This window comes from Streptomyces sp. NPDC000983 (assembly GCF_040299205.1).
Lineage (GTDB): Bacteria > Actinomycetota > Actinomycetes > Streptomycetales > Streptomycetaceae > Streptomyces.
Genome location: NZ_JBEPBM010000014.1, coordinates 56,810 through 113,151, shown reverse-complemented (window position 1 = coordinate 113,151; position 56,342 = coordinate 56,810). Strand labels below are relative to the sequence as shown.

The 56,342-nt window shown below is 72.7% G+C and carries 49 protein-coding genes and 1 pseudogene (2 of these 50 running past the window's edge); 18 read left to right on the top strand and 32 right to left on the bottom strand.

All coding sequences use genetic code 11. The features are described from left to right. Together ABT296_RS18330 and ABT296_RS18325 are read left to right on the top strand one after the other, a co-directional pair. Positions 1-254, top strand: the end of a protein-coding gene (locus ABT296_RS18330; RefSeq protein WP_351928428.1) for a histone protein. 640 nt of this gene lie to the left of the window's left edge; 254 of the gene's 894 nt are visible here — the last part of the coding sequence; its start codon lies off the left edge, out of view; it ends in the stop codon at positions 252-254. A gap of 3 nt (positions 255-257) precedes the next feature. After that, positions 258-1,229 carry an SRPBCC family protein gene (locus ABT296_RS18325; protein WP_351928426.1) on the top strand — a complete coding sequence of 324 codons (972 nt, stop codon included), beginning with the start codon at positions 258-260 and terminating at the stop codon, positions 1,227-1,229. A gap of 334 nt (positions 1,230-1,563) precedes the next feature. Here ABT296_RS18325 and ABT296_RS18320 read toward each other — a convergent pair whose 3' ends face one another. The 4 genes from ABT296_RS18320 to ABT296_RS18305 all read right to left on the bottom strand — a co-directional run bounded on the left by ABT296_RS18320 (position 1,564) and on the right by ABT296_RS18305 (position 6,496). Beyond that, on the bottom strand, positions 1,564-2,853 hold the full coding sequence (locus ABT296_RS18320; protein ID WP_351928424.1) for a hypothetical protein: 1,290 nt from the start codon (positions 2,851-2,853) through the stop codon (positions 1,564-1,566). A gap of 656 nt (positions 2,854-3,509) precedes the next feature. Then, positions 3,510-3,914, bottom strand: coding sequence for a hypothetical protein (locus ABT296_RS18315; protein ID WP_351928422.1), 405 nt, complete (start codon positions 3,912-3,914; stop codon positions 3,510-3,512). A 144-nt stretch (positions 3,915-4,058) separates the two neighbouring features. Continuing rightward, the gene (locus tag ABT296_RS18310; protein ID WP_351928420.1) at positions 4,059-4,844 is read right to left on the bottom strand and encodes a hypothetical protein; all 786 of its coding nucleotides are present in this window, start codon (positions 4,842-4,844) and stop codon (positions 4,059-4,061) included. After that, positions 4,841-6,496, bottom strand: a complete 1,656-nt coding sequence (locus ABT296_RS18305; RefSeq protein WP_351928418.1) for a serine/threonine-protein kinase — start codon at positions 6,494-6,496, stop codon at positions 4,841-4,843. Before ABT296_RS18305 ends, ABT296_RS18310 begins: the two co-directional genes overlap by 4 nt. Before the next feature lie 200 nt (positions 6,497-6,696). Between ABT296_RS18305 and ABT296_RS18300 the strand changes: the two genes are divergently transcribed. After that, on the top strand, positions 6,697-7,011 hold the full coding sequence (locus tag ABT296_RS18300; RefSeq protein WP_351928416.1) for a DUF6191 domain-containing protein: 315 nt from the start codon (positions 6,697-6,699) through the stop codon (positions 7,009-7,011). A gap of 205 nt (positions 7,012-7,216) precedes the next feature. Here ABT296_RS18300 and ABT296_RS18295 read toward each other — a convergent pair whose 3' ends face one another. Then, complete coding sequence (locus ABT296_RS18295) at positions 7,217-7,891, bottom strand: DUF4232 domain-containing protein (RefSeq protein ID WP_351928415.1); 675 nt, start codon at positions 7,889-7,891, stop codon at positions 7,217-7,219. A 225-nt stretch (positions 7,892-8,116) separates the two neighbouring features. Between ABT296_RS18295 and ABT296_RS18290 the strand changes: the two genes are divergently transcribed. Together ABT296_RS18290 and ABT296_RS18285 are read left to right on the top strand one after the other, a co-directional pair. Then, on the top strand, positions 8,117-8,602 hold the full coding sequence (locus ABT296_RS18290) for a hypothetical protein (protein WP_351928413.1): 486 nt from the start codon (positions 8,117-8,119) through the stop codon (positions 8,600-8,602). A gap of 37 nt (positions 8,603-8,639) precedes the next feature. Beyond that, on the top strand, positions 8,640-8,891 hold the full coding sequence (locus ABT296_RS18285) for a hypothetical protein (RefSeq protein ID WP_351928411.1): 252 nt from the start codon (positions 8,640-8,642) through the stop codon (positions 8,889-8,891). A 33-nt stretch (positions 8,892-8,924) separates the two neighbouring features. Here the strand turns inward: ABT296_RS18285 and ABT296_RS18280 are convergent, their stop codons facing one another. Then, positions 8,925-9,794, bottom strand: a complete 870-nt coding sequence (locus tag ABT296_RS18280) for a GNAT family N-acetyltransferase (RefSeq protein ID WP_351928409.1) — start codon at positions 9,792-9,794, stop codon at positions 8,925-8,927. Positions 9,795-10,752: 958 nt separating this feature from the next. Between ABT296_RS18280 and ABT296_RS18275 the strand changes: the two genes are divergently transcribed. From ABT296_RS18275 to ABT296_RS18265, 3 genes are all read left to right on the top strand, one after another. Then, a complete protein-coding gene (locus ABT296_RS18275; protein WP_351928407.1) occupies positions 10,753-11,274 on the top strand; it encodes a hypothetical protein in 522 nt (173 codons plus the stop codon). Between the two features lie 66 nt (positions 11,275-11,340). Continuing rightward, entirely contained in the window at positions 11,341-12,024 is a 684-nt protein-coding gene (locus tag ABT296_RS18270) for a 2-phosphosulfolactate phosphatase (RefSeq protein ID WP_351928405.1), read from the top strand. A gap of 116 nt (positions 12,025-12,140) precedes the next feature. Further along, positions 12,141-13,367, top strand: a complete 1,227-nt coding sequence (locus ABT296_RS18265) for a cytochrome P450 (RefSeq protein ID WP_351928403.1) — start codon at positions 12,141-12,143, stop codon at positions 13,365-13,367. A 255-nt stretch (positions 13,368-13,622) separates the two neighbouring features. Here the strand turns inward: ABT296_RS18265 and ABT296_RS18260 are convergent, their stop codons facing one another. From ABT296_RS18260 to ABT296_RS18240, 5 genes are all read right to left on the bottom strand, one after another. Further along, the gene (locus tag ABT296_RS18260) at positions 13,623-14,888 is read right to left on the bottom strand and encodes a cytochrome P450 (RefSeq protein ID WP_351928401.1); all 1,266 of its coding nucleotides are present in this window, start codon (positions 14,886-14,888) and stop codon (positions 13,623-13,625) included. Continuing rightward, complete coding sequence (locus ABT296_RS18255) at positions 14,885-15,502, bottom strand: GTP-binding protein (protein WP_351928399.1); 618 nt, start codon at positions 15,500-15,502, stop codon at positions 14,885-14,887. The genes ABT296_RS18260 and ABT296_RS18255 overlap by 4 nt, the downstream gene beginning before the upstream one ends. Next, complete coding sequence (locus ABT296_RS18250) at positions 15,483-15,839, bottom strand: DUF742 domain-containing protein (RefSeq protein ID WP_351928397.1); 357 nt, start codon at positions 15,837-15,839, stop codon at positions 15,483-15,485. The genes ABT296_RS18255 and ABT296_RS18250 overlap by 20 nt, the downstream gene beginning before the upstream one ends. Further along, positions 15,836-16,255, bottom strand: coding sequence for a roadblock/LC7 domain-containing protein (locus tag ABT296_RS18245; RefSeq protein WP_351928395.1), 420 nt, complete (start codon positions 16,253-16,255; stop codon positions 15,836-15,838). The genes ABT296_RS18250 and ABT296_RS18245 overlap by 4 nt, the downstream gene beginning before the upstream one ends. A gap of 118 nt (positions 16,256-16,373) precedes the next feature. Continuing rightward, positions 16,374-18,101 (bottom strand): sensor histidine kinase, encoded by a 1,728-nt coding sequence (locus tag ABT296_RS18240; RefSeq protein ID WP_351928393.1) that lies wholly within the window; start codon positions 18,099-18,101, stop codon positions 16,374-16,376. Positions 18,102-18,714: 613 nt separating this feature from the next. On the opposite strand from ABT296_RS18240, the gene ABT296_RS18235 reads away from it, so the two are divergent. After that, on the top strand, positions 18,715-19,191 hold the full coding sequence (locus tag ABT296_RS18235; RefSeq protein WP_351928391.1) for a hypothetical protein: 477 nt from the start codon (positions 18,715-18,717) through the stop codon (positions 19,189-19,191). 270 nt (positions 19,192-19,461) lie between these two features. After that, positions 19,462-20,580 (top strand): DNA gyrase subunit B, encoded by a 1,119-nt coding sequence (locus tag ABT296_RS18230; RefSeq protein WP_351928389.1) that lies wholly within the window; start codon positions 19,462-19,464, stop codon positions 20,578-20,580. 55 nt (positions 20,581-20,635) lie between these two features. Here ABT296_RS18230 and ABT296_RS18225 read toward each other — a convergent pair whose 3' ends face one another. Further along, the gene (locus tag ABT296_RS18225) at positions 20,636-21,037 is read right to left on the bottom strand and encodes a RidA family protein (RefSeq protein WP_351928387.1); all 402 of its coding nucleotides are present in this window, start codon (positions 21,035-21,037) and stop codon (positions 20,636-20,638) included. A gap of 98 nt (positions 21,038-21,135) precedes the next feature. Here ABT296_RS18225 and ABT296_RS18220 point away from each other — a divergent pair. Next, positions 21,136-22,104, top strand: a pseudogene (locus ABT296_RS18220) (helix-turn-helix transcriptional regulator); the annotation flags it as partial. Between the two features lie 507 nt (positions 22,105-22,611). Here ABT296_RS18220 and ABT296_RS18215 read toward each other — a convergent pair. Genes ABT296_RS18215 through ABT296_RS18195 form a run of 5 tightly spaced genes read right to left on the bottom strand, consistent with a single transcriptional unit; the run spans position 22,612 to position 30,291 of the window. Then, the gene (locus ABT296_RS18215; RefSeq protein ID WP_351928385.1) at positions 22,612-23,412 is read right to left on the bottom strand and encodes an alpha/beta fold hydrolase; all 801 of its coding nucleotides are present in this window, start codon (positions 23,410-23,412) and stop codon (positions 22,612-22,614) included. A 60-nt stretch (positions 23,413-23,472) separates the two neighbouring features. Continuing rightward, positions 23,473-25,128 (bottom strand): allophanate hydrolase, encoded by a 1,656-nt coding sequence (atzF, locus tag ABT296_RS18210; protein ID WP_351928383.1) that lies wholly within the window; start codon positions 25,126-25,128, stop codon positions 23,473-23,475. Then, positions 25,125-28,712 (bottom strand): urea carboxylase, encoded by a 3,588-nt coding sequence (gene uca / locus ABT296_RS18205; RefSeq protein ID WP_351928381.1) that lies wholly within the window; start codon positions 28,710-28,712, stop codon positions 25,125-25,127. The genes atzF and uca overlap by 4 nt, the downstream gene beginning before the upstream one ends. Beyond that, on the bottom strand, positions 28,709-29,440 hold the full coding sequence (locus ABT296_RS18200; protein WP_351928380.1) for an urea amidolyase associated protein UAAP2: 732 nt from the start codon (positions 29,438-29,440) through the stop codon (positions 28,709-28,711). Before ABT296_RS18200 ends, uca begins: the two co-directional genes overlap by 4 nt. Then, positions 29,437-30,291: an urea amidolyase associated protein UAAP1 gene (locus ABT296_RS18195; protein ID WP_351928378.1), complete on the bottom strand. Its 855-nt coding sequence runs from the start codon at positions 30,289-30,291 to the stop codon at positions 29,437-29,439. Before ABT296_RS18195 ends, ABT296_RS18200 begins: the two co-directional genes overlap by 4 nt. A 157-nt stretch (positions 30,292-30,448) precedes the next feature. On the opposite strand from ABT296_RS18195, the gene ABT296_RS18190 reads away from it, so the two are divergent. After that, on the top strand, positions 30,449-31,195 hold the full coding sequence (locus tag ABT296_RS18190; protein WP_351928376.1) for a TetR/AcrR family transcriptional regulator: 747 nt from the start codon (positions 30,449-30,451) through the stop codon (positions 31,193-31,195). Positions 31,196-31,215: 20 nt separating this feature from the next. On the opposite strand, the gene ABT296_RS18185 is transcribed toward ABT296_RS18190, so the two are convergent. Then, positions 31,216-32,859 (bottom strand): amino acid permease, encoded by a 1,644-nt coding sequence (locus ABT296_RS18185; protein ID WP_351928374.1) that lies wholly within the window; start codon positions 32,857-32,859, stop codon positions 31,216-31,218. Positions 32,860-33,179: 320 nt separating this feature from the next. On the opposite strand from ABT296_RS18185, the gene ABT296_RS18180 reads away from it, so the two are divergent. Genes ABT296_RS18180 through ABT296_RS18170 form a run of 3 tightly spaced genes read left to right on the top strand, consistent with a single transcriptional unit; the run spans position 33,180 to position 38,557 of the window. Next, positions 33,180-34,178: a hypothetical protein gene (locus ABT296_RS18180; RefSeq protein WP_351928372.1), complete on the top strand. Its 999-nt coding sequence runs from the start codon at positions 33,180-33,182 to the stop codon at positions 34,176-34,178. Further along, positions 34,178-36,319, top strand: coding sequence for a bifunctional serine/threonine-protein kinase/ABC transporter substrate-binding protein (locus tag ABT296_RS18175; RefSeq protein WP_351928370.1), 2,142 nt, complete (start codon positions 34,178-34,180; stop codon positions 36,317-36,319). The genes ABT296_RS18180 and ABT296_RS18175 overlap by 1 nt, the downstream gene beginning before the upstream one ends. 9 nt (positions 36,320-36,328) lie before the next feature. Beyond that, positions 36,329-38,557 (top strand): bifunctional serine/threonine-protein kinase/ABC transporter substrate-binding protein, encoded by a 2,229-nt coding sequence (locus tag ABT296_RS18170; protein ID WP_351928368.1) that lies wholly within the window; start codon positions 36,329-36,331, stop codon positions 38,555-38,557. Positions 38,558-38,564: 7 nt separating this feature from the next. Here ABT296_RS18170 and ABT296_RS18165 read toward each other — a convergent pair whose 3' ends face one another. The 3 genes from ABT296_RS18165 to ABT296_RS18155 all read right to left on the bottom strand — a co-directional run bounded on the left by ABT296_RS18165 (position 38,565) and on the right by ABT296_RS18155 (position 43,553). After that, positions 38,565-40,985, bottom strand: coding sequence for a DUF8508 domain-containing protein (locus ABT296_RS18165; protein WP_502977276.1), 2,421 nt, complete (start codon positions 40,983-40,985; stop codon positions 38,565-38,567). 237 nt (positions 40,986-41,222) lie between these two features. Beyond that, positions 41,223-41,993 (bottom strand): hypothetical protein, encoded by a 771-nt coding sequence (locus tag ABT296_RS18160; protein WP_351928366.1) that lies wholly within the window; start codon positions 41,991-41,993, stop codon positions 41,223-41,225. A 111-nt stretch (positions 41,994-42,104) separates the two neighbouring features. Next, positions 42,105-43,553 carry an NHL repeat-containing protein gene (locus ABT296_RS18155; protein WP_351928364.1) on the bottom strand — a complete coding sequence of 483 codons (1,449 nt, stop codon included), beginning with the start codon at positions 43,551-43,553 and terminating at the stop codon, positions 42,105-42,107. A 344-nt stretch (positions 43,554-43,897) separates the two neighbouring features. On the opposite strand from ABT296_RS18155, the gene ABT296_RS18150 reads away from it, so the two are divergent. Both ABT296_RS18150 and ABT296_RS18145 read left to right on the top strand, forming a co-directional pair. Continuing rightward, positions 43,898-44,986, top strand: coding sequence for a right-handed parallel beta-helix repeat-containing protein (locus ABT296_RS18150; RefSeq protein WP_351928362.1), 1,089 nt, complete (start codon positions 43,898-43,900; stop codon positions 44,984-44,986). A gap of 42 nt (positions 44,987-45,028) precedes the next feature. After that, complete coding sequence (locus tag ABT296_RS18145; RefSeq protein WP_351928360.1) at positions 45,029-46,075, top strand: methyltransferase; 1,047 nt, start codon at positions 45,029-45,031, stop codon at positions 46,073-46,075. 88 nt (positions 46,076-46,163) lie between these two features. Here ABT296_RS18145 and ABT296_RS18140 read toward each other — a convergent pair whose 3' ends face one another. The 11 genes from ABT296_RS18140 to ABT296_RS18090 form a co-directional block, all read right to left on the bottom strand. Beyond that, positions 46,164-46,496, bottom strand: a complete 333-nt coding sequence (locus tag ABT296_RS18140) for a TcmI family type II polyketide cyclase (protein WP_351928564.1) — start codon at positions 46,494-46,496, stop codon at positions 46,164-46,166. A 20-nt stretch (positions 46,497-46,516) separates the two neighbouring features. Next, positions 46,517-46,996: an SRPBCC family protein gene (locus ABT296_RS18135; protein ID WP_351928358.1), complete on the bottom strand. Its 480-nt coding sequence runs from the start codon at positions 46,994-46,996 to the stop codon at positions 46,517-46,519. A 1-nt stretch (position 46,997) separates the two neighbouring features. Beyond that, complete coding sequence (locus ABT296_RS18130; protein WP_351928356.1) at positions 46,998-47,258, bottom strand: acyl carrier protein; 261 nt, start codon at positions 47,256-47,258, stop codon at positions 46,998-47,000. Positions 47,259-47,363: 105 nt separating this feature from the next. Then, entirely contained in the window at positions 47,364-48,608 is a 1,245-nt protein-coding gene (locus tag ABT296_RS18125) for a ketosynthase chain-length factor (RefSeq protein ID WP_351928354.1), read from the bottom strand. Next, a complete protein-coding gene (locus tag ABT296_RS18120; RefSeq protein ID WP_351928353.1) occupies positions 48,605-49,873 on the bottom strand; it encodes a beta-ketoacyl-[acyl-carrier-protein] synthase family protein in 1,269 nt (422 codons plus the stop codon). The genes ABT296_RS18125 and ABT296_RS18120 overlap by 4 nt, the downstream gene beginning before the upstream one ends. After that, a complete protein-coding gene (locus ABT296_RS18115) occupies positions 49,870-50,331 on the bottom strand; it encodes a cupin domain-containing protein (protein WP_351928351.1) in 462 nt (153 codons plus the stop codon). Before ABT296_RS18115 ends, ABT296_RS18120 begins: the two co-directional genes overlap by 4 nt. 69 nt (positions 50,332-50,400) lie before the next feature. Next, on the bottom strand, positions 50,401-51,519 hold the full coding sequence (locus ABT296_RS18110; RefSeq protein WP_351928349.1) for a SchA/CurD-like domain-containing protein: 1,119 nt from the start codon (positions 51,517-51,519) through the stop codon (positions 50,401-50,403). A 180-nt stretch (positions 51,520-51,699) separates the two neighbouring features. Next, a complete protein-coding gene (locus ABT296_RS18105; protein WP_502977275.1) occupies positions 51,700-52,434 on the bottom strand; it encodes a class F sortase in 735 nt (244 codons plus the stop codon). 108 nt (positions 52,435-52,542) lie between these two features. Next, on the bottom strand, positions 52,543-53,049 hold the full coding sequence (locus ABT296_RS18100) for a hypothetical protein (protein ID WP_351928347.1): 507 nt from the start codon (positions 53,047-53,049) through the stop codon (positions 52,543-52,545). Between the two features lie 337 nt (positions 53,050-53,386). Then, positions 53,387-55,063 (bottom strand): FAD-dependent oxidoreductase, encoded by a 1,677-nt coding sequence (locus ABT296_RS18095; protein ID WP_351928345.1) that lies wholly within the window; start codon positions 55,061-55,063, stop codon positions 53,387-53,389. A gap of 154 nt (positions 55,064-55,217) precedes the next feature. Next, on the bottom strand, positions 55,218-55,841 hold the full coding sequence (locus ABT296_RS18090; RefSeq protein ID WP_351928344.1) for a TetR/AcrR family transcriptional regulator: 624 nt from the start codon (positions 55,839-55,841) through the stop codon (positions 55,218-55,220). 66 nt (positions 55,842-55,907) lie between these two features. Between ABT296_RS18090 and ABT296_RS18085 the strand changes: the two genes are divergently transcribed. After that, positions 55,908-56,342, top strand: partial view of an FAD-binding oxidoreductase gene (locus ABT296_RS18085; RefSeq protein ID WP_351928342.1) — the 5' end (the start) only. The gene runs 1,179 nt beyond the window's last position; 435 of the gene's 1,614 nt are visible here — the first part of the coding sequence; the start codon lies at positions 55,908-55,910; the stop codon falls past the right edge of the window.

The window sequence follows — 56,342 nt, the reverse complement described above, 5'->3', positions numbered from 1 at the left end:
GGCCCTCGGCACGCAAGACACCGGCCGAGAAGTCGCCCCCGGCGAAGAGGCCGGCTGCGAAGAAGTCCGCTCCGACCAAGAAGACCGCGGCGAAGAAGGCTCCGGCGAAGAAGAGCGCGGCGAAGAAGACCACGGCGAAGAAGGCTCCGGCCAAGAAGGCCGCCCCCAGGAAGACCGCGGCGAAGAAGACCGCCCCGAAGAAGACGACCGCGAAGAAGACGACGGCCAAGAGGGCGTCCGCGCGGCGGAGGTAGGCCATGGCCAAGACGGCAGAGCAGACCGGCCGGGATGAAACCTCCGGCCTTGACCGGTTGCGCGAGGAAGTCGTCGACTTCCTCGGCGCGCAAGTGGAGCGGCTCGCGGACGCGGCGGGCGACAAAATGGAGGGCCTGACCGACCAGTTGCAGGACGTGGCGGAGAACGGCGGCGTGCTGCCGAAGGTCGGCGCGCGAGTCCTCAAGGGGGACAATCCGCTGAAAGCCCTGATCGGGGAGAAGGCGAAAAGCATCAAGGACAGCGCCACCGAGAAGGTCTCGAATCTGTTCGGCGGCGGCAAGGGCAAGAAGTCCGGCTCCGCCAAGTCCATGAACATCATCGAGCACCTGGACGTGGGCGTACCCGTGCGCGTCGCCTACGACCACTGGACCCGGTTCGAGGCGTTCAGCTCCTTCACCAAAGGCGTGCGCAGTGTGTCCCAGGGGGGCGAGGGAGACAGCGACTGGAAGGTGAAGGTGGGCCCGTCCACACGTTCCTGGAAGGCCACCGTCCAGGAACAGATTCCGGACGAGCGCATCGCGTGGACTTCGGAGGGTGCCAAAGGCAGCACCCGAGGGTGCGTCAGCTTCCACGAAGTGACGCCCACGCTCACGCACATCGTTCTCGTCGTCGAGTACTACCCCTCGGGATTCTTCGAGAAGACCGGCAACATCTGGCGGGCTCAGGGACGCCGGCTGAGGCTCGACGCCAAGCACTTCCAGCGCTATGTGACGCTGTCGGACGAGACTCCGGACGGCTGGCGCGGTGAGATTCGCGACGGTGAGGTCGTGCGCACCCACGAGGAGGCGGTGGAGGAGGAAGAAGCGGAGGAGTCGGAGTACGAGGACGAGGAAGGGGCCGAGGACGAGGCACCCGAGGAGGAGTCCGGCGAGGACGAGGAAGAAGCGCCGGAGGACGAATACGCCGAAGGGGAGGACGAGTACGAGGACGAGGACGAGGACGAGGACCAGTGAAGCCCGGTCGACCGTCGGCAGGCGGCGAGTTCGTGCTGCCAGGCCGTCGTGGTGACGAACCCCTGCGGGTACAGCTGCGCGCAGGTACCGAGATGGTCGCGGAAGGCGGCGTGCAGGCGGGCGGAGTAGTGGGCGCACAGCCGCTTCGCCCGTGCCCGCGGCGGCGGAGTCGATGACGGCGATGGCAAGGGCGGCCGTACGCAGTGCTTGCGTGGTGCCGGTGCCACTGAGGGGGACGTAGCGGATGGCGCCCGCGCCGACGTGGAGCAGGCCGGGGCTCCGGCCGGTTGGCGGGGTGGCCGGGGTGTGGTGGAGCCTTGCCGCGTCGATACCTTCAAGGCGGGCCGTGGTGTCGTCCTGGCCGGTTGCGCACGGTGCCGTACGGGCCAGCAGGTGGCGGCGCCCGGCCGTCCGGTACGCGCCGTCGTGGCCGGGTGGGCCGGCTGTGACGGTCCACCGGGGGTCGGCCGACTCCGACCGTGGGAGTGGTTCGGGCTCCGCGCCCGCCACCGCGTCCGGGTACCGCTTCATGAGCCGGGTCAGCAGTCGTTCCGCGAACCGGGCGCAGTCCACCACCGTCGCCGGTCGAGGAAGCGGCGGGTCGGTGTCGCTGGCGGTTGTCCGGCGTGCGTGGCGGTGGGTGAGGCGGTGGCAGTCGGCCGTCGGGCCGTCCGCCTCCCGGTATCCCCGCAGGGCGTGGAGCAGCGCGAGGGTGTCGTCGCCCGGCAGCAGCGGGCGGGGCCCGCTCAAGGGCCGGGGCCGGGGCCGGACCCGGTGACCGCGCGCCAGGAGGAGCCAACCGCAGGTCAGTTCGGCGAGTTCGGATCCGGCGATCGTGACGATGGCCGGTGTCGCACGTCCTCACAAGGATGAGGTCGGCGATCAGGGCCTCGGTGGCCGCCCGGTGACGGGTCATCATGGCCCGCAGGTCGGTGCCGTCGAGGGCGGCCATGGTCTCCTGCAGTTGCCGCGCGGACCGGGCGGCGGCGAGGGTGGCGCGGCCGTCGGCGAGTTCCGGGACGGGTGGCGGTGCCGGGAGCCGGAAGCGGGGCGCGACGTCGCGGGCGGCGAGACGGTGGTTGACCTTGCGGAGGTTGGTCATGGCCCGCCGGGCGTGTTCGATCAGCACTCCGCCGGCCCGGTTGCCGAGGGCGAGGGTCTCCTTCATCGTGTCAATCAGCACGGCGTAGTTGAGGTCCGCCAACTTCAGGAGCCGCCGGTCGACCGGGTCCGGAGTCCTGTCGAGCTCGCGCAGGTACTCGTCCTCGGAGAACCCCGCGAGGTGTTCCTTGACCGCCTTGAAGCGCTCGAAGTGGTTCACGACCTCGTCGATGATGAGCTTGATCAGGTGGGCGTGCCGCACGGACATGCCGCCGACGCCGTCCGGGTTGAGTCCGTCGCTGGTCTTCTCCACCTGGACGAACCAGTCGAGTTGGGCGGCGGTGAGCCGCTGCAGCTCGAAGGCCCGGCCGGGCTGCGGCTGGATGACCATGCCGAGCGGCGGCGGGTCGAGCCGGTGCGGCCGGCCGAGCACGCCGAAGATCTCGTTGACCCACCTCAGGTGGCGCATCTCGTCCACCGCGATGGCGAGCACCTCGGCCGCGGCCGCGTGGAACCGGGCCACCGGCGACTGGGGTTGGTGCCGGGGGCGAGCCGCTCCAGTTCCCTCGACGCAGATTGCCCTGTGGGTCGGGGGCGGTGACGACGGCGTACTCGCAGTACTCGTTGTGGAGTGCGCGCCGTCCGCGCACGCCCCAGTCGGAGAGCCGGCGAGCCGTCGTCTGGTCGAAGCGGAACTCTGGCTCCGCGGGGATTCCGAACCAGGTGACGGGCACGCGCTGGGCGTTGGCGTCACCTGGTTCGAGCGTGAAGTACGGGCTTCCGTGGAGGGATTCGAGGCTGCTGACTCCTCCTCGATGACCTGGTTCCAGCGGTCGAGTCCACCGGGAGTCAGCTCGTCGGCGAATCCGGGTGCGGAGCACGATGCGGGCATGTCGGCACCTTCCGGCGGGTCGCGGGACCCGCAGGCTGCGTAGGACACGAACAAGATTGTCGCGCAGAGTAACGGATCCGCTTGCGCAGAGTCGCCAAAGGTGTGCCAGGGATCACGGCGAGCGTGGGCGGTGCCATGGTTCCGACCGGGAACTGGCTCTGGATCACGGGAGGTCGACGGCCGCACGTCGGGCGCGCCGCATCTCGCGTGCCGTGTGCGGGCGCGGTCGGCGTCACGCCGGCGCGGGCACGTCGTTGCGTGCCGCGCGCCGACGCCGGGAGGCGGTGTCAGATCTTGCAGAAGCCCGAGGACTTCAGCGCCTCGTTGATAGCCGTCGCCTGTTCCTCCGTCGTGATCACATCCTTGTAGGTGAACCGCTGAGCGGCGAGGCGGTCGAGCATCCCTGCCCCGCCGTTGATGGCGGAGCACTGGTTGCGTGCGGCGGTGATCGCCTCGGCCTCGTGCTCCACGACGTCCGGGGACGCGGCGGCGAGGGCGTCGAGGAGGGCCTGGCGGTCCGCGCCGGTCGGCTCGGGCGGAATGCCGGCTTCTGCGAGGGCCTGGTCCTTCTCCTGCTGGGACACCTCGCTCTGGGTGGCTTCGGGCTTGGCGCTGGGTTCTTCTGTACTGGAACAGGCGCTGAGCGCGCAGGCGAGCGCGCTGATGGCTATGGCGGCGGTGCGGGTGCGCATGATCCCCCTTGGTCACGGTTACGGAGGGGCATCATTGCGCTGCTCGGCGTGTCCGTGTACCGGAAGTGTCGATTCTGTGACTTCCCGCTTTCGGATTGTGAGCCAACCGTGAACACGACGGACGCCGGGGCTCCGGATGAAGTCTCAGGAGCAGGCGTACGTGAACTGCGCGGACGCCGTTTCCCGCGCCGGGGAGATGATCTGGAGCTCGGCACGCGCCGCGCGCAGGCCCTTGCCCTGGAAAGTCCACTTCAGCTGAAGCCGTGCCTGGTTCTGGCCGGGGACCATCACTTCACGGAGCACACCGGAGGACGTGCCGTCGCTTCTCGTCCAGCGGTAGGAGAGCGTGCCGGGCCGGCCGTTGGTCCTGACCACGGCGATGACGTCGGCCGTGCTGTCGCAGCCCAGAGCCGTGGGCCGGGCCGTGACCGCGACCGAGCGCACCTCGACGGACGGTCCGAGGCGCTGCCAGGCGAGGAAGGCGAGCACGCAGAGCAGGACCACGGCGGGCAGGGCGTGTCTTCGCCACCGCGCGGGTGGTGGTGGCGCGGGTGGCGCGGTCACCACGGGCAGCGTCGTGTGCGTGCGGTGGGCGACGGCCGCCGTGACGCCGGGACCGAACCGCAGCACGGTGCCCTCGACCCGGTCCGGCGGGGGCGAGGGCCGGGTCGCCGATGAGGGGTCCTCGACGAGCGTCGTCTCCGGTTCGGGCCGCTGGATCCAGTGGCTGCCGAGCACGGTCGCGCTGTACTCGGCGTCGGCGTCGGCGCCCGGGACGGAGTCGGCGGGCGCGTCGGCCTGGTCCGCGGCGGGCGGGAGGACCTTCGTGGGTTCCCCGGCCGGTGCCATGACCTTCGTGGGTTCCTCGGCGGGGGTCAGGTCCAGGGTCGGTTCCCGGTCCTCGCCTGCGGGGAGTGTGCGGTCTGTCATCCGATCGTGCACCTTCTGGTCAGGAGCTGGTCGAAGGCGCCTCCGTCGGCGGAGGCCGGGGAGGTGGTGGCCTGGACCGCCCAGTAGCAGCCGGTGTTCTGGAAGGTGTGGTCGACGCTGAGCGAGTACTGGGTGGACCCGCTGCGCGTGAACGTCTGCGACGCGCCGTCGGGGGACCCGAGCCGCCCACTGACGTCGCTCGTGAACCACGAGACGGTGATGGTGATCGGCCCGGTGCCGTCCGTGACGACGGTGATGCCTGCCGACGCCGTCGTGGACCCGGTCTGGGTGAACGCCGTGACGGCGACGTCCTTCACGGCGGGCGCGGCCGGCGACGGGGGAGCGGTGGTCGTCGTCGGCGGATCGGCGGTCGGCGTGGTACCGGGCGGGGTCGTGGTCTCCTCGCCCTCGGGCGGCGTGGCCGAGTCGGACGGCTCCGCGGACCCGGTGGCGGGGGAGCCGGAGGGCGACTCGCTCGGCGACGCCGACGGGCTCCCCGACACGGAGGACGACGCGGACGGCGACCCCGAGGACGTCGGAGCGCCGGTGCCGTCCGGCCCGGTGACCGGCTGGGCGCCGGTCGTGGCCAGCGCCTCGGCCGACTCCTGAGCGGCGTTGCCCGCGTCGAGCGGAATGCCGTACGTGAGGAGAATCCCGAGGACGACGGCGGCGATGGACACCAGGACGCCGGGCCTGCCGGGCCGCCAGGACCGCGCCGGGACCGGACCCGGCCCCTGGGGCAGCACCGTGCGCGCGGCGTCCGTGGTGCTCCGGGGCGCGCCCCGGGACGAGGGCAGCAGCAGCGGCAGCAGCGCCACGAGCGCGGCGAGCCTGCCCCGGCCGCGCTCCTCCCAGCCCGCGCCGAAGGCGGCGCCGGCGACCGCCTCCAGCTCCGTCACGAACTCGGCCGCCTGCGCGGGCCGCTCCTGCGGGTCCTTGGCCAGACCCCGGCGGACCAGCTCCTGTACGGCCTCGGGCGCGTCCCCGGCCGGGATGGGCGCCTCGACATGCTGAAGGGCCAGCTCGGCGAAGTTGTCGCCCGTATACGGTTTGCGGCCCGTCAGGCACTCGAAGAAGGTCGCGGTGGCGGCGTACACGTCGGCGGCCGGTGAGGCGGGCGCACCCGTCCACTGCTCCGGCGACATGTAGGACGGTGTGCCCGCCACGCCGGCCGCGGTGCCCGAGTCGACCGCGATGCCGAAGTCGACGAGCTTGGACGAACCGTCCGGTACGACCAGGACGTTCTCCGGCTTGTAGTCGCGGTGGACGACTCCGACACGGTGGGCGTCGGCCAGGCCGAGCAGCGAACCCTTGAGGAGGACCAGCGCGGACTCGGGGTCCAGCGGCCCGTTGCGGCTCAGCAGGGTCCGCAGGGAGATGCCGTCCACCAGCTCCATCACGATGGCGGCGCCGTGCGGGCTCTCCACGTACTCGTACAGATCGGTGACGTACGGGCTCTCCAGCCCGCCGAGCAGCCGTGCCTCGGCCCGGAAGTCGGACACGAAGCCGGGCCGGGTGCGCAGTGACTCACTGAGGTACTTCACCGCGACCGGAACCCCGGTCTCCTCGTGCACGGCGAGGACGACCCGCCCGCTCGCTCCGGACCCCAGTTCGAACGACTCGGTGTATCCCGGTACTTCCCATGTACTCATCGCATCCCCCAAGCGCAGGAGCCCCCGTGTGCTCCACGGCGACCACGCCACGCGGTCAGAGACACATTTTCGACCGCCCCGGTTGCGGCGCCAGAGGCTTCGCCGAGGTGTACCCCGACCGTGACCCGGCGGCCCCGGACGCCGACCGCGCCGCTCCAGGGGGTACCGCTGCCCCCGATCCGCCCGGGACACTGGCAGGCGTGCACTTCGTCTTCTTCATGACCCTGCCCGGCCTGGTCGTCCTGCTGACCCTGCTGGCCTTCCTCGACCAGCTGCTGCTGCGCGCGGGCCGGGCCGGAGTGCTGCCGTGGCGCAACGGCGCCCGGCAGGGTCAGATATCCGCGACTGGATTCGAACAACTGCACGCCACCCTCTCCGCGGGCAAGCAGAACGAACTCAAGGAACGGCAGTCGGCCCTGATCCTCCCCGACAACCAGGACGACGGAGCCCCGCCCCACACCACCACGGTCGACCTGACCGCCGGCACGGCGGTCGTCCGGTTGCCCCGCGCTTAGGGTCCTTCTGATGGATCTCCGCGGCGTCGCGACGCCCGGCACGCACTCTCGACGCACGGCGTGGAGGGACAGGTGGCTCCGCCACCTGTCCCTCCACGCCGCACGCCGAGCGCACGCACCGAACGCCGCTCCTTCTGCCACGGAGATCCATCAGAAGGACCCTAGCCTCCGGGGCTCTCGCCGCGCCGGCGCCGAGGGTGCGCGCTCAGTAGGTGAGCGCGTCCTCCGCCGTGCCGAAGAAGCTGGTGACCGCTGTGTCGTTGACCGTGACGGGGCCGCCGTTGACGGTGACGGTCGAGGGGGACTCGGCGGCGGTGAGGGCGATCTCCACCTGGGTGGCGCTCTTGCCGCCCGGGGTGTCGGCGCGGGAGAAGAGGATCCCGGCGTAGGCCTTCTCCCCGGGGTTCAGCAGCCAGTCCTCGCCGGTGGGGCCCATGTGTTCGGCGGCGCCGTCGAGTGCGGGGATCGTGATCACCAGGTCGTTGGCCGGCAGCAGGCAGGGGCCGCCGCCGTTGTTGGACGCGGTGAGCAGGGCGTGGTTGACGGGCTTGGAGGCGACGGTGACGTTGTAGGCCAGGTCGGTCGTCTCGCACATGCCGACCCCGCCGTCCTGGTCGTCGCCCGCCCCGTCCGCCGTCGGCGTCGCGGTACCGGCGCCGCTGTCCGGGGAGGCGGCCTCGCCGCCCCCGTCGCTCGGGGCGGCCGTCGAGGGTCTGGGGGAGGCGTCGTCGGTGTCCCCGATGGCGGAGGGGCTCGCCGTCGCGCCGGGCGCGGACGAGTCCTTGTCGGTGCCCTCGTTGCAGGCGGTCAGGGCCAGGATGCCGAGCGAGAGCGCGGCGAGGGCGGCGGTGGTGCGGCGGGCGGTGGCGGTGCGAGCCATGAGCGAGTCCCCCGGGGAGTCGGAATGTTGCGGTGATCGTGCCGTACGCGGGCCCGGATTTCGCCTGCTCAGACGGATCGAGATCTGTTTGCGGACAGGTCTGTGACACTGCGACAACGCGGCACGGGTCGGTGCGGGTCGCCCGGATGTCGGGGCGAGGCCGGGGAAAGGGCGGTGCGACGGTGGCTGCTCGTCCGTGGTGCCCCGCGTCCGTAGGATCACCGCATGAATCCCGACACCCCGCTGACCCGGGAGACGTTCCGGCGGCTCCACCCCATCAGCGCACCAGCGACACTCTCCCAACTGCCGGACCGGGTCTGGACGGAGGGGGAATGGGAGCGGATACGGCACGGGTACCGCGCTCAGGACATGGACGAGAAGTGGAACGTCTTCGCCGAGGGCGACGCCCTGTTCATGCACCGGAGCTGGACCGGGCGCGGTGTCTACGAGGCGACCTTCGCCGAGGTGCCCGGCGGCGGGCGGAGGATCGTCGCCGCGGTGGTGGAGGGTGACGGGACCGTTTATCGCCGCAGGAGCGACGCGTACGACTGTCTGACGCTGGAACTCGTCATCAGCGCGATCCTGCTCGGTGAGCCCGCGGAGAGTCTCCGGGCCGGGCTGCGCGAGCTGACCGCGCAGGCGACGGGGGTGAGTGACGCTCCCGCGGGCGTGGTGGAGCACAGCGTTCTGGGGCTGCGCTCAGGGTCGTAGCGCGCCGCCTGTCCGGTTCTCCGACAGTTGTGTCGACATGTCGCCGGCGCCCGGCGTGAGCGCGTACTTCGACTGGCTCTTCGACATGGACGCCGTCGCCGGCTTCAACCACCCCGGCCGGGAGAGTGGCCGAGTCGACGACTTCGCCCACGACTCCGCCGTCCACGACCGCATGGTCGGCCTGGAGATGTCCAACCGGGGGCGCCGACTGGGTCGTCCTCAGTGTCTCCGACCCCGCCCAGGCCGAGGCCCCTGCAATGACCGGCCCGTGGCCCACAGCAGCCGGTGATGGCTCCGGGGCAGACCTCGGCGGGAGAGCCGCTCAGGTCCTGCCGCCGGAGAACCGGTAGCCGGTGAAGTCGGCCCGGTGGACGAAGCCGAGGCGCTGGTAGAGGGCGTTGCTCGTGGCGTTGGCCGGGTCCGCGTACAGGACCACGTCCGTCGCGCCCGCCGCGAGCGACGCCCGGCTCACCGCCGCCGTCACGGCCCCCGCGTAGCCGTGGCCCCGAAGTGGGGCCGGGGTGTAGACGGGGTCGACGCGGATCACGCCGCCGACGAGCGAGGTCCTCGCCGCCATTGAGGCGGGGGTGCCGTCCTCGGTCGTCCAGATGGTGAAGTGCCGGTCGCCGAAACGGGATTCGGACCAGGAACCGGCGTCGATCAGATCGAGGGAGATCTGTTCCCCGACCTCCACGCAGAACTCACGGCACCAGCGCACGACCTGCTCCGGGTCGGCCGCGGGCGCCTCACGGCCGTTGCTCCGGGGCGAGTCGAGGGTGCCGAGACGGTACAGATGGGTCCGCCAGAAGGGCACCGGCTCGGCGCCGGTGTGCCGCTGCCATGCCTCGGCGAAGGCGGTGGCGGTGGCGTGTTCCGCGATCACGCCGGAGGGATCGTGGCCGAGAGCCGTCAAGTGGGCCGCGAGCGTGTCGAGTTGTCCGGCCGGCAGGGGAGTGATGTTGAGGTAGCCGCGCAGGGTGCGGTAGAAGACCGCGCGCACCTCGCCGTCCGCCTCCAGCCGGCCGAACAGGGCCGCGCCCTCGGCACGGCGGGCGTCCGCGGCGCGTGTGCGGATCTTCTCGATCTCCGTCAGCGGGGTGTTGTGCAGGGCGGGCCGCGAGCGCAGGAAGTCGCCGGCTCGGGCGAGGAGGTCGTCGACGTCGTCGGTGAGATGCCAGTCGTCGGAGTGCATGCCTTCATGATCCCCGATGCGTGTGGCCCACGGCAGTCCACGCGCGGTGAGGGGATGGGGAAGGCGGAAGGCCGCGCCGGGGACAGCCTCGCGAGATGTCGACGAGAGCGGTAGCGGGCGGAACAGGTCCGGCCAGGGTGCTGGCGAAGTGCGGGGGCGACCCGGCGGCGGCCGTGCACTACCTGGCGGGTGCCGTCGCCTCGTCGCCCGAGCACCCGGAGCCCTACGCCGTCCTCGCCGAGCTGTGGCGGGACCGGCCGTCGGAGCCGGCCGGAGTCCTCGAAGGGGCCGACACCCTTGCGGACGGTGCCGGCGCGGGCGTGCGTCAGCTTCCTCGAAGGCGACATGGACGGAGCCGCCCTGGCATCGGGTCCGTCACGCGCGAGCGGCCGGACATCGCCTGGACCGAGGCCCCGTGGTTCGGCGACGCACGCCTTCTCGGCGCGGTCGGCGCGTACGCACTCGCCGAGGCCGGGATGCGGATCACGGACTACGGCCACGACCGGGACACCGACGGCGCGCGCGAACGGCCCTGGCCCTGGTTCCGGGCCGTCGACACGGTCGCCGCGGACCGGCCGACGCCGGACGCGCCGGCCAGGATGGCGATCCTGCTGCGGACCTGCGGCCTCGCCGACAGGTCGTTCACCCTCTGCGCTGACGGGCTCCGCCACGGCCCTGGACGAACCCGGGGAACCGTCCCCGGACCTGCCGAACGACTCGTACCGAGCCCTGCTCCTCGATCACGTCTGCGCCGGCCGCGGACTGCCCGCCGAACCGGTGGCCGCGGCCCGGCGTGTGGAGAACGGCTGGGCAGAGGGCAACTCGCGCCTCGGCGCGGGCACTTGAGGCGCCCCGACCCGACATGCGAGCCGCTCGCCCCGGGCGTAGCGTGGAAGAGGAGGGGGATCCGAGCGGCTGGGCCGCACCTCTTGCAAGCACCTCGACGGGAGGAACCGTCGTGTCCGCCACAGGTACGCGCCGCGGCGCCCACCGATCCGCGCTCCGCAAGGCGCTCGTCCTGCCCGTCGTGGCCGCCCTCGCGGTGCCCGCACTGGCGACGAGCGCCGAGGCGAACCACCAGCGGACGGTCGGCGGGAACGCCGCCTTCCGCACCATGGACTACGAGAGCGTTGGCCGGAACGAACGCTGCAACGGCAGCCTCCCGCTGAGCCTCGGTCCCGTCGAGGTCGGCAAGCCCAGGGACTTCACCATCTCCGCCAAGTGCGGCGGCGAGATAAGGGTCGAGGTGCACTTCCGCCTCACCCACCAACAGGGCGGCTTCATCCGCGTGACCCACGGCTCCGTCGAGCTGTACGAGGGGACCAGCGCCAGCACCACCGACCGGGACGGGGTCGCCGCCTTCGGGAACGAGTTCCTCTTCCCGGGACAGAGCACGACCAAGAACGTACATGTGCAGAACTGGAACGAGGGACAGCCCGACGACAAGGCCGACGTGACCCTCACCCTGCGCAACCCCTGAGCCGGGGGGCCCGCGGACGCGCATATCCGGTGGAGACCGGAGTGGCTCCGCGCGATCATGGCGGCCATGGACGCTCGTTTCCTCGGTATCCCCGATCTGGCCGAAGTCCCCACCGTCGCCGTCGTGGTGGACGTCATGCGGGCCTACACCGTGGCCGCGTGGGCCTTCGCCCGGGGAGCCGAGCGGATCGTCCTCGCCGGGTCCCTGGAGGAGGCCCTCGAACTCAAGGACCGCCATCCGCGATGGGTGGCGCTCAAGGACGGCCCGCCCGCGCCCGGGTTCGACGCCGTCAACTCGCCCGGCCTGCTGCGCTCCGCGGACCTCGGTGGGCGGACGGTCGTGCAGAAGACCACCGCGGGGACCGTCGGCGCGCTCGCGGTGAAGGACGCGTCGCTGGTCCTGTGCGCCGGGTTCGTGGTCGCGGAGGCGACGGCGCTCGTACTCAAGTCCGTCGAGGCCGACAGGGTCACCTTCGTGGTCACCGGCGAGGACGGCCGGGCCGAGGAGGACCTCGCGTGCGCCCGGTACATCGCCGGGCGGGCCGGTGGGACGGAGGCGGACGCCTCCGAGTGCCTGCGGCGCGCCGCCGCGTCGCGCGCCGCCACCGAACTCACCGAAGGGGTACGGCAGGGCGCGCACCCCGACGACGTGGCACTCTGCCTCGAACTCGACCGGTTCCCCTTCGCCATGGTGGCCGGCCAGGAGGACGGGTCGACGGTGCTGCGACCGCATTCCGTACCCCGTAGGTGAGTTGACCGGGCGCGTCCTCGGACATCCGCTCAACTTCGGCCAGGACTGGGCTGTTTGAGCCAGCGAAAGATCATTAATCTGGTTGACGAGCGCAAGCACCTACCCCGAGGAGTGCCGTGTCCGCTGCTCAGCAGCTCCCCGACATCCTGTCGCCCCAGTTCGCCGAGGATCCTTACCCGATCTATGCGGCGATGCGGGAGAACGAGCCCCTGATCTGGCACGAGGCCATGCAGAGCTACATCCTCTCCCGCTACGAGGATGTCGAACGTGTCTTCAAGGACAAGAAGTCCGAATTCACCACCGACAACTACAACTGGCAGCTGGAGCCGGTGCACGGCAAGACGATCCTCCAGCTCAGCGGACGTGAGCACGCTGTCCGCCGGGCTCTGGTGGCGCCCGCGTTCCGCGGCAGCGACCTGCAGGACAACTTCCTCCCGGTCATCGAGCACAACTCGCGCGAGTTGATCGACGGCTTCCGGAAGACCGGTTCCGCGGACATCGTCAGCGACTACGCAACCCGATTTCCGGTCAATGTCATCGCCGACATGCTGGGACTCGACAAGGCCGACCACGCCCGCTTCCACGGCTGGTACACGGCGGTCATCGCCTTCCTCGGCAACCTCTCCGGCGACGCGGAGGTGACCGCGGCCGGCGAACGCACCCGGGTGGAGTTCGCCGAGTACATGATCCCGATCATCCAGGAGCGCCGCGAGAAGCCGGGCGACGACCTGCTGTCACGCCTGTGCGCCGCCGAGGTCGACGGTGTGCGGATGAGTGACGAGGACATCAAGGCGTTCTGCAGCCTGCTGCTCGCCGCCGGCGGCGAGACCACCGACAAGGCCATCGCCAGCATCCTCGCCAACCTGCTTCTCCACCCCGAGCAGTTGGAGGCGGTGCGCGCCGACCGGAGCCTGATACCGGCCGCGTTCGCCGAGACCCTGCGCTACACCCCGCCGGTCCACATGATCATGCGGCAGTCGGCGACCGAGGTCGAGGTCAGCGGCGGCGTCATCCCGGCCGGAGCGACCGTCACCTGCCTCATCGGCTCCGCCAACCGGGACGAGCGGCGCTACAGCGAGCCCGACCGGTTCGACATCTTCCGCGAGGACCTCACCACGACGTCGGCGTTCTCCGCCGCCGCCGACCACCTCGCCTTCGCCCTCGGCCGGCACTTCTGCGTCGGCGCGCTGCTCGCCAAGGCCGAGGTCGAGGTCGGGATCAACCAACTCCTGGACGCCATGCCCGACCTGCGTCTCGCCGACGGCTTCGACCCCGTCGAGCAGGGCGTGTTCACCCGGGGCCCGCAGTCGCTGCCGGTCCGCTTCACCCCGGCCGCCGACTGACGCACCGCGAGCCGATCACACCGCCGCCTTCGCGGACCGGGGCCCTTGCACCCGGCCCGCGAAGGACGCGATCCGCTCCGCGCGGGACGCCATGAGCTCCGCGCAGGACGCCATCAGTTCCGCGAGGACGGGACCCGCTCTGCGAGGACGCCGACCGCTCTGCGAGGACGCCGACCGCTCCGCGCAGGACGCCGACCGCTCTGCGAGGACGCCGACCGCTCCGCGAGGACGCCGACCGCTCCGCGCAGGAATCGATCAGCGCGACGCCGGAGTGAACTGCACCGGCAGCGAGTTCAGCCCGCGCATCCAGATCGACGGCCGCCAGGTCAGCTCCTCCGGCTCGACGCCCAGCACGAGGTCGGGCAGGTACTCCAGGAGCGTCTCCACCGCCGTACGCGCCATGACGTCCGCGAGCAGCGGGGCCGGATAGGGGCAGCGGTGCTCGCCGTTGCTGAAGGACAGGTGCGCCGAGTTCTCCGCGCCGACATGGGACTCCGGCCAGATCTGCGGATCGGTGTTGGCCGCCGCCAGGCCCAGCACCAGGCAGTCGCCCTCACGGATGAGGCGACCGCCGAGCTGGGTGTCCCGCACCGCCCACCGGCCGATGAAGTTCTGGGTCGGCGTGTCCAGCCACAGCACCTCGTTCAGCGCGTCCCCGACGCTGACCCGGCCGCCCGAGACGTTGACCGCGAAACGCTCGTCGGTGAGCAGCAGACGCAGCGTGTTGCAGATCCAGTTGGCGGTCGGCTGCTGCGCCGCGGCGATGACGGAGATCAGGTCCTGGACGATCTCCTCGTCGGTCAGCCCGGCCGGGTCCAGCAGCATCCGCGAGGTGACATCGGGCCCGGGCTGCTCCCGCTTCTCCTTCACCAGCTGCAGGATGCGCGCGCCGACCCGGCCGTACGCCGCCACCGGGTCGTCGCCCTCACCGGCGTCGAGCGAGATCCGCAGGTCGTCGACGAGCTGCTCGGTGTCGGCGCTGCCCTGGACCATGCCGCACATCCACAGCACGGCACGGGCCGGCAGGGCGTGGGCGTACGAGCTCATCAGCTCCGCCTGGCCGCTACCGGAGAACACGGCGATCAGCTGTTCGGCGATCAGCTCGCACTCACGGGCCAGCTCGAACTGGTCGACACCCTCCAGCGCCTGCGTGATCACGCCCGCCCGGACCCGGTGCTCCTCGCCCTCGGTGAACAGCACCGAGGGCTGGTACCCGACGAACGGCAGCAGGGGCCAGTCGGCCGGGATGTTCGGCCACTGGTTCCACCGCCGCGAGTCCCGCGCGAACAGCTCGTCGTGGCTGGTCACGAAGGAGACCTCGGGGTAGCCGAGGACCAGCCAGGCGGGGATGTCGTTGTCGAGCAGCACCGGTGCCACCGAGCCGTGCTCGCGGCGCAGCGAGCGGTACAGCTCCGAGGGGGTCTGCTGGTAGTGCAGTCCGCCGAGCGGTACGGCGGAGGCGTGCGCGGGACAGCCCGGGGGCGGGGTGGCCGAGGACGGCGGGCCGGAGGTGTCGCTCACGGTGTCTGCTCCTTGGACAGGGCCAATGCGTACAGGTGGTCCACGAGCGCGATGAGGACCTCCTTGCCCGACGACCTCAGCCGCGCGTCGCACTCGACCATGGGGATGTGGTCGCCCAGGGCGAGCGCCTGGCGGATCTCGTCGAGCGAGAACTGGTTCTCGTCGCCGTCGAAGCGGTTGACGGCCACCACGAACGGCGTCCTGTGGTGCTCAAGACGGTCGATGGCGTACCAGGAGTCCTCCATCCGGCGGGTGTCGACGAGGACGACCGCGCCGAGCGTGCCGGAGAACAGCCGGTCCCACAGGAACCAGAAGCGCTCCTGGCCCGGTGCGCCGAACAGGTAGAGCACCATGCGCTGGTTGAGGCTGATCCGCCCGAAGTCGAAGGCCACGGTCGTCGTGGACTTCTGCTCCACGCCCTCCGTCTCGTCGACCCCCTGACCGGCCTGCGTCATCACCTCTTCGGTGTTGAGCGGCCGGATCTCGCTGACCGAGCGCACCAGCGTGGTCTTGCCGACACCGAAACCGCCCACGACGACGATCTTCAGGCCGGTCTCGGCGGCATCGGCCAGCGGCATGCGCTGGGAGGGCAGCTCAGAGGTTACGGAGCCCACTTAGCACCTCCTGGAGCAGAGCGGTTTCGGGGAGGCCCGCGACGGACGCGGCCGCGCGGGGGTGACGGGCGCTGATCTTGCCCATGGCGTGGAGGTCGCCGAGCAGGATCCGTACGACGGTGACGGGCATCTTCAGCTCGGCCGAGACCTCCACCAGCGCCGTGGGATGCCGGCACAGTTCGAGGATGCGGACGTGCTCGGACTGCATCCCGGCGGAGGGCTCGCTCTCGCTGACGATCAGCGTCACGAGGTCGAAGGCGTCGTCGGCCTCGCTGCGCCCGCCCGTGACCATGTACAGGCGGTCCGGGTCGCCGATGTCCACGGGCCTGCGGATCATGTGGAGACACCCCGGCCGAGGGGCGTGCGCGGCTCGGCGCGCAGATGTTCGCCGATCTGCTCGACCAGCTCGGTCATCTGGTGGCCGACGACGCCCGGGTCGGCGCTCTCCTGCGCGACGACGGCGAGGTGCGCGCCCTCACCCGCCTCCACGATGAACAGCAGTCCGCCGTGGAACTCGGTCATGGAGTGCCGTACGCCGCCCGACCCGTCGCCGAACTCGACCGAGGCACCCTGGGACAGGGCCTGGATGCCGGAGCAGATGGCGGCCAGCTGGTCGGCCTGGTCCAGGGTCATGTGCTCGGTCCAGCACAGTTTCAGCCCGTCCCGGGAGAGGACGAGGGCGTGGCGCGTACCGGGAGTGCGCTCGAGGAGGTTGGTCAGGAGCCAGGTCAGGCTCGTGTCGGTGGTCTCCATGATGGGTGGGGCGAGGCGACCGGTGGAGGGTCGCCCGACCCGTACCTCCATTCAGGCGAGGTGTGGCGATCGGTGCGGGGAGCGGCGGGCGGTACGGTCCGCCGCCGGGAAGTCGGGGTCAGTCCTCGGACGGGACCTGCTGCGGGCTGTCACCGTCGGCGGCGCCGGGAACGCCACCGCTCTGCCGGCCTCGGTGGAAGGCGCCGAAGCGGCTGCCCGCGTCACGCGCGGGGCTCTCCTCAGCCGCCGGGGCGGGCGGCGTCGGCGCGGCAGGGCGCTGCCGGTCGCGGTCGGCCTCCGCCATGGTGCGGCCCGGAGCCCGGACGGGGAGTCCGCCCGGCGTGGCCCCGCCGCGGGCGCGGGAGGCGGCCGTACGGCTGCCCGGCGCCGGGTCCTGGGCGGTGGGGCGGGTACGGACCTCGGTGGGGTCCTCGGCACTGTCGGCGGACACGGCGGGTACCTCCTCGGTGCGTCGGGGACGGTCGGGGACCACGGGCTCCCGCTGCTGCGCCACCAGCTGGGGCGGGAGCAGGACGACGACGCCGGTGCCGCCGCGGGAGGAGGGCCGGTAGTTGACGCTCATGCCGTACTTGGCGGCCAGCCCGCCGACGACGGCGAGACCGAGCCGGGTGCCCTGGAGCGAGGCGAGGTCGGTGACGGAGCCGGACACCGCGTCCTCCGCCCGCCGCATGGCCGCGTCGGACATCTTCAGGCCGCTGTCCTCGATGGTGACGACGAGCCCGGCGCTGCGCTCCTCCACGTACACGTGGACCTCGTCGATCGGCGGCGAGAAGTTCGCCGCGTTGTCCATGAGTTCGGCCAGCAGGTGCATCACGCCCTCGGCGGCGTAGCCGGAGATCGAGGCCTTGCTGGAGTTGTGCAGCCGCACCCGGCGGTAGGCGGCGATCCGGCCGACGGCGCCGCGCAGGATGCTCTCCATGACGATCGGCTTGTTCCACACGCGGCTGGAGCGGCCGCCCATGAGCAGGGCCAGCCGGTCGGTCATCAGGCCGAGCTGCGAGGTGCTGTGGTCCAGGCGCAGCAGGTCGCCGAAGACCCCTTCGCCGTGCCGGTCCTGCATGTCGCGCAGATCGGCGAGCATGCTGACGGTCTTGGCCTGCACCCGGCTGAGCGCCTTCGCGGAGGCGGCCTGGGCGGCGGCGGAACGGCGCTCGCTGTAGGCGAGTTCGCGGACGAACCACTCGGCGGGGTCGCGCAGCAGCGCGCTCTGCGGCCACTCGAACTTGGTCAGGACGGTGTCGGCCGAACTGCCCTGCCGCAGCAGGGCGACGGCGGCGGGGAGGATCTCCTCGGTCAGCCGCCGCAGTTCGGCGGTGCCCTGGGCGAGGCTGTTCCGCATGGCCTGGAGGTCTGACTCGGCCTCGGCGGCACGCCGTACCGATTCGGCCAGTTCGGCGGCGAGGACCTCCAGCACCTGGCGCAGATGCGGGTCGGACGGCGGGGCGACCCGGGCCAGCGCGTCCTGGGCCCGCGCACCGCCCTTCACCTGCTGGACGACGCCCGGCAGGGCCACGTTGACCAGTTGGGAGGTCTCGGCGCTCTGCTGGCGCCAGTTGTTGCGGGTCGCCTCCAGCTCGCCGCCCCGCGCCTCGGCCTCCCGGCGGGCGCCGTTGAGCAGGGAGCGGGACAGGACGACGACGGCCGCGAGGCAGACCCACGCGACGGCCGCCGTGCCGGCCACCCAGGTGCGGGCCCCGGAGGGGGCGAGGCCGGTGACGGCCCCGGCACCCGCTGCGGTGACCAGGAGAGCGGCGGTGAGTACGGCCGGCGAGGACCGCGCCCCCGAAGCGCTTCGGCGCTGGCGGGGGCGAGCAGGCACTGACATTCCGTGGTCCCTCGGTCCTCGAGAACAGGGGCTGTTGCGACGCCTGGGCGTCGTCGGCGATCCGCAATGCCGGGGCGAACTTCACCCGTACGGATCAAGCACGCCGCTCATGCTAGTCACCGCGCAGGGTGCAGTGACCCGGCCGATGACCCCTGTGCGTACGCCAGTTGAGTTCGTCGGGAAAGGGTCACCTCTGTGGACGCGTGTGATAGAGGCGACGGGAGTGTCGTGTGGGGTGTTCATGTGGAGGTGGTGTGCGCATGGGCGGTATGACGGTCGCTTCGCCGTATGGAATGCTCCGGTTTCGGGCGCGGGACCGAACATTTTCAGCCAACTGTGGTCGCGAAATATCGATCGGCGATACGCGTGAATCGCATAGTTCTGACGAATCGGCCAGGGAAGGGGGCGCGCCGACTGTGCCGGTGGAGATGACCGCCCCGGGACCGTCGGGGAGGTGGGGCCGGCGTTTCCCGGCTGTCCCGGCCCCCCCGCGTCCGCTCCACCTTCGTCGACGGAATCAAGAAGCTCCCGGTCGAATCACCTCCACCTGACCGGCGAACGCCCCGGGCCGGCGCCCTTCTCACGGGCCCCGGGCCGGTGCGACAGTTCCCCCATGGAGCGAACACCGCTGGACAGCGACGGCACACCGCTGTCGCGGGAGGAGTACCAGGCTGTCCACAGCGCGGTGGCCGTCGGCGTCGGTACCTGGCCCGGCGGACAGCCCTGCACCCTCAACTCCCTCTTCGACCGATGGTGCAGCGTGGTGGCCGAGGTCGAGGAGGGCTATTCGTGGTGCGCGCCGGAACTCGACAACGACATCTGGTGCCGAGGCGCCTTGGCGCGCGTCTGGCCCCTGCTGCCCCCGCGGGTCCAGTCCCTCCGCCAACCCGCGCTCCACGAACTCGACGAGCGATTCCGCACGGCGACGATCCCGTGGCCGGGACGACCCGAGGAGGCGGGCCGGTGGTGGCACCGGCGCATCCCCAGACGCCTTGAGGCGGAGGCGGACGACCCACGGGACCGGGGCTGGCCCTCGGGCTGGGCCATGATGTGCTTCCCCAAGCCGGACGAGGTGCATGTGATCGACTGACGGGACGAGATCGCCCGGCCAAGCCCTGAGCGAGTGCCGCTGCCGAACGGCGAAATCGGCGGCCCTGGAGCCTTCGCCCATCGTGCCGTACGCGGCTTCCAAGGGCCCTCGGCCGCTCCCCGGCGGCGGTCCGCGACCCCGGTGCCGACCACCTGCGGACAGTCGCCCACCCATCCGCACACGCCCTCGCCAAAGCGGCTCTGAACTGGTGTTTTCCTGAGATTCCCCTAGTCTGGCACCTGCTTGCCGAAGACGGTCGGAGGGGACATCGTGACTGAGGAAGCGACCACGTACGACGCCAGCCACATCGAGGTACTGGAGGGGTGGAAGGCCGTTCGGAAGCGGCCGGGGATGTATGTCGGCTCGACCGGCGAACGCGGTGTACGGAACATGGTCTTCGACGTGGCCGACCGGCCGGTGAACGACGTTCTCGCGGGCCGCGCCCGCACCGTCGGCATCACACTCCTGTCCGACGGCGGCATACGCGTCGCCGACGACGGACCCGGTGTCGACGGTGCCGGGCTGGAGGACCTGTTGACCCGGTTCCAGACCGGTGCCCGGTCACCGGAGGGCCGCCGGGAGGTGGCGCTCAGCTTCTGCGGGGTGGGGCCCGGCGTCGTCAATGCCCTGTCGCGGCGGATGACCGCCGAGGTACGGCTCGACGGGGTCCGCCGGGTCCAGGAGTACGCGCGTGGCGTGGCCGTCACCCCGCTCACCGAGGCGGGGACGGCGAACGGAACCGGGACCGCAATCGCCTTCTGGCCGGACCCCGACATCTTCGGCGCCGCGGAGTGCTCGTTCGACGCGCTGGTGGAGCGCTTCCGGGATCTGGCCTTCCTCCATCGCGGCCTGGAGGTCTCGCTGACCGACGAACGCGGACCGGGCGAACCCCGCTCGGAGCGGTTCCTCTTTCCGGGAGGTGTACGGGAGTTCGTGAGGTTTCTCGACGGCGGCACCGTCGATTCCGTCCCCGCGGACACCATCGCCTTCGAGTGCGAGGCCCCACGTATGGCAGGCGCGATGGAGGTGGCCTTTCGGTGGACGGGCTCTCACGAGGAGCGGGTGCGGGGGTTCGCCAACGGCCTGCCCACCCTCGAGGGCACGCATCTGGAGGGCTTCCGCGCAGGACTGGCCGCCGCTCTCACCGCGTACGCCCGGGCGCACCGTGAGCCCACGGCGAACGACATCACCCTCGACCGGATCGGCGTCGGACTGACCGCGGTGGTGTCGGTGAAGCTCGACCACCCACGGTTCGAGGGCGCCACTTGGGGCGTGCTCGCCAACTCCACCGTCCGGGACTGCGTCCGGCAGGGCGTGCGGGAGCACCTCTCCCGGTGGCTGGAGGAGCATCCCGAGCGGGCGGCGGCCCTCCTCGACCGGATGCGGTGAGGACGCTCTCGTGGGCGGGCCGCTCGGGCTCGCCCACGAGACCTCCCGTACGGGATCAGGGGCGCGCGGCGACCGCCTCGACCTCGAACAGGACATCCGGGGTGGCCAGACTCGCGACCCCGAGCAGGGTCTGCGTGGGCGGCTTCGCGCCCCAGTGCTCCCGCACGGCCGCCGCGATCGGCCCGAGCCTGCCGACATCGTGGTTCACCACGTACGTCCTCAACTGCACGACATGGCCGAGATCGAGCCCGTGCGCGGCGAGCGCGACGCCCACGTTGTGGAACGCCCGCTCCACCTGCTCGGCGAAGTCGGCGGAGACCACCGCGCCGTCCGGGCCCGACCCGTACTGCCCCGAGACCAGGACCAGTTCCGTGTCCACGGGCACGGTCGCGGTGTGGCTGTAGCCGAACGGGACGGGGTCGTGCAGGCCGTCGGGATTGACCAGGGTGTGCGCCATACGAGGTCACCTCTCGTGTGTGTGGGGCGAGTTCGGTGAGGTGAGCCTCGCAGCACATACATGACACCCTCTGTCATGTATCTCGCTAGGGTTTTCGGATGCGCGCCGATCGGCTGGTCTCCCTGGTCCTGCTGCTGAGGCAGCACGGCCGGCTCTCCGCGACCGCGCTCGCCCGCGAGCTGGAGGTGTCCCCCCGCACCGTCCTGCGCGACATCGAGGCGCTCTCCGTGGCCGGTGTCCCCGTCTACGCCGAACGCGGCCGGCACGGCGGTTTCGAGCTCCTCCCCGGGTTCGGCACCGAACTCACCGGCCTCAGCCATGACGAGGCACTCGCCCTGCTGGTCGCCGGATCACGGCGCGGCGCACAGGTCTTCGGGCTCGGCTCGGCGCTGGCCTCGGCGATGCGCAAGGTGGTCGACGCCCTGCCGGACAGCTACCGGGCCACGGCGGCCGGCGCGGCCCGGCGGCTGCTCGTCGACCCCGAGACCGACCTCCTGGCACGCCGACTGGACACCGACGAGATCCCCGACTCCGTCGTGGCCGAGGTACGGCACGCGGTGTTCGCCGGCCACAGACTGCGCATCCTCTACGCGGCCGTTGAACAGCCCCCGAAATGGCGGACGGTGGACCCGGTCGGCCTGGTCACGGTACGCGGGCACGGCTATCTGCTGGCCACCCGGTCAGGCGCGGACCGCACCTACCGACTCTCCCGGATCCGGGCCGCCGAGGAACTCGACGAACCGGCACAGCGCCCGGACCGGGTCGACCTGGACCGCGCCTGGCGCCAACGCAGCGCGGAGTTCAGGGCGGGCGGCGACCAGGTCACCGTGCTGGTACGACTCGACCCGTCCCGGCGGGCCGAGTTGGCGGGCACCGCCCTGGCCGTACTCGCCGAGGAAACAGGCCCGGACGCCCGACTGTGCCTGGAGGTGACCTTCCAGGACGCCAGACACGCCGAATGGGCCCTGTGGAACCTCGGCCCGGACGCGGAGGCCGTCACCCCGCAGTGGCTGCGGGACTCCCTCCGCGAGCGAGCCGCCGCGATGGCGGGCCGTTACGACACCTCAGAACCGGAACCGAATACGGGAGAACCGATGAACGAGCAAGCCAACTCCGGCGGAGCACCGGCTTTCGGTGTCTTCGCCGTCGACGCCGACTGGCCGCAGTCACGGCAGGTCACGGGCCACGGCCATGACCGGATCAGCGGCGACCGGCATGTGTATCTGTGGTTCGGCTCCCCGTACTTCGACGCCGATGTCGAGCATGTGACGGTCCTCAGCGCCTCCTTGGGCAACGAAGAGGCCGACTACGCCCTGGAGCAGGCGCAGGAGACGTACCTCCACTCCGATGAAGCGGAGGAGGGGTCTCCGATCAGCCTTCCGGTTCCAGAGCCTGTCACCGTCACCGTGGACGGGGAAGCCGTGCCCTTCGAGGTATGGCGCGACACCGGCAACCGTTCCTGGGTCGCCCGCGGTCGCGTCGAGGGCACCGACGTGGTCGTGTCCGGCGCCGGGACCGAGCCCGGCGAACTGCGCCTGGTGCGCGTACACGACACGCCCTAGCCGTGCCCGGGATCAGGTGAGTTGCCCGAGGAACTCGGACAGCGCCGAGTTCAGGGTGTCCGGCTGTTCCAGGTGCAGGTCGTGCCCGGTGCCGGGGATGCTCAGGGAGACCGTGGCGGGCCCCTGCCGGAGCATCTCGTCGGCTTCGTCCGCCGGGACGAAACCGGACTGCGCCAGCACGACCAGGGTGGGGCACGTGACCCGCGTCCACTCGGGCAGGAAGGAGCGCTCGGCGCACTCCGTCAGGGAACGCACCATCACGTCCCGGTCGAAGCGGGGCCACCAGCCGTCCTCGCGTCGCTCCAGCCCCGCCGCCCAGCCCGCGCCCACCGGTCCGCCACCGAGGAACGCGGCGGCAACTTCGCGGGAGGGGAACGGAGTCGGCCACGAGTCCAGCCAGGCCCCGATCCGGGCGGGGCCGTCAGGGTTCGGGCGGCCCGGGCTCGCCTCCACGAGGACGAGCCCCCTGACCAGCGCGGGGTGCGCGGCGGCGGTGAGCATCGCCGTGTGGCCGCCCAGCGACTGGCCGACCAGGACCGGCCGCGCCAGCGAGAGTTGCTCGATCACGGCGGCGACGTCGGCGACATACGCGGCGCGTGAGACGTCCTTCGGGAGGCGTTCACTGGCGCCGTGTCCGCGCTGGTCGACCGCCACGACCCGGTAGCGGGGGCCCAAGTACCGTGCCGTCGCATCCCATTCGCCCACATGACCGGCCAAGCCGTGCAGCAGCACGACGGGTTGGCCCGGCCCGCCCCAGTCCCGGCAGACGAGCCGGACGCCGTCCCGCACCACCGCGTGTTCGGTCCACGTCACTTGGATTCCCCCGGAGTCGACTGGCACCGATCATGCCCCTCTCCGACTCCGGGCACCCAATCAGCGCCGCGGCTCGGAGTCGAGATACGCGCGCCACCCCCCGTACGACGTGATCTCCCGTGCCCCGCGCACCGCCTCGGGCTCGCACAGGAAGCCGGTGACGAGGCTGCCGTCGGCCAGTTCGACGGTGCCCAGGGTCATCGGGCGGGGCAGGCCCGCCAGGAGCGTGCCCAGGCCCTCGGCGGGCAGCCGCCACACCTCGGCCTCGATCGCGGCGCCGCCCTCGGCGGTGCGGACCAAGCCGGGTTTGGGCGGGTCGGTGTCCAGGGCGTACAGCCGGTACTCGGGCGCGGTGGTGGTCGAGGACTCCAGGCGGGCGCCCAGGGCGAGGAGTTGGTGGTTCAGCGGCCGGCCGGTCAGATGCGCGCCGACGACCGCGAGCGGCAGCGGCGGGGAGGTGAGCGCCTCGGCGATGCGGGCCAGGCGTTCGTCGGTGTGGGCGGGTCCGACGAGCATGACGCCGAAGGGCAGGCCGTCCACCCGGTCGGCGGGGACGGCGACCGCCGCCAGGTCGAAGAGGTTGGTGGAGTTGGTGAAGCGGCCCAGCCGGGCGTTGGCGCCCAGCGGGTCGGCGGCGACCTCGGCGAGGGTCGGGTGGCCCGGGGTCGTGGGCAGCAGCAGCGCGTCGGCGTCGCCGAGCGAGGTCATCGCGCGGGCCCGCAGGTCGGCCAGGTGCCGTTGGTCGGTGAAGAGACGGTGGGCCGGGATGTCACGGGCCCGGGAGATGATCCCGGCGACGGTCGGATCCAGGTCGGGGGAGCCCGTGTGCGCGTCGACGAACGCGCCGACGGCCGCGTAGCGCTCGGCGACGAACGCGCCGTCGTAGAGCATGGCGGCGGCCTCGGTGAAGGGGGCGAGGTCGACGGGGAGCAGTTCGGCGCCCGCGTCGGCGAGGCGCCGGGCCGCGGCGGCGAAGGCGTCCGCCCAGCCGGGGTCGAGCGGGCCGAGCCCGTCGGCGTCGGGGACGGCGACCCGCCACGGGCCCGGGCGGCGGGCGGGTGCGGCCCGCTCGCCACAGGGCCCGGCGATCAGGGCCAGCGCCCGTTCCGCCTCCGGGAGGGTGCGGGCGAAGACCGTCACGCAGTCGAGGGAGGCGCAGGCGGGGACGACTCCCTCGGTCGGCACGAGACCGATGGTCGGTTTGATGCCGACGATGCCGTTGAACGCGGCCGGCACCCGCCCCGACCCCGCCGTGTCCGTGCCGAGCGCGAGGTCGGCGATGCCGAGGGCCACGGCGACCGCCGACCCGGACGAGGAGCCGCCGGAGATCCGGTCCGGGTCGACGGCGTTGCGGACGGCCCCGTAGGGGCTGCGGGTGCCGACCAGGCCGGTGGCGAACTGGTCGAGGTTGGTGCAGCCGAGGACGACCGCGCCGGCCGCCCGCAGCCGCGCCACGGCGGGCGCGTCCGCCTCCGGCGGATAGGCGTACCCGGGGCAGCCCGCGGTGGTCGCCAGCCCGGCCACGTCGATGTTGCCCTTCACCGCGACCACCGTCCCGGCCAGCGGCAGCCGGGCACCGGCCGCCACCTTCGCGTCGACCTCGACGGCGTCCGCCTCCGCCTCGGCCCGCGGGCGCAGGGAGATCCACACCTCGGGCCGGTCCACCTGCCCGATGCGGTCGTAGGCGGCGCGCACCCGCGCCACGGCGCTGCTCATACCGTCGCCTCCAGGGGCTCGGCGGGCGCCAGGACGACGAGCGCGGTGCCCGCCTCGACCTGGCTGCCCGGCTTGGTCAGGACCGCGGTGACGACCCCGTCGGCGGGCGCGGCAACCCGGGACTCCATTTTCATCGCCTCCAGGGCGAGCAGTTGCTGACCCGCCGAGACCCGGTCGCCCGCCTCGACGTTGACCTGCCACACGGAGGCGGTGAACTCGGCCTCCACCAGCTGCCCGCCCTCGGGGACCTCGACGTCCACGGCCGGCGGTGCGACAGCCTCGGCCTCCTCCGCCCGGGCGAACTCCCCGGCCGCCTCCCAGGCGTCGCGCTCGGCGCCGAACGCGGCGCCCTGCCGGGCCCGGAACGCGGCGATCGACTCGGCGTTGTCGTCCAGGAAGCGCCGGTACTCGGCGAGCGAGAAGGTGCCCTCCTCGATCCTCGGCACGAACCGCCCGGAGACGATGTCCGCGCGCAGGCGCAGGAGTTCGTCCGCCTCGACCGGGTACCAGCGGATCCGGTCGAAGAAGCGCAGCAGCCACGGCCGGCCCGGCTCGAAGGCGCCGCGCTGCTGCCAGCCCGACCACACCTGGGTGGTGCGGCCCACGAACTGGTAGCCGCCGGGCCCCTCCATGCCGTAGACGCACAGGTAGGCGCCGCCGATGCCGACGGAGTTCTCCGCGGTCCAGGTGCGGGCCGGGTTGTACTTGGTGGTGACCAGCCGGTGCCGGGGGTCCAGCGGGGTGGCCACCGGGGCGCCGAGGTACACGTCGCCGAGGCCCAGGACGAGGTACTCGGCGTCGAACACCGTCCGGTACACGTCGTCCACCGTGTCCAGGCCGTTGACCCGGCGGATGAACTCGATGTTCCACGGGCACCAGGGGGCGTCGTCGCGCACGCCCGCCATGTAGCGGGCGATGGCCTCCCGGGTCGCCGGGTCGTCCCAGGACAGCGGCAGGTGCACGGTCCGGCTCGGCACCACCAGTTCGTCCGTGGCGGGCAGTTCCTCCTCCACCCGGCGGGCGATGGCCAGCAGCCGCTCCTGGGGCAGAACGTCCGGGTCGGTCTGCACCTGGAGGGAGCGGATGCCCGGGGTCAGATCGGTGATGCCGTCGGGGCCGAGCGCCGCCAGCGCCTCCGCGAGCGCGTGGATGCGCATCCGCAGGGCCAGGTCGAGCTGCATCGGCCCGTACTCGATGAGCAGGTTGTCGTCACCGCTGCGCCGGTACGTGACCGAGGGGCGTCCGGCGCTCTCGTCGAGGCGGGCGAGGACACCGCCGTCGACGATGGCCTCCCGGTCGGCGTGTGGCACGGTGGCCGGGGCGTGCCGTAGTGCGGCGGCATGGGCGTCGGTCACGGGCACGAAGCGGACGGTGTCGCCGGGGCGGAGCTGGCCGAGTTTCCAGCGCTGGCCCCTGACCACCGTCGCCGGGCAGACGAAACCGCCGAGCGAGGGCCCGTCGGGGCCGAGCAGGACCGGCATGTCGCCGGTGTAGTCGACGGCGCCGACCGAGTACGGGGTGTCGTGGATGTTCGACGGGTGCAGGCCCGCCTCGCCGCCGTCGGAGCGGGCCCAGCGCGGCCGGGGGCCGACCAGGCGGACGCCGGTGCGCGCCGAGTTGAAGTGCACCTTCCAGTCGGCGGCGTAGAAGTCGCGGATGTCGTCCTCGGTGAAGAACTCCGGTGCGGCGTGCGGGCCTTCGACCGCGCCGAGCTGCCATTCGGCGCCGAACGCGGGCCGCCGGGCGGGCGGTACGACGGACGTCCCGGGGCGTTCCTCGCCGCCGTGCAGGACGTCACCGGCGCGCAGGGCGCGACCGCCGTGCCCGCCGAACCGGCCGAGGGTGAAGGTGGCCGCGCTGCCCAGGAACCCGGGGACGTCGAGGCCGCCGGCGAGGAGCACGTAGGTCCGCAGGCCGTGCCGGTCGGGTGTTCCGACGGCGAGGGTCTGTCCGGCCGCGACGGTGAACGGCTCCCACTGGGCGACCGCCGTGCCGTCGACGGTGACGGTCGCGGGCGCGCCGGTGACGCACACGGTCGTCGGGTGGGTGAAGCGCAACGACGGGCCCTGGAGGGTGCATTCGAGTCCGGGCGCGCCCTCGGGGTTGCCGAGCGCGGTGTTGCCGAGCCGGAAGGACAGGTCGTCCATCGGCCCGCACGGCGGGACGCCGACCTGCCAGTGGCCGGTGCGTCCGGGCCAGTCCTGCACGGTGGTCAGGGTGCCGGGCGCGACGACCTCGACGCGCGGGGTGGGGTCGGTGATCGTGGCCAGGGAGGCGGTGGAGTGGGCGGCGCGGCGCACGGCGGGGTCGCGGAGAGCTGCCCGTACCAGGCCGAGGTTGGTCTCGATGCCGTCCAGCCGGGTCGCGGCGAGCGCCGCGTCCAGTCGGTCCAGGGCGTCGGCGCGGTCGGTGCCGTGGGCGACGACCTTGGCGAGCATCGGGTCGTAGGAGGTGGTGACCTCGGTGCCGGTCTCCACCCAGGTGTCGACGCGGACGTCCGCGGGGAAGTCGACGCGGGTCAGCAGTCCGGCGCTGGGCCGGTGGTCGCGGGAGGGGTCCTCGGCGTAGACGCGGGCCTCCACGGCGTGGCCGCGCGGGGCTTGGGGCTCGGTGACGACCCGCGTCTCGCCCTGCCCGAGCCGGAGCATCCACTCGACCAGGTCGACGCCGTAGATCGCCTCGGTGACCGGGTGTTCGACCTGGAGGCGGGTGTTGACCTCCAGGAAGTACGCCTCCTCGCGGGCGGCGTCGTACACGAACTCGACCGTGCCTGCGGAACGGTAGGCGACCGAGGCGCACAAGTCGCGGGCGGAGGCGGCGAGTCGGTGGCGTATCGCGTCCGGGAGTCCGGGCGCGGGCGCCTCCTCCAGGACCTTCTGGTTGCGGCGCTGGAGCGAGCAGTCGCGGTCGCCGAAGGTGACGACCCGGCCCTCGCCGTCGCCGAAGACCTGCACCTCGACATGGCGGGCGGACTCCACCAGCCGTTCCAGGAAGACCCCGGCCGACGAGAAGGACGCGGCGGCCACCCGCTGCACCCGCTCCCAGGCGTCGGCGAGACCGGCGGCGTCGTGGCAGGCCCGCATGCCGATGCCGCCGCCCCCGCCGGTCGCCTTGAGCATCACCGGGTAGCCGATCTCCTCGGCCGCCGAGAGGGCCGCGGTCACGTCCGGCAGCAGTCCCGTGCCCGGAGCGAGGGGCACCCCGGCGGCCAGCGCCGCGGCGCGCGCCGTGTGCTTGGCGCCGAACAGCTCCAGCTGCTCGGGGGTGGGGCCGACGAAGACCAGGCCCGCGTCGGCGCAGCGGCGGGCGAAGGCGGCGTCCTCGGAGAGGAACCCGTAGCCGGGGTGGACGGCCCCGGCCCCGGTGTCCTTGGCGGCCCCCAGCACCAGATCGGCGTCGAGGTAGGACTCCTTGGCGGGCGCCGGGCCGAGCCGGACGGCCTCGTCGGCGAGGCGTACGTGGTCGGCGCCGCGGTCGGCGTCGGAGTACACCGCGACGGTGCGCAGGCCGAGCCGGCGTGCGGTGCGGATGATCCGCGAGGCGATCTCGCCGCGGTTGGCGATGAGCAGCGTGTCGAACGTCATCGGGTTCGGCTCCCGTCCGGCTCGGTGATCGTCATGCGCAGGGCGGTGGGGTCGAATCCGTTGCAGGGGTTGTTGATCTGGGGGCAGTTGGACAGCAGGCACAGCACGTCGGTCTCGGCGCGCAGGACGACCTTCAGACCGGGGGCGGACAGTCCGTCGACGATGCCGAGGGTGCCGTCCGCCTCGACGGGCACGTTCATGTACCAGTTGATGTTGGACACCAGGTCGCGTTTGCCGAGCCCGTGCCGGGCGCCCTCGGCGAGGAAGTTCTCCACGCAGGCGTGCTGCGACCAGGTGTGGTGCCCGTAGCGCAGGGTGTTGGACTCCTTGGAGCAGGCGCCGCCGAGGGTGTCGTGGCGGCCGCAGGTGTCCTCGACGACCGTCATCAGCGGGGTGTGCTCGCCCGACATCAGCACCGAGCCGGTGGTGAGGAAGACGTTGCCCTGCGCCTGGAGGGTGTCGGGGGCGCTGTAGCGCACGGAGGTGTCGTGGGCGTCGTAGACGAGGAAGTCGGCGGCCTGGTTTCCGTGCAGGTCGGTGATGGTGAGCAGCTGGCCCCGGCGGACGACGGCGGACCAGGCGGCCCGCGCGGGGACGGTGTCGTCCGAGACGGTCCGGGCGGCTTCGGCGGTGTCCTCCGGTTCGGTCCGCGCGGTGTCCTCCGGGGCGGCCGGGGCCGTCGCGCCGGTGGCGGTCGCGGCGGCGGTGCGGGCGGTGGCGGCGGTCATGCGATCCCCCTGGCGGTCAGGTGCTCGGCGGTGTTGAGGAAGGCGCGGCGGCCCTCGGGGGTGGCGTCCCATAGCGGGTCGCCGGGTGCGGTCGGGCGGGCCCTGTACGCGAGGGCTTCGAGAGGGCCGCACACATAGGCGGGGCGCGGGTCCAGCGGGTGCGGCACGTTGGCGATCAGCACGGTCAGCGCCTGCTCGGCGCGCAGGGTGACCGAGGCCCCGGCGCCCGCGGAGCCGGTGAACTCGGTGGCGCCGTCGGCGGTGATCCGTACGCCCTGGAAGAAGGAGACCGACGGGGCCAGGTCCCGGGGCCCGAGCCCGTTCTTCAGCGCGGCCAGCTTCAGCAGCTCGCGCCCGGCCGGGGAGGCCGACTGCGGGGCGCCGTCGCCGTAGCGGGCGGTGTTGCGTACGAGGGTGGAGGTGCCGGTGAGGGCGTCGTGGTGCCCGGAGTCGTCGCGGACGACCGAGGCGAGGACGCGGCCCTGGTCGGACAGGAGAAGGTGCCCCTGACCGAGGTAGGCGTTCCAGAGCACCTTGACGGTGTCGGCCGTGTTGAGCCGCTCCCACGGGCGGTCCGCGCAGTACAGCAGGACGTGGGCGCAGGCGTCGCCGGTCGGGTCGGTCAGCCGGAGCTCGGTGCCCCGGGCGAGGACGCGGTGGGTGTAGTTGCCGCCCGCCACCGTCTCGGCCCACACCAGGTCGTCGGCGTCGACGCCCGCGGGAGGCGTCGGCCAGGACCTCGCCGGGACCACGGGCATGGTGTCGGACGTCGTGCCGTCCTGGGCGCGGGCGTGGTCGCGCGCTCCCTGGGCCGACGCTGTCGCTGACGGTGTCACTGACGCAGCCGCCACGGATCAACCTCCGGCTCGGAGTAATTTCTGTCGTTCGACAGAAATTAAGTGCGGGGCGAGTCACCGCCATTGCCCGGACGTTTCACCGGAGTAACCGGCGCCTCACCGCCACGGAGCGGCCCGGGGTGACGAGGTGGGCCCGTGCGAGGATCAAGGGATGAGCCAGCGCACCAGCAGAAGAGTCGGCCGCCCCCGCGCGCAGGACCGCCCCGCCAGCGGTCTCGAACCGCGCGACGAGGTGCTGGCCGCCGCTGCCGAGCTGTTCACCACGCACGGCTACACCGCGACCTCCACCCGGGCGGTGGCCGAACGGGCCGGCCTGCGACAGGCGTCCCTCTACCACTACTTCGACGGCAAGGAGGCGATCCTGGCGGCCCTGCTCGAAGGCACGGTGCGCCCCTCACTGGAGATCGCCCGGACACTGGTCGCGCGGACCGGGGCGAGCGCCGGGGCCCGCCTGTGGGCGCTGTGCCACTCCGACGTCCTGCTGCTGTGCGGCGGCCCCCACAACCTGGGCGCCCTCTACCTCCTCCCCGAGGTACAGGCGGAGTCCTTCGCCGACTTCCACCGCATCCGCTCCGAACTCAAGTTCTGCTACGGCGAGTTGCTCGCGACGATCGGCCCGGACAGGGAAGCCCGTACGGACGGGAAGGCGTCCGTGGACGAGAAGGCTCCCGTGGCCGAGAAGGCGCCCACGGACGAGGAGGCCCTCGCACTCGTCACCGACCTCGTCTTCGGCCTCACCGAGAGCGTGATCCTCATCCGGCGCGCCGACCCCGGCCGCGACCCGCGCACCCTCGCCGAGGCGACCGCCGACGCGGCCCTGCGGGTCGCCGGAGTGCCCCGGCGCTCCCAGGCACGCCTGCGCCGCGAGGCGGAAGAACTCCTCGCGGCGCGGGACTGACTGACGCTAGGCCTAGGCGGTCACAACCGCGCGGCCGCCTCGACCGCCTCGACCGGCTCACCGGACGCGGCACCGTCCGAGGCCGCCGCCCGTACGACCGTGCCGCGCCGCCGGAGGAACACCGCCCCGGCCAGCACCGCGGTGCCGACGAAGAGCACCGTGAACCACTGGAAGTACCAGTGCCCGCCCGCCGGGTCGTACACCGCCGCGCGCGGCCAGGACAGGTTGACCACCATGAACAGCCCGTAGAGCACGGCCAGTACGTTGACGGGCAGGCCCCAGCGGCCGAGGGAGAACAGGGGGCGGCCCAGCTCGTCGCGGCCCTCCCCGTCCGTCGCCGGCCAGCGTCCGCGCAGCCTGCGCACCAGCATCGGACCGGTGACTCCCGCGTACGCCAGGTACAGCATGGCGATACAGGTGGTGCCGATGGCCAGGAACGCCTCCGGCGAGGCCAGGTTGAGCAGGAGCAGCGAGGCCGCCAGGACCCCGACCACCAGGGACGACGCGACCGGCATCCCGGTGCGCGGCGAGACCTTCGCCAGCCGCGCGGAGCAGGGCATCATGCCGTCGCGGGCCATCGAGAACAGCATGCGGGAACCCGCGGTCTGGATGGCCAGCGTGGCCACGACGATCGCCAGTGCCACATCGGCGAGGAGCGCCTTGCCCACGCCGTCGCCCAGGCTGCTGGTCAGCACGTAGCTGAGGCCCTCCGTCGCGAGCCGCCCGTCGGTGAGGCTGGGCGCGGCGAGGACTCCGCCCAGCACCAGCAGCCCGCCCAGTACGCCGGCCGCGGCGAGCGCGCCGAGGATGGTCCGCGGCGCGGTGCGGCGCGGGTTGTGCGTCTCCTCGCTCATCTCACCGGCGCTGTCGAAGCCGATGAGGACGTACGCGGCCGTGAACGAGCCGATGAGCAGGGCGGCCATGCCGTCGTGGCCGCCGGTCGTGAGGGTGACCCCGCCGCCGTGCTCGGTGTGCGTGAACAGCAGGACCACGATGAGGACCGCGCCGATGATCTCGGCGGTGACGCCGAGCCGGTTCACGGCGGACATGACCCGGTTGTCGAGGGCGTTCACCAGCGTGGTCACCGCGAGCAGGACGATGCCCAGGATCGCCGCGTTGGCGGCGCCGGTTGCGGTGGTGGGTGCCGGATCGCCGCCGACCAGCTGGAACCCGGACCAGATCGGGGGCAGTACGACCTGGAGCGCCAGGGCCGCTGCGGCGGTCACCACCACCTGGCCGATCACCATGATCCAGCCCGTGAACCAGCCGAACACCGGGCCGCTCAGCCGGGTCGACCACTGGTAGATCGCCCCGGAGATCGGGTAGCGGGCGGCGAGTTCGGCGAAGCAGGCGGCGACCAGCAGCTGCCCGGCGAGCACGATCGGCCAGGCCCACACGAACAGCGGCCCGCCGAACGCGTAGCCGAGCGCGAAGAACTGGAAGACCGTGGTCAGCACGGAGATGAAGGAGAACCCGGCGGCGAAGGACGCGTAGCGCCCCATCTGCCGCCGCAGCTCCTGGCGGTAGCCGAAGACGGCGAGCGAGTCGTCGTCGGGGGAGGCGGGGGAGGCGGGCGATCCCGGGAAGCCGGGGGAGGCCGGGGAGTTGGGGGTGTCGGGGGAGCCGGGGGCGGGAGACGGGGTGGAATCGGTGGTCGCGGTCATGGAGGGGTCCTCTGTCGCGGAGGGAGACGCCGTGTCCGTGCGTAATTCCTGTCGGGCGACAGAAATTAGGGACGTCCGGTTTCCTCCGCATGTCACGGCCGTGTCCCCGCCGTTAGTGACTGCTCTCGCCCCGCCCTGCCCGGACCGAGGCACTCGGGGTCCGGGCTGACATCCGTCGAACGGCGGGTCGGCGGGGATGCCAAGATTCGGTGACCCGGCGATGTGCGCGCGCCACCACAGTGCATGCTGGTGGGGGAGTTGCAGGCGGTCGGCGGCCAGGCCGGCCGTGCACGGGGGAACGAACCGCGGGGGGCGGAAAGATGAAGCACGCGTCGACGGGACTTCGGTGTGCGGTGGGGGCGGCGGTGTCCGCGCTGCTGCTGGCGTCGGGCTGCACGGCGGACCGGACCGGCAACGACTCCGAGAGCAAGGGCGGGGCGACCGGGAACCCCGCTCCCACCGAGGGCACCGGCGCCGAGGACGACCCGGCACCCGCACCCGAGCCGACGGTCGAGGCGGACCCGGCCAAGGTGCCGAGCAGCAAGGACGCGGCGCGGAAACTGATCCGCGAGGTGATCGCCGGACCCGAACTCTTCGGCGCCGGCACCCGGCGCGCCTCACCCTACGAGAGCGACCCGGAGACCTGGTCCGTCCTCGACGACGGCTGCGTCTGGCGGCGCGAACCCCTGCCCGAGGCCGTGCTCGCCACCCTCACCCGGCATTTCGAGCTGCCCGCCGCCCAGGACAAGGGGCCGGTGCGGATGACGGTCACCGTCACCGTGCACCCGGAGACCGCCGACGCCGCGTGGGAACAGGCCGGAATGCTGGAGGAGGCGCTGAGCTGCTCCGAACAGACCCTCAGCGAGGGCAGGAAGCTGACCGGCCTGTTCTCCAACGCCTCCGTGTGGGGCGAGGCCGGCAACAACTACGCCGAGGACTCCCTGTTCGAGATGGGCAGTTGTACGAGCCCCACCGACGGCGGGCCCTACCCGTACCAGTACCAACAGGCCACCTTCGGGCCCGTGGTGGTGTCGATGTCCGCCTGCGCGGGCGAGGGCTGGGAGGCGAAGGAACTCCTCCAGACGGTGAACGGACCGGTACCGCGGATGCTGCTGCGCGCCGAGGGGGAGATCGGCCGGCCCGTCGACGACACGGGCTCGAAGGCGGACCCGGCCGCGCACTCCGCACCAGGAGGCGCCGGGAACACCCCAGGAACCGCCGGGGACGCCCCAGGACGCGTCGGGGACACCCCAGGAACCGCCGCGCACCCCGCACCGCCGAAGGCCGACGGCACCCCCGCCACGAAGGAGGGCATTTGATGGAACGCCTGCTGCCCTCGGACCCCTCGCACCTCGGCGGCAACCGCCTCCTGGGACGGCTCGGAGCCGGCGGGATGGGCGTGGTCTACCTCGCCCGCACCCCGTCCGGCGAGCTGGCCGCGGTCAAGGTGATCCAGCCCGAGTACGCCCAACAGCCCGAGTTCCGCGCCCGTTTCGCCCGCGAGGTGGACGCCGCGCGCGGCGTCGACGGACCCTGGGTGGCCCGGGTCCTCGCCGCCGACCCGGACGCCCCCGCACCCTGGCTGGCCTCGGCCTTCGTGCCGGGTCCCTCGCTCGCCGAGGCCGTCGCCACCCGCGGCGCGCTGCCCCCGGGCGCGGTGCGGATCCTGGGCGCCGTACTGGCGCGGGCCCTGGACGCCGTCCACCGCGCGGGCCTCGTCCACCGCGACGTCAAACCCGGCAACGTCCTCCTCGCCCTGGACGGCCCGCGCCTGATCGACTTCGGTATCGCGCGCGCCACGGACGACCAGACCGCCCTGACGGCGACCGGCCTGGTCGTCGGCTCCCCGGGCTTCCTGTCGCCCGAGCAGGCGCGCGGACAGCAGGTCACCCCCGCGAGCGACCTCTTCTCCCTGGGCTGCGTCCTCGCCTACGCCGCCACCGGACGGCCGCCGTTCGGCCTGGGCGACAGCGGAGCCCTGCTCTACCGCACCGTCCACTACGCGCCCGACCTCCACGGCATCGAGGACGGCCCGCTGCGGGCCTTCCTGGAGAGCTGCCTGGCCAAGGAACCCGCCGCCCGCCCCACGGCCGCCCAGGCCGACGCCGCCCTGGCACCCGGAGCCGTCGCCACGGACCTCCACTGGCTCCCCGACCCCGTCGTCCGGATGATCGCCGACCGCGCCGCCGCCCTGCTGGCGCTCCCGGGCATCGACGCCACCCGGGCCGAGACCTCCCGGTTCTCACCCGGCGCCCCCGGCCGCCGACGCGTGCTCGCCCTGGCGGCCGGCGGCGCCCTCCTCGCGGCGGGCGCCGGCGCGGGAGCCTGGGCGCTGCTGCGCGACGACACCACGGCCACCGCACGGGTGAGCGGGAAACGGCAGTGGCTGATCGGCGTCCAGGCCGACCTGTCGGGCCCGGCGAAGGCGGTCGGACGCGAGCAGGAACGCGCCGTCCGGCTGGCGGTCGCCGAGCACAACGCCCGCGACGACAAGCCGTTCGAACTGGCGCTGCGCGTCGAGGACGACGGCGGAAACCTCCGGCGGGCCCGCGCCGCGGCACGGAGTCTCACCGCGGACCGGGACGTGCTCGCCGTCATCGGCCCGACGAGCGCGCCCACCGCGCCGGTCGTCGACCTGTACGAGAACGCCGGGCTCCCGCTGATCACCGTGTCCGAGCTGTCCATCGGCGCCATGTCGACGGCACTGATGGGCAGCCCGCAGCACTACTTCCGGGCCGCGCCCCTGAACAGCTACACCGCCTTCGGCGTCGTCCTGGCCCTCACCCGGCAGCGCGCCGGGCACCTCGGCATGGTCATCGACCGGGCCGGACGCATCACCGGCTGGGAACCGGCCCAGATGATGCACGGCCCCGCCAAAATCGCCGAACTGACCGTCACCCACCGGGTGGTCCCCGCCTCCGTCGCCGACGGCACCCCCGTGCTGCGGGACCTGCTCGCCCGCGGCGCCGACAGCATCTACTACTCGGGCACCCCCGAACGCGCCGCCGAGGTCGCCCAGTACCTGCGCGCCAAACGCTTCACCGGACCGCGCTTCCTCGACCCCTCCTCGGCCGGCGAGGCGTTCCTTACGGCGGCCGGCGACGCGGCGGAGGGCTGGCAGGCGGTGCTGTCCTGCTCCGACCCGGCCGCCCCCGCCGGTCGCGACTTCGCCACCGCCTACGAGCGCCGCCACCGCTCCGAGCCGGGCCCCTGGGCGGTCGAGGCGTACGACGCGGTCCGGCTCGTCGTCGACCGCCTCACCGCACTCGCCGGAAGCGGCGCCCGGCGGCCCGAACGGGACGCGCTCACCGAAGCCCTGGGCGAGGCGAACTACCGAGGCATCGCCGGAACCTACTCCTTCAACGAACGCCGCTGGCTCAACGCCGAGAACGTCTACCTCCACCGCGTGCGCGACGGGCGCTTCCGGTACGCCGACTCGCTCACGGTCCAGGGAGTCTGAGAACCCGACATGCAGGCGCTACGAGTGGAGGACCCCGCCGAGATCGGCGGGCACACGCTGCTGGCCCGCCTCGGCGCGGGCGGCATGGGGGTCGTGTACCTGGCCCGTACCGGCGGCGGCGAACTGGTCGCCCTGAAGGTCATCCGCGCGGAACACGCCGCCGACCCGGCCTTCCGCGCCCGGTTCCGTCGGGAGGCCGCCCTCGCCGGACGGCTCACCGGACGCTGGACGGTGCCGGTCAGGGCGTCCGACGCCGAGGCCCGGGAACCCTGGCTGACCACCGACTTCGTGGCGGGCCCCGCCCTGGCGGAGGCCGTGACGGCGTGCGGGCCGCTGCCCCCCGCCTCGGTGCTCACCCTCGGCGCCCGGCTCGCCGAGGCCCTGACCGAGGTCCACGCGACGGGCCTGGTGCACCGGGACGTGAAGCCGGGCAACCTGCTGCTCACCCGGGACGGCCCGCGCCTGATCGACTTCGGCATCGCGCGGGGCGCCGGAGCGACCGCGCTCACCTCGGCGGACACCGTCGTCGGCACCCCCGGCTACCTCTCCCCGGAACAGACCCGCCAGTACGGCGACGAGGTGGGCCCGCCGAGCGACCTGTTCTCCCTCGGCTGCGTCCTGGCCTACGCGCTCTCCGGGCGCCCGCCCTTCGGCGGCGGCGACGCCCTGGCGGTCCTGTACCGCACGGTCCACGAGGAGCCCGACCTCGACGGGCTGCGGCAACTCCCCGCATCCGCGAGGGAGACGGTCACGCGCTGCCTGGCACGGGACGCGGCGGACCGGCCCACGGCGGGCGAGGTCGCGGCGGCCCTGTCGGCAGCCCGGGAGACCCCCGACCCGCGCCTACTGCGGTCCTGGGGAACACCGGCGGACCAGCCCGAGGAGGGCACCTCCGACTGGCTCCCGCCCGGTGTGCTGCGCCTGATCGCCGACCGCTCCGCACGCGCCCTCGCCCCACCCCCGCGCACCGAACAGACGTCCGTCCCGACGATGCCGGACCCGCCCGCCACCACCACCCGCCGCAGACTCCTGCTGGCCGGCGGCGCCGGTGTCACGCTGCTCGCCGTGTCGGGCACGGCCGGCGCCGTGTACCTCAACCGCCGTCCCCCGGCGGACGAACCCGACACCCGCCCCCTGTACACGCTCGGCCTGCACGCCGACCTGACGGGCCCCGACCGGGCGACCGGGGAGGCCACCCGCCGGGGCGCCCTGCTCGCCGTCGAGGCCCACAACGCCCGCGCCGGCACACCGTTCAGGCTCGCCCTGCGCACCGCCGACGACCGCGGCCTCGCGAGCCGCGCGGGCACCGCCGCGCGGGAACTGCTCTCCGGCGCGGCCCCCGTCACCGCCGTGCTCGGCCCCACGACGGAGGCGACCCTGACCGCCGCCGAACCGCGGTACACGGCGGCCGGGACGGCCATGGTCCTGGTGTCCTGCGACGGCGGAGCCCTGTCACCGCTGGTCAAGCCCACCCTGTGCGTGACCCGGGCGACCCTGGCCATGCAGACGCTGCCGGTGCTCCACTACCTGACCGCCGTGCGCGAGGTGGACCGGGTCGCGGTCGTGCGGGACCTCGCGGGCGGCACGGTCGCCGAGGGCCTGGCCATGGACCTCGCGGAAGCACCGCCCTCCGAGGGCACGACCACGGTGCACGACCTCGACGCCGGCCAGGACGACGTCTCGGCGGTGGTGGCCGCGGCCCTGGCCCAGAACCCCGGCGCGGTCGTCTACGCCGGGACCTCGCCCGCGCGCGCCGCCCGGGTCGCCCGGAGCCTGGCCGAGGCGCGCTTCGACGGAGCGAGGGCGACGGTCGAGCAGGTCATGGACCCGGTGTTCCTGCGGGAGGCGGAGGAGGCCGCGGAGGGCTGGGTCCTCGGCGCCGCCCGCACCACCGCGACGACGTCGGGCTCCGGGCCCGCCGCCCGGTTCGCCACCGCGCACCGCGAGCGGTGGGGCACCCGGCCGGCCCCCTGGGCGGCGGAGGCGTACGACGCGGTGGGCCTGACCGCCCAGACCCTGACCGCACTGGTCGGCCGGGGCGGGGACGGTCAGGGCACGGTCGGCCGGGGCGCCCTCGTTGAGGCACTGTTCCGCCAGCGCTACGAGGGCATCGCCAAGACGATCAGCTTCGACCCCAGAACCCGCCTGCTCGACATGGACGACACGAGCTTCCTCTACGAAGTGCGCGACGGCGCCTTCGAGTTCCTCGGCCGCTACGGGCAGGTGGGCAAGGGCTGAGACCTCGTCAGGGCTTGATCCGGACCACCTGGGGGTCGTGGTCGGAGGCCTGGTCGGCGAACTCGCTGTTGATGTGCACCACGTCGTAGCGGACGTGCTGCCGCTTCAGCCCGGGGCTGACCAGGATGTGGTCCAGTACCTGCGAGTTGCCCTGGTAGACGTACGAGTAGCGCTCCGCCTCGGGCAGTTCGTTCACCAGCGTGCGCAACACCCCGTCCCGGGTGAGGGTGTTGAGCGCGGGGGAGAACTGGTAGTCGTTGAAGTCGCCGAGCGAGACCACCCGGGCGCCCGGGTCCGCGGCCAGCAGTTCGGCGACGAACGCCCGCTCCGCCTCGGCCTGCTTGCCGCGCTGCGTCTCGGAACTGCGCGTCGGCTGCTGGAAGCGGCTGTCGAGGCCCTGGTCGCCGCCCTTGCTGTTGAAGTGGTTGGCGATCACGAAGACCGGCTTGTTGTGGAAGCGGAACTGCCCGACCAGCGGCTTGCGGCTGGAGTTCCACGCCTCGTTCCCCGGGTCGATCCGCCCCGGGGACGCGGTCAGCGAGGTGCGCTTGCCGGTGCCGGTGACGCCCACCGCGGTGGTGGCGTCCCCGCCGGGTATGTCGGTGAAGGAGACCCGGCACGGGTTGAACAGGAACACCTGACGGATGTTGCCGCCGGGCTCGCCGCCGTCCTTGCCGTTCTCCGGGTCGACGGAACGCCAGTCGTAGACCGGGCCGCCGGCCGCCTCGATCGCCTCGATGAACCTGGTGACGGTGGCGTCGGCCGCGACCGTGCCGTCGTTGACGGCGCCGTTGTTGTCCTGGATCTCCTCCAGCGCCAGGATGTCCGGCGAGCGCAGGTTGGTGACCACACCGGCGGCGAGGGCGGCGAACTTCTCGTCCGGGTCGCCCGGGTCGAGGTTCTCCACGTTGTACGTGGCGATGCTCAGCTCGCCCGGCAGGGCCCGCCCGGTCACCTCCCGCCGCAGTCCGCCCGCTTCGAGGGCGCCGAGCCGGGTGGCGGCCAGGGTGTACCCGCCGAACTGGTTGTAGTCCAGCGGGCCCGTGCTGGCGCCGGTGAGCCGGTCGCCGACGTCGGCGACCGGGAAGTCGGCGGCCGCGCCCAGGGACTGGATCTTGATGCGGCCGGGGTTGGGCCGGTCGTAGCCCAGGTACACCACACCGCCCCGCGCGGACCGCCGGTCCTGCTCGCGGGCGTCCACCCACAGTTCGTGGTACTGGTCGGTGGCCTGCACCACCGGCACGTCACGGACCTCGACGTTCATTCCCTCCAGCGACTCGAACAGGTCGAGCGCGTAGGTGCCGGGCTCCAGCGCCAGGGACTCGATCGAGCCGCCGCCCGCGTCCGGGGCGTACCCGGCCGGGATGTTCGAGCCGTCCAGGACCACCGGGGCGGGCACGGGGTTGTCCGAGGAGACCACCGTGACCTGGGGGTTGGTGAGTTCGGTGAGGGACTGCGACCCGCCGGAGCCGTTCGGGTAGTACTCCGTCACCTTGGCGGTGACCAGTACCGAGTCGCCGACCTTCACGCCGGGGTCGGCGCCGCCGGTGTAGACGAAGACGCCCTCGCTGGTCGCCGGGTCGGCGTCCGGGTTCGGGTCCTGGATCCAGAAGCCCTTCGAGCCGAAGGCGCGGACCGCGGTGACGACGCCGGGGATGCCCGCGACGGTCCTGCCGGCCGACGGGGACAGCCGGGTGGTGCCCTGGAGGTCGTGGACGCGCAGGACGCCGGGCTCGGTGGGGCCGCCGCCGGAGCCGTCCTCGGGGGCCTCGCCGGCCGCGTTGACCGGGCTGGGCGCGCCGGCGCTGAGGTCGGTGGCGTTGTCGTCGGTGTCGGCGAGGGACGCGGCACGGGCGACCGAGGCCGTGTTGGAGGCGCCGGTGACCGGCCCGCTGCCCTCGCGGACCACCGCGGTGCCGAAGCCCACCAGGTCGACGACGCGCGGGTCGGCGGCGCAGTCCGCCGCGGTCTTGCAGGTCAGCGCCTCGGTGCCGTTGACCAGGGCCACGGTGCCGGTGGTGGCGGACAGCGCCAGGTTGCCGGTGGCGTCGGCGGCGGGCAGGTCCACGGTGCCGCCCGCGCCGGCACCCTCGGCGATCAGGTAACGGCCGCCGGGGGCGACCGAGCCGCTCAGCGCCGTGACACCCCACCGGCTGCCGGCGCCGGGGCTGCCCGGCAGGTACTGCACGCTGTACCCGCTCAGACCGAAGGCCGCCCCGGACGGGTTGCCCAGCTCGATGAAGTCGTTCTTCAGCGAGGCACCGGAGTTGCCGCCCCCGCCGTACACCTCGGCGATGACCGCGCCCGTGGAGGGCGCGGCGAGCGCGCCGGGCAGGGGGACGAGCACCAGCGACGCGGTGACCGCCGCGGGCAGACAGGCGCGCAGCAGCGTGCGGCGGGCGAGGCGGGTGGAGTGAGGTCTTGGCACCTTTGCGGCGCTCCTTCACGGCGGAACGAGGCCCGGCCACCGCGACGGCGCCGGGCCATGAGGGTTGGCGGTTCGGGGACGCCGGCGGACGACGCCGGGCGCCCTGGGTGAATCCGGATGTGAAGATACGCGCGTAGACGATGACGGGACAAGAGCCCGGGCGTGAACTGCTGGTAACCGCACGGGCCTTGCCGGTGACGGTCACTCGCTCCGTCTTCGGTCCGGTTTCCTGCGCGGTCACTCCCGGAGACGTGCCGCGAGCCGCTCCAACGCCTCCGTGTCCGGTACCTCCAGTGCCGGTATCCGCAGCCACCGGAAGGGGAACCCGAACTGGCCGGCGTCCGGGTCGCGGTACTCGATGCGCAGGAACGCGCCGATCTCGCTCGGGTCGGTGTCGGCGTGGATGAAGCTGTAGCGCAGCACCGTGATGTCCTGCCACGGTATGAGCGTGCCCTCGTGGCCCAGGCCGTCCGCCGTGGCGATCAGGGGGCCGAACTCGACCTGTCCTCCCGCCGCCAGGGCGGATTCCACCTCGGCGAGCCGCTCCTCGGTGACGTGGGTCCTGATGTGCGCCAGCAGGGGCCAGATGTCGGACTCGGGACGCTCGGCGAGCCGGCCGCTGCGGAAGAGCGCGCCGGGTGTGACGACCGGCGGCTCTCCCAGGCGCGACGCCACGACGGTGCCGTCGGTGAACTCCAGCCGTATGTCGTAGATCCAGCGCGTGCTCACCGCGTCGCCCTCGACCTCGTGCCCTTCGAGGTCGTTGGCGAACCACACATGGGTCACCTCGGCCCAGCCGTACTCCCGGGGGGCAGCGGCCGACGCCGCGTCACCGTCGACCGCCAGGGCGAGCCCCGCGTCGAGCACGGAGAGCGTCACGGCCCGGGGTCCGGCGGAGCCGTCGATCCGCCCGGCCAGAGTCCCCCGTACGGAGCGGTCCTCCCGCCGCGGCGGGGGAACGGCCTCCTCGACCGTTTCCGTCCGCTTTCTCCCCCACCAGCGACCCATCCGCCACTCCTCCCGAAAGCACCGACGGCCAGGGACCTCCCCAGCCGCGGTCCCCACCATACGTACATCCGGCGCCGGCCCGAGCCGTTCTCCTCCACCGGGGAGGCACGGTCACCGGGCCGCGATCCGCACCACCCCGGTGATCGTGCCCTGGTACACCACACCGCCGGGCGCTATCGAACCGACCATCTGGAGCGTGTCGTAGAGAGAGGACAGCCCCAGGTACTGGGACCGGGTGACGGCTCCGGTGCCGGGGTCGATCTGGGTGTAGTAGTAGGGGTCGAGGAGCGAGGTGGCGTCGCTGCCGGACACGGTGGAACCGCGGACGACGGTGTGGATGAGGCCGTCGGCGGTGGACAGCCGGGGCACGGCGGAGGAGCGCACCGAGGTCTCCCACCGCAGGTCGCAGCCGCCGCCGTCGGCGCGGACGTCGACGCGGGTGAGACCACCGGTGAAGTCGGCGGAGGCGGGCACGCTCGGTCCGGCGCTCTCGGGCACGGCCGGGTAGGGGTAGCCGTAGGTGCTCGCCACGAACACCGAACGCCCGGCCCCGATGGGGGAGTTCTCGCTTCCGCTGCCGTTCGAGGCGAGCACGGGGACCGAGCACACCTGGGCGCCGGTGTCGGAGCGGTACACGAGGAGACTCACGGTGGGGGAGGCGTTGTCGACGACGGTGACGTAGTCGCTGCCGTCACCGGGGCCGAAGAACGTGGGTGTCGATCCGGTGCCGTGGCTGAGCTGGCCGGGCTTGCGGGCGGCGCCCCGGTCGTAGGCCCGCCGCCAGGAGAGCACCGGGGTGCCGTCCGCGCCGGCCGTGAGGAGGTAGGTCGCGTGGGTGGTGGCGACGGCGGTGCCGGCGGGTGAGGTGGAGAGGGAGTTCTCCACCCGCTCGCCCTCGGGCAGCGCGAGAGTCCGTACGGCGCCGGTCGTGTCGTCGGCCGTACCGACCACCCCGCCCCCGGTCGCGAACCAGACCCGGCCCTGCCAGTCGGGGGCGAGCCCGGTGACCGCGTCGCCCTCGGGGACGGCCCCGGCGAGCGACAGGGAGCGGTCGACGTACAGCTCCCAGGTGCCGTCCGCCTTCCTGCGGTGGGCGATGCGCAGCAGGCTGCGGTCGCCGTCGACCACGACGAGCCGGTCCCGGTGGTCGAGATAGGCGTACACGCCCCCCAGCAACGAACCCTTGGCGATGGACAGTTGGGCCAGTGACGCACCGGTGGCGGGGTCCAGGAGGTGCGCGGTGGGGACCCGGGTGAAGATCGGGGTGCACAGGGCCACCGGGTATCCGTCGGCACCCACCAGAATCGTCGGGCAGGCCGACTGCAGGGCGATCCGCTTGGAGGTCAGGGGCCCGGCGCCCGGTCCGGGCAGCGGTGTCGCGTCGGAGGAACCGGTGTCGCCGTGCATGGTCGCGGTGCCGTCGGGGCCGGCGTAGGGGTTGTGCGGCGGGAGCGGTCCGAACGACTCGGCCGTGGCGTGGGCGGGGGAGAGCGAGGCGGCGAGCAGCAGGGAACCGGCGGCGGCGAGTACGCCGGCGCGGGACAGCCGGAACGAGGGCATGCGGACAGGTCCTCTCGGAAGGAGGTGAGGCGTGCGGAGGGCATGGCGGAGCGCTACGGCACCCGGACGGGGTCACGACGGCGCACGCCCGTGAAGTGGCGTACAGCGGGGAGGAGTCGGGTGTCGTCAGACGGTCGCGCGGCGACAGAGCGCCGAGCACGCGTAGGCCAGGTCGACATGGAGTCGACGGCTCAGATACGCGTGATCACCCATGGCCGCCAGTGTGCAGTTCCGTCAGGTACTCGACAAGGCCCGTCTCGCCCGCCGGACACCCGCGCACCTGACACGCCCTCCGATGGGCTATCCGGCTCGTTCGCGGATCATCAGGTCATAGCGTGCCGAATATGAAGAAATTTCGTATCGCCTCCTTGGCGTGTACCGCAGCGGTCTTCGGCGCGGGGATCGGCGCCGCCCCGCCGACCGCCGCCGACCACATGACGCATGTGGTCCGTCCGGGGGAGTCGATCCAGGCGGCGGTGGACGCCGCCGAGTCGGGAGACACCGTCCTGCTGACGGCCGGCACCTTCCACGAGAGCGTGAAGGTGACCACCCCGGGCCTGACCCTGCGCGGCATGGGACGGCTCACCGTGGTCCGGCCGGCCCCCGCCAAGGCCCCCACCACGCCCAAGGCCGCGAAGGCCCCCATCACCTGCGCCGGGGACGGCAACGGCATCTGTGTGATCGGGACCAAGGACCGCCACGTCGCCAACGTCACCATCGCCTCCATGACCGTCACCGGGTTCACCCGCGCCGGCGTCTTCGCCATGGGCACCGACCGCCTCACCGTGCGCAATGTCAGGGCTGTCCAGAACGGCGTGTGGGGCATCGCCCAGCAACGCTCTGTGCGCGGGGTGATCCGGGACAACGTCGCCCGTGACAACGGCGACGCCGGGGTGTTCCTCGCCAACAGCATCAAGACCGAGCAGGGCGCCTCGGACACCAGGGGCACCCTCGTCGCCCGCAACCACCTGGAGGGCAACCGGATCGGGGTCACCGTCCGGCGGCTGCGCAACCTCACCGTCGACGGCAACCACATCACCGGCAACTGCGCCGGCGTCTTCGTCGTCGGCGACGAGAACAAGCCGAAGACCGGCGCCCTGACCGTCAGCGGCAACCGCATCGTCGCCAACAACAGGTCCTGCCCGGCGAACTCGCGGCTGGAGGCCCTCCAGGGCTCCGGCATCGTGGTGACCGGCGCCGAGGACACCCTGGTCACCCGGAACGTGGTCCGCGACAACGCCGGCACCTCCTCCCTGTCCGGCGGCATCGTCCTGTTCAAGAGCTTCGTCGGCACCGCCAACGAGCGGAACCGGATCAGCGGCAACACCCTCGCCGGCAACTCGCCCGCCGACCTCGTCGACACCGAGGCCGCCGGCGCCAACACGTTCGACGGCAACTCCTGCCGGGCCTCGAAGCCCGCGGGCCTGTGCTGACCGGCAACGGTCACCGGTGAACCCGAAGAAGGAAGGCGACGCATGACGACCACCCAGACCGCTCCGGCGGAACGGACCACCCCGCCGCCGTCCATGCGGATGCGGGAACTCGTGTTCGGGGCGGCCTGCGCCGCCGCCCTCCGCGCGGCCGCCCGGCTGGGCGTCGCCGACGCACTCGGCGAACGCCCGCTGTCCGTGGAGGACCTCGCGGCGGCCGTGAAGACCGAGCCCAAACCGCTGCGCCGGCTGCTGCGGGCCCTGTCCTGCTACGGCGTCTTCACCGAGCGGCCCGACGGCACGTTCGCCCACACCGACATGTCCCGCCTGCTGCGCGAGGACGACCCCAACAGCCTGCGCGCCATCACCCTGTGGTGCACCGAACCGTGGACCTGGGACGCCTGGCCGAAACTCGACGAGGCCGTCCGCACCGGCCACAACGTCGTCGAGGACCTCTACGGCAAGGAGTTCTTCCAGTACCTCAACGAGGACGCCCCCGAGTCGGCCGACGTCTTCAACCGGGCCATGACGACCTCCAGCGTGCAGTCCGCGCGGGACGTCGCCGACTTCCTCGACCTGTCCGGCGCCCAGTCGGTCGCCGACCTCGGCGGCGGCCAGGGGCATGTCGTGGCGAGCCTGCTGGAGAAGTACCCCACCCTCCAGGGCACCCTGCTCGACCTGCCCCGCGTCGTCGAGAACGCCGACCCGCGGCTGCGGCCGGGCGGCGCGCTCGCCGACCGGATGCGCCTCGTGCCCGGCGACTGCCGCGACGCCGTCCCGGTCCGCGCCGACGTCTACGTCATCAAGAACATCCTGGAGTGGGACGACGACAGCACGACCCGCCTGCTGCGCAACGTCATCGAGGCGGGCGGCCGGGGAGCGCGGATCGTCGTCATCGAGAACCTCGTCGACGACTCGCCCTCGATGCGCTTCAGCACCGCCATGGACCTGCTGCTGCTCCTCAACGTCGGCGGCGCCAAGCACACCACCGACAGCATGGTCCGCCGGCTGACGGACGCGGGCCTGGCCATCGACGACATCCGCCCCGTCAACCCCTACCTGCACGCCTTCGACTGCACCGTCACCGGGTGACCCCTTAGCCCCGGAGACCTCCCGCACCACGCCGCCCGCCGGGCACGCGGAAGACGCGTGCCCGGCGGGCGGCTGTACGACGGCGGGTTCAGGACGGGGCGTCGCGCTCCCAGAGGTAGAAGCGCTGCGCCATCGCGTCCTTGGGCGAGCGCCAGGTCTGCGGGTCGTACGCGGTGACGTACGCCGACAGCCGGTCGCTGATGTCGCGGAACTCGGGATGCCCGGCGGCCTTCGCGATGGCGGCCTCGGGGTCCCGCTCGGACTCGATGAGGTGCAGGTACACATCGCCGAACTGGAAGAGACTGCGGCGGGACACCCCGATGAGGTGCGGCAGTTCGCCCCGGTCCGACTCACCGAACACCTTGGCGATGTCCGGTGCGGAGCCCGGGGCCATCCGGGCGACGATCAGGGAGTGGTGCATCGTGCTGTCCTCCGTCCCGGTCACTCGGAGAGCATCGGCGCGGGCCGGCGTTCCCGGGCGGCCTGCTCGATGCGGTCCCGGATCAGCGCCAGCTGGACCTTGGAGTTCCGGTTGATGTTGCCCGTCATCCAGTCGTCGTCGACCGGCGCGTCCGGCTTCATCGCGAAGTCCTGCGTCCACACCATCCGGGTGCCTTCGAGGACCTTCTCGTACCGCCACACGATGTTCATGTAGGCGAAGGGGCCGGTCTCGATGCGCCGGGCCCGCACGGTGAGGGTGTCTCGGACCGGCTCCCGCTCCGAGACCCAGCTCCACACCTTGCCGTTGTCGTCGGGGTGCATCGTCAGGCGGAACGTGGTCCGGTTCCCCTCCTGGGAGAGGATCTCGGCGGAGGCGTACTCGCTGAACAGCCGCGGCCAGTTCGCGACGTCGTTGGTCATGTCCCAGACCAGGTCGACGGGTGCGGCGATGGTGATCTCGTTCTCGGTGCGTCCGGGCATCTCAGGCTCCCGTCAGAAGGGCGCTGTTGGCGAGTTCGAGGAACTGCCGGGGCGTCTTGCTCTTCTCCGCGTCGGGCGGCATCGGCGTGCCGTAGCGGTTCTCCAGCTCGCCCACGATGCCCAGCAGGGCGAGTGAGTCGATGCCGAAGGCGGAGTCGAAGCCGGAGTCGGCCTGGCGCAGGAGTTCCTCCGGGCTGACGGTGACCCCGGCGGCCTTCCTGATGAGCTCCGAGAGCTCTTCCACGGTGATGCGGTCACTCATGTGGTTCTCCTTGTCCGTTGCGGAGTGCGTAGGTGGGTGGACGGATCGTCGGTGGGGGTGGGTTCGCCGGCGGGTGCACCGGCCGGTGGGTGCCCGCGACGCCGGCTAGGCGGCGTCGCCGAGGCGGAGCACCAGCGCCGAGTTCGACCCCATGAGGCCCCGGCTGAGGACCAGCGCCGTGCGCGGTTCGGCGGCACGGGCCCGTCCGGTGACGAGGTCGAGGTCGTGGCAGATGTCGAAGACGTTCGGGGTGGGCGGGATCAGGCCGTGCTCCATCGCCAGCACCGCGGTGGCGGCGTCCAGCACGGGCGCGGCGCTGTAGGCGCGGCCGAAACCGGACTTGGGCGCCGTGACCGGAACCCGGCTCGCGTGGGCGCCCAGGGCGTCCGCGAGCGCCAGCGCCTCGGCACGGTCGGCCGCCGGGACGCCGAGCGCGTCGGCGAAGACCACATCGATCTCCTCCGGGGCGCAGTCGGCCTCGGCGAGGGCCACCCGCACGGCCTGGGCCAGCCCCTCCCGGGACTCCGCCCAGCGGGCGGCGCCGGTGAACGTCGCCCCGTGCCCGGCCAGGACGGCCCGCACGGGCACGCCCCGCTCCCGGGCGGCGCGTTCCGCCTCCACGACGAGCATGGCGCCGCCCTCGGCGGGCACGAACCCGCCGGCCGAGGAGGCGAACGGACGGTAGGCGCGGTCCGGATCCTCGCTGGTGCTCAGCTCCTCGTACCCGAGCTGGCAGACCATCGAGTACGGGGCCAGCGGCGCCTCGGTCGCCCCGGCCACCATCACGTCGGTGCCGCGCCGCACCGCCCGCGTCGCGTGGGCCAGCGCGTCCAGACCGCCCGCCTCGTCGGAGGCGACCACACCGCAGGGGCCCTTGAAGCCGCGGCGGATGGAGATCTGGCCGGTGCTCGCCGCGTAGAACCAGGCGATCGACTGGTACGGCCCGACATAGCGGCTGCCCTTGTCCCACAGCTGCTGGAGTTCGCGCTGGCCGAACTCGCCGCCGCCGGAACCGGCCGCGGTGACCACCCCGACCGAGAAGGGCCGTTCGTCGGTGTCGGGCCGGTCGAGGCCGGCGTCCCGCAGCGCCTGGTCGGCCGCTGCCATCGCGAAGTGCGTGAACCGGTCGGTCTGGACGAGGTAGCGCTCCTCGACCGCGGACGGCGGGTCGAAGTCGCGGACCTCGCCGGCCACCTTCAGCGGCAGGTGCCCGCATCCCTCGCGGCTGATCCGGTCCAGGACGCCGATGCCCTCCCGGGCGGACTTCCAGAAGGTCTCGGTACTGGTTCCGTTGGGCGCGACCACGCCGATGCCGGTGACGGCCGTGCGCCGGGGCTTCGGTTCGCTCATCGTGATGTCTCCCTCGGCAGGGTGAGGATCACCGCGGACTGGAAGCCGCCGAACCCGCTGCCCACGGAGAGGACGCTGTCGAGCTTGCGCTCGCGGGCCACGCGCGGGACGTAGTCCAGGTCGCACTCGGGGTCCGGGGTCTCGTAGTTCGCGGTGGGCGGGACCACCTGGTGGGCCAGGGCCAGCACACAGGCGACGACCTCGATCGCGCCGATCGCGCCCAGCGAGTGGCCCACCATGGACTTGATGGAGCTCATCGGCGTGCCGTAGGCGTGCGTGCCCAGGACCCGCTTGACCGCGGCGGTCTCGTGCCGGTCGTTCTGCTGGGTGCCCGACCCGTGCGCGTTGACGTAGTCGACGGCCGTGGGGTCGAGGCGGGCCTGGTCCAGGGCGTCCTGGATGGCGCGGGCCATCTCCAGGCCCTCCTTGGTCAGCCCGGTCATGTGGTACGCGTTGCCGAAGGTGGCGTAGCCGCTCAGCTCGCAGTACACATGCGCGCCGCGGGCCCGGGCGTGCTGCAGCTCCTCCAGGACGAGGACCGCGCCGCCCTCGCCCATGACGAACCCGTTGCGGTCGGCGTCGAAGGGGCGCGACGCGTGGGCGGGGTCGTCGTTGTTGGGGGAGGTCGCCTTGATCGCGTCGAAGCACGCCATGGTGATCGGTGAGATCGGCGAGTCCGAGGCGCCGGCTATGCAGATGTCGGCCCGGCCCTCCTCGATCATGTGGAAGCCGTACCCGACCGCGTCGAGTCCCGAGGTGCAGCCGGTGGAGACGGTCTGCACCGGCCCGCGCGCCTCGAACCGTTCCGCGACCGTCGAGGCCAGCGTGGCCGGCGTGAACGCCCGCTGCAGATGCGGGTCGGCCTGCCGGTGGTCGACGTCCCAGCGCTGTCCGCCGTTGCTGACGAGCACGTAGTCGTGCTCCAGCCGGGTCGTGCCGCCGACCGCCGTGCCCAGGGAGACACCGACGCGCCACGGGTCCTGCGCGGCGAGGTCGAGGCCGGAGTCCCGCACCGCCTCCTCGCCGGCGACCAGCGCGAACTGGATGTACCGGTCGTTGCGGGCGATCTGATCCTCGGTCAGCCCGTGCGCCGCCGGGTCGAAGTCGCACTCGGCGGCGATCTGGGACCGCAGCCCGGAGGGGTCGAAGAACGAGATGCGCCGGGTCGCCGTGCGCCCGCTGGACAGCAGGTCCCAGAACCGGGGTACGCCGATGCCGTCCGGGGCGACGACGCCTATGCCGGTGACCGCCACCCGCCTGGTCATGACAGCGCCTGACGGTGCGGGTCGGACGGTCCGCCGCCGACCCGCGCCGCCTCCACACCGACCGGTACGGGCGCGGTCTCCTCGGTGTCGACGTGGCCGAGCGGCGGGCTCGGGGCGAGCGGACCGAGGTGGAAGACGATGCGCGCCTCCACGTCACCGACGTTGCGGAAGCGGTGGCGCACATGCGTGGGGATCAGCAGGCCCTGCTCGGGCCGCAGGGGGTGCGGCTCGCCGTCCAGGTCCACCTCCAGTCGCCCGCTCACCACGTAGATGAACTCCTCGGAGTACGGGTGGTAGTGCTCGGCGATGCGGTCACCGGGCTGCACGAGGGCGACGCCCATGAAGCCGCTGGTGGAGCCGACGGTGGCGGGGGTGAGCATGGCGCGCAGGTCGCCCCCGCGCCGGGTGTTGGGCTCGACCTCGCTGAGGTCCACGATTCCGGGATGGCTTTTGATCACGACGTACCTCCGAACATGCGCTGCAACGACAGGGTGGGCGGCCGGCACGGTCCGTGGGACCGGCGGGGATCAGGCTTCGGGCGCCTGGCGGTCGGTGACGAGTTCCATGCGGGAGACGGCGGCGCCGGCCGCGCCGTGGGCCTCGGCGTCGAGGAGCGCGGCCAGTTCGGCGGCCTGCGCGGGGTCGGCGAGGCCGAGGACGAGGTCGGGGTCGAGTCCGCGGCGCAGGTCGACCAGGCGCACGACGATGTCGTCGCGCTGGAAGATCGTGCTGCGCAGCACCGGGGCGCCGGGGGCGTCGGCCGCGGCCTCGTCCTGCCGGGCGAGCAGCTCCGCGAGCCGCAGTCCCGCACCCTCGCGGGCCGGGTAGTACAAGGCGTGCCGTACGGCGTCGTCGTTCTCCTGACCGGCCGTCACATGGTGGACGGCGGGCAGTGCCGCACGGGTGAAGAAGACCCGGGCGGACTCGGGGTCGTCGAGGTCCCGGTCCTGCTCCAGATAGGGGTTGATGGCCTCTTCGACGGCCCGCACCTCGGGCTGCCGGGCGACGTGGCGCAGCGCGGCCAGCAGGTCGCCGCGCACCTCGATGGCCCGGACGACACGGTTGCCGTGCATGAACAGGGAGGTGCGGCAGAGCCGGGTGGTGTCGTCGACCCGCGGGTCCGGTGAGGTGTACCCGGAGAGGATCCTGGCGACGGTCGCCTCGCTGCCGGGCTTCACCGTGAAGGTGAGCGCGTGCCGGATGAGCCCGTCGCCGATCCGCGGGGAGGTCTGCAGCCGGCGCTCGCCCGACGCGGTGTCCGCCGCCGGGCCGCCGGTCTCGCGGACGATGTGGAAGCGCAGCGACCTGGTGTCCCGCACGCAGCTGTGCAGCGGTTCCACCATGTGCACGTGCTCCTCGCTGTTCACCCAGGTGAGGAACGGCGGGGCGCTCTCCCACTCACTGGTGATCAGCCACTGCGAGGGGTTCTCGATGGACTGGCACAGCTGGTCGCTGACGTGTCCGGGAACGGACGCGACCTGGTTGCACAGCTGCTCGTACGCCTCCAGGAACTGCTGCTGGGCGCCGTCGTAGACGTCCACGAGGAGGACGACGCGGAGTCGGGATCCGTCGAAGACGGACTGCGAGACGCGTTGTGCCGCCTGTCGCAGCAGCGAGTCCGGTACACGTTCGGAAGTGGTGGTCATCCTGCGCACAGCTCCTTCGCGGGGCGAGGGGAGGGGTGAGGGGCCTAACCGGCCTCGTGGTCTAGACGACGGTCATGTGGTCTAGACGTCGTCGTGACTTGATCCTCAGCCCGCTCCTGGAAGCGCGCGACTCGGGTGCACTACGCGGGTGACCGGCCCGCCGAACGGGCGGGGCGCGGCTCAGACGAGGTGGGCGAAGACCACCAGGTTGTCGGTGTAGTCCTTGGCCTTGCGGTCGTAGTCACCCGCGCAGGTGATGAGCCTGACCTGGGCCCGGGCGGTGTCGGCGTACACGCGCTCGCTGGGGAAGTCGTCCTTCTCGAAGGTCTCCACGCTGTCCACGACGAAGTTCGCGGTGCGTCCGTCGGCCCGCTCGACCTGGAACCTGTCGCCCTTCTTCAGCTCGCTCAGTCCCACGAACACGGCCGGCGCGGTCGCGGTGTCGACGTGGCCGGCGACGATCGACGTGCCCGTCTCGCCGGGGGAGGCGCCCTTGGCGTGCCAGCCGACGAGGTTGGTGTCGTCGGCGGGGGGCGGGTTCAGCTGTCCCGTGGGGCCGATCGCGAGGTCGGTGAAGGGGGCGTCGACCGAGATCCTCGGGATGAGCAGGCGTACGGGCTCGGACCGCGGCAGATGCTTGCCCTCCGGGCGCAGGGCGGGCCGCCCGGCGGGCTGCCCGGCCGGGGGAGTCTGCGAGGCGGAGTACGTGGTGCGCGGGGCGGGGGAGGCGTCGGCCGAGGCGTTGTCGGACGGGGTGTCGTTGCCGCCGAACAGGCTTACGGCCAGTACCAGGGCGACCGCGGCGCCCAGCACCATCACGGGGGTTCGGGATCCTCGCCCGGACGCGTCAGGACCGCCGGGTCCGTCGGGGCCGTTGCCGGGATCGTTTGTGGGGGAGGAAGGGGGGACTGCCATCGGGGACCACCTCACCAGGGCACGGCAGCAGGTCGGACGGGGGGAAACGGCGAGGGCCGTCACGCGGGGCGAGCGTGACGGCCCTGTCGGCTATCGCGTCGGGCATGGTCAGGCCACGCTTCCGACGGCCCTCTTGCGGCGCGCCGCGTAGAGGCCGGCGCCGGCGACGCCGAGGACGGCGAGCCCGCCCGCGGTCACGGACGGCGTGGCCAGCCCGCCACCACCGGTGTGCATGCCGCCGCTGGGCTTCTCGTGCTTCCAGCCGCCGTCCTCCTTACCGCTCCAGGAGCCGCTGTCCTCCTTGCTCCACTCCTTCTCGCCCTTGTCCTTGTACGTCTCCGGGTCGAACTTGGGGTCCGCGCCCACCGCGGTCAGCGCACCGCCACCGGTGTGCATGCCGCCCCAGGGGGAGTCGTGGTCCTTGTCCCACTCCTTGTGGTCCTTGTCCCACTCCTTGTGGTCCTTGCTCCACTCCTTGGTGTCCTTCTCCTCCTTGCTGTGGGACGAGCTCTTGTCGCCGTCCCATTCGTCGCCGGCCGCCCAGGCCCCGGGGGCGCTGAGAACGAGGACGGTGGAAGCCGCCGCGGTGGCCAGGAGCATACGAGCAGAGTGCATCTGACGTTCCTTCCGTCGTGGGGCCGGCAGCTGGCGCTTCGTCAGCTGATACGACCGGCCCTCGACGTGATCCACCGTCAGGCAGACGGAGCGGGGCCACCACTGGGGAGGATCACACGGGTGAACCGCCCGGACGCGAAACCCTGGCGCCGGACTCGCGCCCCTCTCCGAACAAGCTTGTACGGCAAGGGAGTTGACGACTGGTGTCCTGCCCCTGATGGGTCGTCGGTTTCTGCGCCAACGGGTGACACGGGCGGCCGGAGGGGCGGCGACGGTGTGACCGCACAACAAAGCCGGCCGACCCCTCCAGGGGGCCGGCCGGCTGTCGTTCCCGTCGTCAGCCGGTCGCCAGCAGCGTCTCCAGCGCGGCGCGCAGCGCCGCCTCGGCGTCCGCGTCCGGACCCGTCGACCGCCAGGCCACGAACCCGTCCGGACGCACCAGCACGGCGCCCTCGGGGCTCGTTCCATGGGCCGCCGACCAGTCGGCATCGCCCTCGGGGATCAGCTCGGCATCGGGCCCCTCGCCGATCCGGTACGACTGGAGCGGTACGGGCGTCCCCTCGGCGAGCCGGAGCGCGGCGGCGTGCCAGCCGCCCGGGTCGCCGGCGCCGCTGAGCAGGACGAACGACCGCTCGTAGAGGTCCAGGGTGGAGATCCGGTCACCTCGATGGCGTACCGCCAGATGGGGTGCCCTGCTGCCGGGTTCGCCGGAGAGGCCGAGCCGCTCCGGGACGACCGGGCCTGCGGGGTCGGCGCCGAGGACGGCGCCCTCGGGGTACCGGTAGCCCAGGGCGACGTTGAGGATGCCGCGCTGCGGCCCGCCGGCGCCTCCGCCACCGCCGCCGCCCGCGCCGGGCGGCGGGGCGAAACCGGGATGGCTGTGCTCCACGGAGCGGGCGGCCGCGCGGGCACTGGTCGCCTCGGCGACCGGGCGGCGCTCGGCGTCGTAGGTGTCCAGCAGCCCCTCACCGGCCCAGCCGCCCAGCACCGCGGCCAGCTTCCAGGCGAGGTTGTGCGCGTCCTGGATACCGGTGTTGGAGCCGAACGCCCCGGTGGGCGACATCTCGTGGGCCGAGTCGCCGGCCAGGAAGACCCGCCCCGCGCGGTAGCGGCGGGCGACCCGCTGGGCGGCGTGCCAGGGCGCCCGGCCGGTGATCTCCACGTCGAGGTCGGCGACCCCGACCGCGCGCCGGATGTGCTCCACGCAGCGCTCGTCGGTGAACTCCTCCAGGGTCTCGCCGTGTTCGGGGTGCCAGGGGGCGTGGAAGACCCAGTTCTCCCGGTTGTCGACCGGCAGCAGGGCGCCGTCGGCGTCCGGGGCGGTCAGGTAGCAGACGATGAAGCGACGGTCGCCCACGACGCCGGCGAGGCGACGGGAGCGGAAGGTGATGCTGACGTTGCTGAACAGGTCGCCCGGGCCGCTCTGGGCGATGCCGAGCTGCTCGCGGACGGGACTGCGCGGGCCGTCGGCGGCCACGAGGTAGTCGGCCCGGATGGTGGTGTGCTCGCCCGTCTCACGGCTCTTGACCACGGCCGTGACGCCCGAGGGGTCGCTGTCGAAGGACAGCATCTCGGTGTTGTATCGCAGGTCGCCGCCGAGTCGCCTGGCGTGGTCGAGCAGGACCGGCTCCAGGTCGTTCTGGCTGCACAGGCACCAGGAGCTGGGGCTGAACCTGGCGGGTCCGCCGCCCGCCTCGATCTCCTTGAACAGCCACTCGCCCGCGTCACCGACCAGCGTGGGGGTCTGGAGGATGCCGTGGTTGTCGGCCAGGGTCGCCGCGGCCTCCCGGATGCCCGGCTCGACGCCGGCCGTCCGGAACAGCTCCATCGTGCGGACGTTGTTGCCGCGTCCGCGCGGGTGGATGGACGTACCGGCGTGACGCTCCACCAGGATGTGGGGCACCCCCAGCCGTCCGAGGAAGAGTGAGGTCGAGAGGCCGACGAGGGAACCGCCGACGATCAGGACCGGGACCCGTTGGGTCGTGGGGTCGGTTTGGTCGGCTCTTTGGGTCATCGCTCGCCTCCAGCGCAGGGTGTCCGCCGACTCGGCCGGGTGCGGCCGGGGGCTTCATCCATGCCCCGTGCCACGGGCCGGGGCCCAGGCTTCACCCGCTTAACGCGCATGGTTCGCCGAGTCGGCGGGCAAAGGCCCCGACCGCGCTCCCGGATCAGGGGCCGTGGCGGCCGAGGGCGGTGACGATCCGCTCGAAGCGCTCGTGCATCTCCACGGCGGTCTGTTCCGGGTGGTGGTGCCACCAGGAGACCGCGGCGCTGACGGCGCCGTACCAGAGGTGGGTCGCGAAGTCGGCGTCCAGCGGCTCGGTGGCGGCCGAACCGCCGAGGTACGCGGCGACGCCCACCGCGCCCAGCCGGTTGAGCCGCCTGCGGTGGACCGAGGCCGCCGTGTGCAGGTCGGTGCCGGCCGGCAGCGTGGGGTCGTAGACGAGCTCCCAGTCGTGCGGGCGGGACTCCAGGGCCAGGAAGACCGCCCGGAGGGTACGCGCGGCCCGGGTGAGGTCGGCCGGACCCTCCTGCGCCGCCTCCACGGCCGCGACGAGCCGGGAGCCCGCGCGGTCGAGGCAGGCCAGGTAGAGGCCGTCCTTGGAGCCGAAGTACTCGTAGATCATCGGCTTGGAGATGCCCGCCCGCGCCGCCACGTCCCTGGTGGAGCCGCCCGCGTGGCCGCGGCGGCCGAACTCCTCGGCCGCCGCGTCGAGGATCAGCAGCTCCCGGTCCTTGCGGGGCATGCCCTTGGTGCCCACCGTGCGCGGGGCGTCGGAGTCCTTGCTCATGCGTCCCATCCTATGCGAAAGTGACCGCCCGGTAATTTACCCGACGTTCAGATCGGTGGTGCGGACGTGGACGGCAGGACGCGGTCGTGGTGGGGATGGGGTCATGTCGAGGACGCGGTGACGGGCCGGGAACGCGCCGAACTCACCGGCCGCACGGCGCAGTTGCTGCCGGACGCCGACCTGACCGCGCACCCGGAGCCGCCCGTCGGGTCCTTCGGGGTGCGCCCCAGCCGGGTCCAGCCGCCGCCCGCGCTGGCGGCACTCGCCTCCGAGGACGTACGGGACCGGCTCGCGCACAGCCACGGCCAGGCGTTCCGCGATGTCGTACGGGCGCTGCTGGGCAGGCTGCCGCATGTGCCGGACCTCGTCGTACGGCCGACCTCGGAGGAGCATGTCGTCCAGGTGCTGGAGTGGTGCGACGCCGCCAAGGTCGCCGTCGTCCCCTTCGGCGGGGGCTCCTCCGTCGTGGGCGGCGTCGAGCCCCGGGTGGGGGACGACTAC

Bases quoted from the DNA above. Each gene is read 5' to 3' on its own strand.
- ABT296_RS18325 (WP_351928426.1), top strand. From the start codon at position 258: ATGGCCAAGACGGCAGAGCAGACCGGCCGGGATGAAACCTCCGGCCTT.
- ABT296_RS18315 (WP_351928422.1), bottom strand. From the start codon at position 3,914: ATGCGCACCCGCACCGCCGCCATAGCCATCAGCGCGCTCGCCTGCGCG.
- ABT296_RS18310 (WP_351928420.1), bottom strand. From the start codon at position 4,844: ATGACAGACCGCACACTCCCCGCAGGCGAGGACCGGGAACCGACCCTG.
- ABT296_RS18305 (WP_351928418.1), bottom strand. From the start codon at position 6,496: ATGAGTACATGGGAAGTACCGGGATACACCGAGTCGTTCGAACTGGGG.
- ABT296_RS18295 (WP_351928415.1), bottom strand. From the start codon at position 7,891: ATGGCTCGCACCGCCACCGCCCGCCGCACCACCGCCGCCCTCGCCGCG.
- ABT296_RS18290 (WP_351928413.1), top strand. From the start codon at position 8,117: ATGAATCCCGACACCCCGCTGACCCGGGAGACGTTCCGGCGGCTCCAC.
- ABT296_RS18285 (WP_351928411.1), top strand. From the start codon at position 8,640: ATGTCGCCGGCGCCCGGCGTGAGCGCGTACTTCGACTGGCTCTTCGAC.
- ABT296_RS18280 (WP_351928409.1), bottom strand. From the start codon at position 9,794: ATGCACTCCGACGACTGGCATCTCACCGACGACGTCGACGACCTCCTC.
- ABT296_RS18270 (WP_351928405.1), top strand. From the start codon at position 11,341: ATGGACGCTCGTTTCCTCGGTATCCCCGATCTGGCCGAAGTCCCCACC.
- ABT296_RS18250 (WP_351928397.1), bottom strand. From the start codon at position 15,839: ATGATCCGCAGGCCCGTGGACATCGGCGACCCGGACCGCCTGTACATG.
- ABT296_RS18245 (WP_351928395.1), bottom strand. From the start codon at position 16,255: ATGGAGACCACCGACACGAGCCTGACCTGGCTCCTGACCAACCTCCTC.
- ABT296_RS18240 (WP_351928393.1), bottom strand. From the start codon at position 18,101: ATGTCAGTGCCTGCTCGCCCCCGCCAGCGCCGAAGCGCTTCGGGGGCG.
- ABT296_RS18235 (WP_351928391.1), top strand. From the start codon at position 18,715: ATGGAGCGAACACCGCTGGACAGCGACGGCACACCGCTGTCGCGGGAG.
- ABT296_RS18225 (WP_351928387.1), bottom strand. From the start codon at position 21,037: ATGGCGCACACCCTGGTCAATCCCGACGGCCTGCACGACCCCGTCCCG.
- atzF (WP_351928383.1), bottom strand. From the start codon at position 25,128: ATGAGCAGCGCCGTGGCGCGGGTGCGCGCCGCCTACGACCGCATCGGG.
- uca (WP_351928381.1), bottom strand. From the start codon at position 28,712: ATGACGTTCGACACGCTGCTCATCGCCAACCGCGGCGAGATCGCCTCG.
- ABT296_RS18200 (WP_351928380.1), bottom strand. From the start codon at position 29,440: ATGACCGCCGCCACCGCCCGCACCGCCGCCGCGACCGCCACCGGCGCG.
- ABT296_RS18190 (WP_351928376.1), top strand. From the start codon at position 30,449: ATGAGCCAGCGCACCAGCAGAAGAGTCGGCCGCCCCCGCGCGCAGGAC.
- ABT296_RS18185 (WP_351928374.1), bottom strand. From the start codon at position 32,859: ATGACCGCGACCACCGATTCCACCCCGTCTCCCGCCCCCGGCTCCCCC.
- ABT296_RS18180 (WP_351928372.1), top strand. From the start codon at position 33,180: ATGAAGCACGCGTCGACGGGACTTCGGTGTGCGGTGGGGGCGGCGGTG.
- ABT296_RS18175 (WP_351928370.1), top strand. From the start codon at position 34,178: ATGGAACGCCTGCTGCCCTCGGACCCCTCGCACCTCGGCGGCAACCGC.
- ABT296_RS18170 (WP_351928368.1), top strand. From the start codon at position 36,329: ATGCAGGCGCTACGAGTGGAGGACCCCGCCGAGATCGGCGGGCACACG.
- ABT296_RS18160 (WP_351928366.1), bottom strand. From the start codon at position 41,993: ATGGGTCGCTGGTGGGGGAGAAAGCGGACGGAAACGGTCGAGGAGGCC.
- ABT296_RS18155 (WP_351928364.1), bottom strand. From the start codon at position 43,553: ATGCCCTCGTTCCGGCTGTCCCGCGCCGGCGTACTCGCCGCCGCCGGT.
- ABT296_RS18150 (WP_351928362.1), top strand. From the start codon at position 43,898: ATGAAGAAATTTCGTATCGCCTCCTTGGCGTGTACCGCAGCGGTCTTC.
- ABT296_RS18145 (WP_351928360.1), top strand. From the start codon at position 45,029: ATGACGACCACCCAGACCGCTCCGGCGGAACGGACCACCCCGCCGCCG.
- ABT296_RS18140 (WP_351928564.1), bottom strand. From the start codon at position 46,496: ATGCACCACTCCCTGATCGTCGCCCGGATGGCCCCGGGCTCCGCACCG.
- ABT296_RS18135 (WP_351928358.1), bottom strand. From the start codon at position 46,996: ATGCCCGGACGCACCGAGAACGAGATCACCATCGCCGCACCCGTCGAC.
- ABT296_RS18130 (WP_351928356.1), bottom strand. From the start codon at position 47,258: ATGAGTGACCGCATCACCGTGGAAGAGCTCTCGGAGCTCATCAGGAAG.
- ABT296_RS18125 (WP_351928354.1), bottom strand. From the start codon at position 48,608: ATGAGCGAACCGAAGCCCCGGCGCACGGCCGTCACCGGCATCGGCGTG.
- ABT296_RS18120 (WP_351928353.1), bottom strand. From the start codon at position 49,873: ATGACCAGGCGGGTGGCGGTCACCGGCATAGGCGTCGTCGCCCCGGAC.
- ABT296_RS18110 (WP_351928349.1), bottom strand. From the start codon at position 51,519: ATGACCACCACTTCCGAACGTGTACCGGACTCGCTGCTGCGACAGGCG.
- ABT296_RS18105 (WP_502977275.1), bottom strand. From the start codon at position 52,434: ATGGCAGTCCCCCCTTCCTCCCCCACAAACGATCCCGGCAACGGCCCC.
- ABT296_RS18100 (WP_351928347.1), bottom strand. From the start codon at position 53,049: ATGCACTCTGCTCGTATGCTCCTGGCCACCGCGGCGGCTTCCACCGTC.
- ABT296_RS18095 (WP_351928345.1), bottom strand. From the start codon at position 55,063: ATGACCCAAAGAGCCGACCAAACCGACCCCACGACCCAACGGGTCCCG.
- ABT296_RS18090 (WP_351928344.1), bottom strand. From the start codon at position 55,841: ATGAGCAAGGACTCCGACGCCCCGCGCACGGTGGGCACCAAGGGCATG.